This is a genomic window from Alteromonas sp. K632G, assembly GCF_017653625.1.
Classification (GTDB): domain Bacteria; phylum Pseudomonadota; class Gammaproteobacteria; order Enterobacterales; family Alteromonadaceae; genus Alteromonas; species Alteromonas naphthalenivorans.
The window spans coordinates 173,014-230,684 of sequence record NZ_JAGGDM010000004.1; the positions used below are offsets into that span (position 1 = coordinate 173,014).

At 43.7% G+C, this 57,671-nt stretch carries 54 protein-coding genes and 1 pseudogene (2 of these 55 only partly in view); 33 read left to right on the plus strand and 22 right to left on the minus strand.

Features of this window, described 5'->3' with window-relative positions:
* On the plus strand, positions 1-35 hold the final stretch of the coding sequence (locus tag J5X92_RS05950; protein WP_208805061.1) for an Ig-like domain-containing protein. It extends 2,503 nt beyond the left edge of the window; 35 of the gene's 2,538 nt are visible here — the last part of the coding sequence; its start codon lies off the left edge, out of view; the stop codon is at positions 33-35.
* Positions 36-97: 62 nt separating this feature from the next.
* Here J5X92_RS05950 and astB read toward each other — a convergent pair whose 3' ends face one another.
* Positions 98-1,438: an N-succinylarginine dihydrolase gene (gene astB / locus J5X92_RS05955; RefSeq protein ID WP_208805063.1), complete on the minus strand. Its 1,341-nt coding sequence runs from the start codon at positions 1,436-1,438 to the stop codon at positions 98-100.
* Positions 1,439-1,836: 398 nt separating this feature from the next.
* Here astB and topA point away from each other — a divergent pair, with 398 nt between their 5' ends.
* A complete protein-coding gene (topA, locus tag J5X92_RS05960) occupies positions 1,837-4,503 on the plus strand; it encodes a type I DNA topoisomerase (RefSeq protein WP_208805065.1) in 2,667 nt (888 codons plus the stop codon).
* A 13-nt stretch (positions 4,504-4,516) separates the two neighbouring features.
* Complete coding sequence (locus tag J5X92_RS05965; protein ID WP_208805067.1) at positions 4,517-5,068, plus strand: DUF2058 domain-containing protein; 552 nt, start codon at positions 4,517-4,519, stop codon at positions 5,066-5,068.
* A gap of 191 nt (positions 5,069-5,259) precedes the next feature.
* On the opposite strand, the gene add is transcribed toward J5X92_RS05965, so the two are convergent.
* From add to J5X92_RS05990, 5 genes are all read right to left on the minus strand, one after another.
* Positions 5,260-6,267, minus strand: coding sequence for an adenosine deaminase (gene add, locus J5X92_RS05970; protein ID WP_208805069.1), 1,008 nt, complete (start codon positions 6,265-6,267; stop codon positions 5,260-5,262).
* A gap of 393 nt (positions 6,268-6,660) precedes the next feature.
* Positions 6,661-8,748, minus strand: a complete 2,088-nt coding sequence (locus J5X92_RS05975) for a hypothetical protein (protein ID WP_208805070.1) — start codon at positions 8,746-8,748, stop codon at positions 6,661-6,663.
* 153 nt (positions 8,749-8,901) lie between these two features.
* Positions 8,902-9,912 carry a pyridoxamine 5'-phosphate oxidase family protein gene (locus tag J5X92_RS05980; RefSeq protein WP_208805071.1) on the minus strand — a complete coding sequence of 337 codons (1,011 nt, stop codon included), beginning with the start codon at positions 9,910-9,912 and terminating at the stop codon, positions 8,902-8,904.
* Positions 9,913-9,920: 8 nt separating this feature from the next.
* Positions 9,921-10,592, minus strand: coding sequence for a glutathione S-transferase (locus J5X92_RS05985; protein WP_208805072.1), 672 nt, complete (start codon positions 10,590-10,592; stop codon positions 9,921-9,923).
* A gap of 11 nt (positions 10,593-10,603) precedes the next feature.
* On the minus strand, positions 10,604-11,065 hold the full coding sequence (locus J5X92_RS05990; protein ID WP_013784474.1) for a nuclear transport factor 2 family protein: 462 nt from the start codon (positions 11,063-11,065) through the stop codon (positions 10,604-10,606).
* A 153-nt stretch (positions 11,066-11,218) separates the two neighbouring features.
* On the opposite strand from J5X92_RS05990, the gene J5X92_RS05995 reads away from it, so the two are divergent.
* On the plus strand, positions 11,219-12,121 hold the full coding sequence (locus tag J5X92_RS05995; protein WP_126872180.1) for a LysR family transcriptional regulator: 903 nt from the start codon (positions 11,219-11,221) through the stop codon (positions 12,119-12,121).
* Between the two features lie 129 nt (positions 12,122-12,250).
* On the opposite strand, the gene J5X92_RS06000 is transcribed toward J5X92_RS05995, so the two are convergent.
* On the minus strand, positions 12,251-12,490 hold the full coding sequence (locus J5X92_RS06000) for a hypothetical protein (RefSeq protein ID WP_208805073.1): 240 nt from the start codon (positions 12,488-12,490) through the stop codon (positions 12,251-12,253).
* Between the two features lie 165 nt (positions 12,491-12,655).
* Here J5X92_RS06000 and J5X92_RS06005 point away from each other — a divergent pair, with 165 nt between their 5' ends.
* Complete coding sequence (locus J5X92_RS06005) at positions 12,656-13,114, plus strand: GNAT family N-acetyltransferase (RefSeq protein WP_208805074.1); 459 nt, start codon at positions 12,656-12,658, stop codon at positions 13,112-13,114.
* A gap of 91 nt (positions 13,115-13,205) precedes the next feature.
* Here the strand turns inward: J5X92_RS06005 and J5X92_RS06010 are convergent, their stop codons facing one another.
* On the minus strand, positions 13,206-13,979 hold the full coding sequence (locus J5X92_RS06010) for a haloacid dehalogenase type II (RefSeq protein ID WP_208805075.1): 774 nt from the start codon (positions 13,977-13,979) through the stop codon (positions 13,206-13,208).
* A gap of 210 nt (positions 13,980-14,189) precedes the next feature.
* Here J5X92_RS06010 and J5X92_RS06015 point away from each other — a divergent pair, with 210 nt between their 5' ends.
* Entirely contained in the window at positions 14,190-14,753 is a 564-nt protein-coding gene (locus J5X92_RS06015; protein WP_208805076.1) for a TetR/AcrR family transcriptional regulator, read from the plus strand.
* On the opposite strand, the gene J5X92_RS06020 is transcribed toward J5X92_RS06015, so the two are convergent.
* A complete protein-coding gene (locus J5X92_RS06020; RefSeq protein WP_208805078.1) occupies positions 14,750-15,748 on the minus strand; it encodes an oxidoreductase family protein in 999 nt (332 codons plus the stop codon). The two genes, J5X92_RS06015 and J5X92_RS06020, sit on opposite strands and share 4 nt — an antisense overlap.
* A 150-nt stretch (positions 15,749-15,898) precedes the next feature.
* On the minus strand, positions 15,899-19,201 hold the full coding sequence (gene rne, locus J5X92_RS06025) for a ribonuclease E (protein WP_208805080.1): 3,303 nt from the start codon (positions 19,199-19,201) through the stop codon (positions 15,899-15,901).
* Positions 19,202-19,904: 703 nt separating this feature from the next.
* Here rne and rluC point away from each other — a divergent pair.
* On the plus strand, positions 19,905-20,849 hold the full coding sequence (gene rluC / locus J5X92_RS06030; protein WP_126872186.1) for a 23S rRNA pseudouridine(955/2504/2580) synthase RluC: 945 nt from the start codon (positions 19,905-19,907) through the stop codon (positions 20,847-20,849).
* 86 nt (positions 20,850-20,935) lie between these two features.
* Positions 20,936-21,583 (plus strand): HAD-IIIA family hydrolase, encoded by a 648-nt coding sequence (locus J5X92_RS06035; protein WP_208805082.1) that lies wholly within the window; start codon positions 20,936-20,938, stop codon positions 21,581-21,583.
* A gap of 34 nt (positions 21,584-21,617) precedes the next feature.
* Here the strand turns inward: J5X92_RS06035 and J5X92_RS06040 are convergent, their stop codons facing one another.
* Positions 21,618-22,265 (minus strand): Maf family protein, encoded by a 648-nt coding sequence (locus J5X92_RS06040; protein ID WP_013784464.1) that lies wholly within the window; start codon positions 22,263-22,265, stop codon positions 21,618-21,620.
* 428 nt (positions 22,266-22,693) lie between these two features.
* Here J5X92_RS06040 and yceD point away from each other — a divergent pair, with 428 nt between their 5' ends.
* From yceD to J5X92_RS06110, 14 genes are all read left to right on the plus strand, one after another.
* Entirely contained in the window at positions 22,694-23,227 is a 534-nt protein-coding gene (gene yceD / locus J5X92_RS06045) for a 23S rRNA accumulation protein YceD (protein ID WP_013784463.1), read from the plus strand.
* Positions 23,228-23,230: 3 nt separating this feature from the next.
* Positions 23,231-23,401, plus strand: a complete 171-nt coding sequence (gene rpmF / locus J5X92_RS06050; RefSeq protein WP_013784462.1) for a 50S ribosomal protein L32 — start codon at positions 23,231-23,233, stop codon at positions 23,399-23,401.
* A 15-nt stretch (positions 23,402-23,416) separates the two neighbouring features.
* Positions 23,417-24,442 carry a phosphate acyltransferase PlsX gene (gene plsX, locus J5X92_RS06055; RefSeq protein WP_057792382.1) on the plus strand — a complete coding sequence of 342 codons (1,026 nt, stop codon included), beginning with the start codon at positions 23,417-23,419 and terminating at the stop codon, positions 24,440-24,442.
* On the plus strand, positions 24,439-25,404 hold the full coding sequence (locus tag J5X92_RS06060) for a beta-ketoacyl-ACP synthase III (protein WP_013784460.1): 966 nt from the start codon (positions 24,439-24,441) through the stop codon (positions 25,402-25,404). The genes plsX and J5X92_RS06060 overlap by 4 nt, the downstream gene beginning before the upstream one ends.
* Before the next feature lie 73 nt (positions 25,405-25,477).
* Positions 25,478-26,407, plus strand: a complete 930-nt coding sequence (gene fabD, locus J5X92_RS06065) for an ACP S-malonyltransferase (RefSeq protein ID WP_126872188.1) — start codon at positions 25,478-25,480, stop codon at positions 26,405-26,407.
* Positions 26,408-26,416: 9 nt separating this feature from the next.
* Positions 26,417-27,157, plus strand: a complete 741-nt coding sequence (gene fabG / locus J5X92_RS06070) for a 3-oxoacyl-ACP reductase FabG (protein WP_057792377.1) — start codon at positions 26,417-26,419, stop codon at positions 27,155-27,157.
* Positions 27,158-27,356: 199 nt separating this feature from the next.
* Entirely contained in the window at positions 27,357-27,596 is a 240-nt protein-coding gene (gene acpP, locus J5X92_RS06075) for an acyl carrier protein (protein WP_013784457.1), read from the plus strand.
* A gap of 86 nt (positions 27,597-27,682) precedes the next feature.
* Positions 27,683-28,921: a beta-ketoacyl-ACP synthase II gene (fabF, locus tag J5X92_RS06080; protein ID WP_208805084.1), complete on the plus strand. Its 1,239-nt coding sequence runs from the start codon at positions 27,683-27,685 to the stop codon at positions 28,919-28,921.
* A gap of 119 nt (positions 28,922-29,040) precedes the next feature.
* Positions 29,041-29,976 carry an aminodeoxychorismate lyase gene (gene pabC / locus J5X92_RS06085; RefSeq protein ID WP_208805086.1) on the plus strand — a complete coding sequence of 312 codons (936 nt, stop codon included), beginning with the start codon at positions 29,041-29,043 and terminating at the stop codon, positions 29,974-29,976.
* The gene (gene mltG, locus J5X92_RS06090) at positions 29,960-31,000 is read left to right on the plus strand and encodes an endolytic transglycosylase MltG (RefSeq protein WP_208805088.1); all 1,041 of its coding nucleotides are present in this window, start codon (positions 29,960-29,962) and stop codon (positions 30,998-31,000) included. Before pabC ends, mltG begins: the two co-directional genes overlap by 17 nt.
* Before the next feature lie 21 nt (positions 31,001-31,021).
* Positions 31,022-31,639, plus strand: a complete 618-nt coding sequence (tmk, locus tag J5X92_RS06095; RefSeq protein ID WP_208805090.1) for a dTMP kinase — start codon at positions 31,022-31,024, stop codon at positions 31,637-31,639.
* Positions 31,639-32,535, plus strand: a complete 897-nt coding sequence (locus tag J5X92_RS06100) for a DNA polymerase III subunit (protein WP_208805092.1) — start codon at positions 31,639-31,641, stop codon at positions 32,533-32,535. Before tmk ends, J5X92_RS06100 begins: the two co-directional genes overlap by 1 nt.
* Positions 32,536-32,578: 43 nt before the next feature.
* Positions 32,579-33,358 (plus strand): TatD family hydrolase, encoded by a 780-nt coding sequence (locus tag J5X92_RS06105; protein ID WP_208805094.1) that lies wholly within the window; start codon positions 32,579-32,581, stop codon positions 33,356-33,358.
* 20 nt (positions 33,359-33,378) lie between these two features.
* Positions 33,379-33,936: a pyridoxamine 5'-phosphate oxidase family protein gene (locus tag J5X92_RS06110; protein ID WP_013784450.1), complete on the plus strand. Its 558-nt coding sequence runs from the start codon at positions 33,379-33,381 to the stop codon at positions 33,934-33,936.
* An 86-nt stretch (positions 33,937-34,022) separates the two neighbouring features.
* Here J5X92_RS06110 and J5X92_RS06115 read toward each other — a convergent pair whose 3' ends face one another.
* The 3 genes from J5X92_RS06115 to J5X92_RS06125 all read right to left on the minus strand — a co-directional run bounded on the left by J5X92_RS06115 (position 34,023) and on the right by J5X92_RS06125 (position 39,792).
* Complete coding sequence (locus J5X92_RS06115) at positions 34,023-34,658, minus strand: SDR family oxidoreductase (protein WP_126872190.1); 636 nt, start codon at positions 34,656-34,658, stop codon at positions 34,023-34,025.
* 184 nt (positions 34,659-34,842) lie between these two features.
* Positions 34,843-37,806, minus strand: a complete 2,964-nt coding sequence (locus tag J5X92_RS06120; RefSeq protein WP_208805096.1) for a ligand-binding sensor domain-containing diguanylate cyclase — start codon at positions 37,804-37,806, stop codon at positions 34,843-34,845.
* A 162-nt stretch (positions 37,807-37,968) separates the two neighbouring features.
* Complete coding sequence (locus J5X92_RS06125; protein WP_013784447.1) at positions 37,969-39,792, minus strand: M2 family metallopeptidase; 1,824 nt, start codon at positions 39,790-39,792, stop codon at positions 37,969-37,971.
* Between the two features lie 344 nt (positions 39,793-40,136).
* Here J5X92_RS06125 and J5X92_RS06135 point away from each other — a divergent pair, with 344 nt between their 5' ends.
* From J5X92_RS06135 to J5X92_RS06185, 10 genes are all read left to right on the plus strand, one after another.
* Positions 40,137-40,331, plus strand: coding sequence for a hypothetical protein (locus J5X92_RS06135; protein WP_013784446.1), 195 nt, complete (start codon positions 40,137-40,139; stop codon positions 40,329-40,331).
* Complete coding sequence (locus tag J5X92_RS06140; protein ID WP_013784445.1) at positions 40,332-40,658, plus strand: hypothetical protein; 327 nt, start codon at positions 40,332-40,334, stop codon at positions 40,656-40,658.
* 448 nt (positions 40,659-41,106) lie between these two features.
* Positions 41,107-41,616 (plus strand): M23 family metallopeptidase, encoded by a 510-nt coding sequence (locus tag J5X92_RS06150; RefSeq protein ID WP_013784444.1) that lies wholly within the window; start codon positions 41,107-41,109, stop codon positions 41,614-41,616.
* An 18-nt stretch (positions 41,617-41,634) separates the two neighbouring features.
* Positions 41,635-42,144: an RDD family protein gene (locus J5X92_RS06155; RefSeq protein WP_013784443.1), complete on the plus strand. Its 510-nt coding sequence runs from the start codon at positions 41,635-41,637 to the stop codon at positions 42,142-42,144.
* Positions 42,134-42,592 (plus strand): isoprenylcysteine carboxylmethyltransferase family protein, encoded by a 459-nt coding sequence (locus J5X92_RS06160; protein WP_013784442.1) that lies wholly within the window; start codon positions 42,134-42,136, stop codon positions 42,590-42,592. Before J5X92_RS06155 ends, J5X92_RS06160 begins: the two co-directional genes overlap by 11 nt.
* Positions 42,583-42,960: a DUF1294 domain-containing protein gene (locus J5X92_RS06165; protein WP_013784441.1), complete on the plus strand. Its 378-nt coding sequence runs from the start codon at positions 42,583-42,585 to the stop codon at positions 42,958-42,960. Before J5X92_RS06160 ends, J5X92_RS06165 begins: the two co-directional genes overlap by 10 nt.
* 86 nt (positions 42,961-43,046) lie before the next feature.
* Positions 43,047-44,216, plus strand: coding sequence for an alpha/beta hydrolase-fold protein (locus tag J5X92_RS06170; RefSeq protein WP_208805098.1), 1,170 nt, complete (start codon positions 43,047-43,049; stop codon positions 44,214-44,216).
* Positions 44,217-44,263: 47 nt separating this feature from the next.
* Positions 44,264-44,650, plus strand: a complete 387-nt coding sequence (locus J5X92_RS06175) for a tautomerase family protein (protein WP_208805100.1) — start codon at positions 44,264-44,266, stop codon at positions 44,648-44,650.
* Positions 44,651-44,816: 166 nt separating this feature from the next.
* Positions 44,817-45,659 (plus strand): rhombotarget lipoprotein, encoded by an 843-nt coding sequence (gene rhlP, locus J5X92_RS06180; RefSeq protein ID WP_208805102.1) that lies wholly within the window; start codon positions 44,817-44,819, stop codon positions 45,657-45,659.
* Positions 45,660-45,680: 21 nt separating this feature from the next.
* Positions 45,681-46,712, plus strand: coding sequence for a DUF2157 domain-containing protein (locus J5X92_RS06185; protein WP_208805104.1), 1,032 nt, complete (start codon positions 45,681-45,683; stop codon positions 46,710-46,712).
* A gap of 127 nt (positions 46,713-46,839) precedes the next feature.
* Here the strand turns inward: J5X92_RS06185 and J5X92_RS06190 are convergent, their stop codons facing one another.
* On the minus strand, positions 46,840-47,652 hold the full coding sequence (locus J5X92_RS06190; RefSeq protein ID WP_063458448.1) for a pyruvate, water dikinase regulatory protein: 813 nt from the start codon (positions 47,650-47,652) through the stop codon (positions 46,840-46,842).
* 271 nt (positions 47,653-47,923) lie between these two features.
* On the opposite strand from J5X92_RS06190, the gene ppsA reads away from it, so the two are divergent.
* Positions 47,924-50,296 (plus strand): phosphoenolpyruvate synthase, encoded by a 2,373-nt coding sequence (ppsA, locus tag J5X92_RS06195; RefSeq protein ID WP_208805129.1) that lies wholly within the window; start codon positions 47,924-47,926, stop codon positions 50,294-50,296.
* A gap of 157 nt (positions 50,297-50,453) precedes the next feature.
* Here ppsA and J5X92_RS06200 read toward each other — a convergent pair whose 3' ends face one another.
* The 7 genes and pseudogenes from J5X92_RS06200 to J5X92_RS21405 form a co-directional block, all read right to left on the minus strand.
* Positions 50,454-52,709, minus strand: coding sequence for a molybdopterin cofactor-binding domain-containing protein (locus J5X92_RS06200; protein WP_208805106.1), 2,256 nt, complete (start codon positions 52,707-52,709; stop codon positions 50,454-50,456).
* The gene (locus tag J5X92_RS06205) at positions 52,706-53,233 is read right to left on the minus strand and encodes a (2Fe-2S)-binding protein (RefSeq protein ID WP_013784432.1); all 528 of its coding nucleotides are present in this window, start codon (positions 53,231-53,233) and stop codon (positions 52,706-52,708) included. Before J5X92_RS06205 ends, J5X92_RS06200 begins: the two co-directional genes overlap by 4 nt.
* 240 nt (positions 53,234-53,473) lie before the next feature.
* Entirely contained in the window at positions 53,474-53,689 is a 216-nt protein-coding gene (locus J5X92_RS06210) for a tellurium resistance protein TerC (RefSeq protein WP_208805108.1), read from the minus strand.
* Between the two features lie 227 nt (positions 53,690-53,916).
* A complete protein-coding gene (locus J5X92_RS06215) occupies positions 53,917-54,849 on the minus strand; it encodes an AEC family transporter (RefSeq protein WP_208805110.1) in 933 nt (310 codons plus the stop codon).
* Positions 54,850-55,079: 230 nt separating this feature from the next.
* Positions 55,080-56,099 carry a substrate-binding domain-containing protein gene (locus J5X92_RS06220; protein ID WP_013784429.1) on the minus strand — a complete coding sequence of 340 codons (1,020 nt, stop codon included), beginning with the start codon at positions 56,097-56,099 and terminating at the stop codon, positions 55,080-55,082.
* A 57-nt stretch (positions 56,100-56,156) separates the two neighbouring features.
* On the minus strand, positions 56,157-57,275 hold the full coding sequence (locus tag J5X92_RS06225) for a polysaccharide lyase family 7 protein (protein WP_013784428.1): 1,119 nt from the start codon (positions 57,273-57,275) through the stop codon (positions 56,157-56,159).
* Positions 57,276-57,454: 179 nt separating this feature from the next.
* Positions 57,455-57,671 (minus strand): annotated as a pseudogene (locus tag J5X92_RS21405) (TonB-dependent receptor) (it continues 2,710 nt past the right edge of the window).

Consider the following 57,671-nt stretch of genomic DNA (forward strand, 5'->3'; position numbering starts at 1 on the left):
TTGGATCTGAAGCAGACTGCAGTACTATTAATTAGTACTAATTCAACTATCACAAAAAAGCCGGCATAAGCCGGCTTTTTCATATGCAAAACAATAACTAATCTTGCTGGAATGGATACACAGAACCAAGCTTTAATAGCTGAGTAAGTTCATCCAGTGCAGTGCGTGATTCAATCAGTAACTGCGGGTCACGTAAATCGTCTTCAGTAAGTTCATCACGGTAGTGTTTATCTACCCATTTGTTAAGACGCGCAAACTGCATGTCGTTAATTAAGGTCGCTGGGTTTACCGCATCAAGTTCTTGGTCGTTCATGGCTACACGTAAACGCAAGCACGCAGGGCCGCCACCATTGCGCATACTTTGCTTTACATCAAAATAGTTCACCGATTTTATCGGCGTGCCCAAAGTAACTAGTTTGTCTAAATAACGCTTAACCGCATCGTTTTCTTCGCAGTCTGTGGGGGCAATAATCGTCATGTCACCGCTTGGCAGCGTGATGATTTGGGTATTGAAAAGATACGTTTTAATTGCATCTTGTACCGACACTTCATCAGTAGGCACTTCAATAAGATGAAGGGGGGAATCACCAAACTTAGTTTGTAGTTCTTTTAGCCCGGCGTCCTTTTTATAAAAGGCTTGGTCGTGGTAGAACAGTACGTTTTGGTTGCCCACTGCAATCACATCGTTATGGAAAACCCCTTGGTCGATAACATCAGGGTTTTGCTGCATGTATACCACGCCTTCTTCGCTTAACCCATGCAAGCGAGCAACAGCTTGGCATGCTTCTAGTGTTTGGCGGGCAGGGAATTTAGTGGGGGCGGGTTTACCAGGGTCGAAAGCGTGACGGCCATATACAAAAAGCTCTACTCCAGCGTGGCTGTAATCGGAACACAAGCGAGTATGGTTTGCTGCGCCTTCGTCACCAAAATGTTCATTATCTGGCAAATGTAAGTGGTGGGCAAAGTGCTTTTCGTTTGCGAAGGTCGCTTTTAAAATATTACCTGTCACTTGCGGCTCTAATGAACGATGAAACTTGTTTGTTAAGTTTGCAGGTGTAAAATGCACGCGACCATCCGCCGTATCAGCGCTTGGAGAGACTGTGGCAGCGTTTGCTGTCCACATGCTTGATGCAGAGCAACATGCTAAGAAAATCTCTCTAGATTGCTTTGCAGCGCTTTCTAGCACTCTGGCATCTGAACCAGAAAAGCCGAGTCGACGTAATGCTGCTATGTCTGGGCGTTCTTGAGGGGCAAGTACACCTTGCATCATGCCCATGTCAGACAAGGCTTTCATTTTTAGTAAACCTTGTTTAGTGGCTTGCTTGGGGCTGCTAACTGCATTGGCATTGTTCAGAGAAGCAACATTACCAAACGAGAGTCCGGCATAGTTGTGGGTTGGGCCAACAAGCCCATCAAAGTTAACTTCAAATTGCTTCATACTTTCCCTCTATTTGGTGTTTGAGCGTTTGACCGCTACCCTATAAATGCATAACCCATGATTTGGGGAGTATTTACAGTGAAGCTAACGTCTCTTTTTTTGTTAGCCGCGAATTAATAAGCATAATAAATGCCTGTTAATTACTAGGCGCAAAGGCATAATGGCTGGCATTATACGGTTTTTATGCGCCTTGCCAATCAAGGTGGTTGAAAAGTGAACAGGAATTGCACGCGATTGAAGCAATGGGAAGAATAACTATTAAGAAGATCTTGTTTTCCATTCACTTTGTCGATATATGTTAAAAAAGCACGGACACCCTAATGGCACAGTCTAGGGGTCCTTTATCTTTGAGAATGACTAAAATAGTCCTTTAGAATCAATAGGTTTAATTCAATTATATGGCAAAATCTCTAGTCATAGTCGAGTCGCCAGCCAAAGCGAAAACGATAAATAAATATCTTGGTAAAGATTTTATCGTAAAAAGTTCTGTCGGCCATGTTCGCGATCTGCCTACGAAGGCATTGGGCAAAGTTGAGCCCAAAAAGCCAGCGAAAGAACTAAAAACTTATAGCGAAGAAGACAAGCAAGAATACCTTCGCAGACACGAATATTTAAAACTTGTTGATCGAATGGGAGTGGATCCAGAACAGAACTGGAAAGCTCACTATCAGGTTTTGCAGGGTAAAGAAAAAGTGGTTAACGAGCTTAAACGCTTGGCCAAAGACGCTGACACTATCTATCTCGCAACGGATTTGGATAGAGAAGGGGAAGCTATTGCGTGGCACTTACAAGAGTTGCTGGGCAGTAAAGGCAAAACCTATCAGCGTGTGGTGTTTAACGAAATTACTAAAAATGCCATTCAAGAAGCCTTCTCAGATCCAGGTGAAGTAAACGTTGCTCGTGTGAATGCACAGCAAGCTAGACGTTTCCTCGACCGCGTTGTGGGCTTCATGGTGTCACCGCTACTTTGGAAAAAAATAGCACGTGGTTTATCAGCTGGCCGTGTTCAATCGGTAGCTGTTCGTCTAGTAGTTGACCGTGAACGTGAGATTAAAGCGTTTGTTCCAGAAGAGTTTTGGGATATTCATGTCGACTTAACCAGTGAGCAAAAAGCAGCGCTGCGTATGTTGGTAGCCAAGCATGAAGGTAAAGCGTTTAAACCGGTTAATAAAGCACAAGCAGACAAAGCATTAGAAGACTTAAATGGCGCTAAGTACTTAGTTGAAAGCCGTGAGTCTAAGCCTACGTCTAGCCGACCTTCAGCACCGTTTATTACGTCAACGTTGCAACAGGCCGCGAGTACCCGTTTAGGTTTTGGTGTTAAGAAAACCATGATGATGGCGCAGCGCTTGTATGAAGCGGGTTACATCACTTATATGCGTACCGACTCAACAAACTTGAGCCAAGAAGCACTCGATAATTGCCGCGCCTATATCGATGATAATTTTGGTAGCCAATACCTACCAGAATCGCCTAATCGTTATGGTAGCAAAGAGGGCGCACAAGAAGCGCATGAAGCGATTCGTCCTTCAAGTGTTAAGGTAAATGCTGCACATTTAGGTGATATGGAGCGTGACGCTCAGCGCCTTTACGAGCTTATTTGGCGCCAGTTTGTTGCGTGTCAAATGACGCCGGCTAAATACGATGCCACCACCATTAGAGTGGGTGCAGGTAATTACGAGTTAACGGCGAAAGGTCGTGTGTTGAAGTTTGACGGCTGGACACGTGTTCAACCACAGCTTCGCAAAAAAGGTGAAGAAGAGTTAATGCTGCCTGATGTTCAAAAAGGTGATGTATTAAACTTAAATGCGCTTGATCCCAAGCAGCACTTTACCAAACCAGTGGCGCGTTTTAACGAAGCGTCTTTGGTAAAAGAGTTAGAAAAACGCGGCATTGGCCGACCTTCCACATACGCAAGTATCATTTCTACCATTCAAGATCGCGGTTACGTTCGCCTTGAAAATAAGCGTTTTTATGCTGAAAAAATGGGTGAAATCGTTAACGACCGTTTGATGGAAAACTTTGATGACCTTATGAGTTTCGACTTCACCGCCAACATGGAGCAACAGCTTGATGATATAGCGGAAGGTAACAAAGATTGGAAAGACGTACTTAACCTTTTCTACAGCGATTTTTATGGCAAGTTGCTTAATGCCGAGAAAGCCCCTGAAGAAGGCGGAATGCGCCTTAATCAAGCTATTCCTGCTGGCATTACGTGTGACAAGTGCGGGCGTGAAATGAACGTGCGTACGGCATCTACCGGTGTATTCCTTGGATGCTCTGGTTATAACTTACCGCCAAAAGAACGCTGCACCAACACCATGAACCTGACACCAGGTGATGAAGTGGTGAAAGTAGATGACGAAGAAGAGTTAGAAACCGAAGCGTTACGTGCTAAGAAGCGCTGTCCAATATGCAGTACTGCTATGGACAGTTACTTAGTAGACGAAACCCGTAAGCTGCATGTGTGTGGTAATACACCAACCTGCGAAGGTACCTTAGTGGAAACCGGTACGTTCAAGATTAAAGGTTACGACGGCCCCATTATCGAATGTGATAAGTGTGGCAGTGACATGGAACTGAAAAACGGTCGCTTTGGTAAATACTTCGGTTGTACCAATGAAGAATGTAAGAATACGCGTAAGTTGTTACGTAACGGTGAGGCAGCTCCACCTAAAGAAGATCCGGTAGATTTACCAGAACTTCCTTGTGAAAAATCGGATGCGCACTTTGTATTACGTGATGGTGCTTCTGGTATTTTCATGGCGGCGCATAACTTCCCTAAATCTCGGGAAACGCGTGCACCAAAAGTGGAAGAACTGGCGCGCTTTAGAGATAGAATTTCTGAAAAATTCTATTATCTGGCCGATGCACCGCAAAAAGATCCGGAAGGTAACCTTGCTATCGTTCGCTACAGTCGTAAGACCAAGCAGCAATATGTGATGTCGGAAAATGAAGCGGGTAAAGCTACGGGTTGGTCTGCATGGTATAACGACGGTAAGTGGGAAACACAAGCCGCCAGTAAACCTGCTGCTAAAACCAAAGCGAAAGCCAAAAAGAAATAAAGAGATTTAGTATATGGCCTCGTTACAGGAACAGTTATTAAAAGCCGGCATAGCAGACAAAGGTTCTGCTAAGCAGGCGCGTGCTGAAAAGCGCAAAAAGAATAAGCAAAAGACAAAGAAAAATCAGGGTGTGGTGGACGAAGCAACTATTGCTGCTCAGAAAGCCGCTGAAGAAAAGAAAGCCCGTTCACGTGAGTTGAATCAGTTGCAACAGCAAGAGCGTGAGAAGCGCTCTGTCATTGCACAGGTGAAGCAACTCATTGATGTGAATAAACAGCCGCGAAAAGGCGATACCGTACTGAATTTCACGCATGACAATGTAGTGAAGCGTATGTACGTGAGCGCTGAAATGCACAAGCAAGTGACTAAAGGCCGCTTAACCGTGGTGATTTTAGGTGATGCTTATGAGCTAGTGCCTACGCCTGTAGCGGATAAAATTGCGCAGCGTGACGATAGCTTTATTATTTACCGTGCCGACTTAGACACCAGCGACAATGACGGTAAAGAAGAAGCACAAGATGATTGGTATGCCGACTACGACATTCCAGATGATCTGACCTGGTAACGAAATCCTTGCCTTGTATCCAAATAAAATGACGTGAAATTCTTTTTCACGTCATTTTTCTTTTTCCTTCTCACATTCCCCTTCAATTTTTATTTCACTGTTTTCGCCGTTAGTTTGTCATGGCGGTATTCTCGGGGCTGATTGTTACATCGGTGCTTGCGCTTTACCTGCACGGTTAACAATCTATTGAATTAAGCGCACTTAGCTAAATAATCATTAAGCCCAGCTAAATATTGATCTTTTTCGGTAGATGTTAGCCAGCTTGCTTTAAAGCTGTTTGCCACTAACGTACTTAGTTCCTCTTGACTAAATCCACCCTCTTGCTGCAGCGCAATAAGGTTTTCATTTAAATATGCACGAAAATAGGAAGGATCGTCTGAATTAATCGTTGGCATTAATCCACGTTCAAGCATGGTTTTTATTTCGGTTGAGGTTAGTGATTGCACCACGAATTGATTCGACACTGGGCAAATGGTTAAGCCAATATTTTTTTGTTTCACTAAGTCGCATAATGCGTCTGATGCTAAAATATTTACGCCGTGATCTATTCTGTCTACATCGATATCTTCTAATACTTGGCGAATGTGCTCTAGGGTATTGTGTTGGTTAACATCGCAATGCATAGTGAGTTTTAATCCCCACTCACGGGCTTTAGCAAACACCTCTGCAAATTTAGATGGTGGGTTATTGTGTTCATCTGAATCTAATCCCACACCAATAAGTTTACTCAAATGAGGTTCAGCCATGAGTAAGTGTTTCATAGCCGAGTCGGCCGACATATCACGAAGGAAACACAGTATAAGATTGCTTTGTACACCTAGCTTGGTATTAGCATCCTGTTGTGCGCGATAGATACCTTCAATTACAGTATCGAATGCTACGCCTCGGGACGTATGAGCTTGTGGGTCGAAAAAGAGTTCCACATACACAATGTGCTGCGCCGCCGCTTTTTCAAAATAAGCCATGGTAAGCGCGTAAAAGTCTTCTTCTTCAATTAATACACTCATCCCTGCGTAATAAATATCTAAAAAAGAGGGTAGATCATGAAAGTTATAAGCGGCTATCATTTGCTCTGGGGTTTCTGCACTCAGGCTTACGCCATTCTTCTGTGCTAATGCAAAGCTTAGCTCAGGCTCTAATGTGCCTTCGATATGAACATGTAGTTCGGCTTTTGGCATCTTTTGTATGAATTCTTGCATATGGCCTCGGTGTTATTTTTTAGATAAACGCGCGAAAAACGCATTCAGTCTGAAATACAGCTAGTTTAAGACGCTGTTTGAAGTAGGTTTATGTGTAACGCTACATAGAGACAAAGCAATGCAAAAAACACGCCTTAGTTCAAAGTTATTGTAATCAATTAAATAGCGTAAGTTGTTAATACTAATGGGTTAATGTCGGTTTTATTCCGTGTTCATGTACAGGTGTTTAATGGAAAATGATAAGTAAATAAGCTGTCTAAAGCACAGGAGGCGTTTTAGCGCTAATGGCATCACGCGACAATAAGTGGCAGATGCATCGAGTTAGTGCAGCGCTGTGATGAGTAATCTAATGAGAAGGCATGCGACATAGCAGACCTTCTCATATGAAATTAGCTATTGTATTTCCATGTCGAGGTAGCCCGTTTTAAAATATTCTGGGCCGTGCAACTCGGTACAGGAAAGTTCATCTGCTGCTTTTTGCGCTAATTGATAAGCATCAAAATGATTGCTATTTTTTATAAGACCATTATGCGTGCGTGATGGTGGGCCAAATATGGGCCTACCAGAGCATGTAATCGTATACTTCCAATCAGCTAATTGTGACGAAAAAGAAGTGGTTTTGGTTTCGGTTGAATAAGTATAACTGCTCGTTGTTTCCGTCGCTTTCCAGGTTTTTGATAATGTCGAACTACTAAAATCTGCGTAGTAGGGTAGGTCACGTAATAGTCCTTTGACCGATGCGAGTTCGCTCTGACCAAGTTTACAACTGAAAACGTCATAGGTGTAAGACACTTTATCGTCACCATTTAGGGTAACTAACGATTCTAGGAAGCCTCTGTTTCTTACGTCGTTCTTGGTTTCTTCAAAATCGCAATTAGCATCTTCTTTTATCCTGATATTAATATCAGGATAGGTTAAGTCCAAGTTGATGTACTTGTGATGGTAGTTAACATTTAATTGAGGTGTGAAGTATCGCAAAATATATTGATATTCTATTGAATCTAAATAGTTATCGGTTCTGAAGCTTTTGTTAATTCCAGATAATTTCAGAAATTTTTTAGAGTAGTCGCTTATGCTTACACCGTTTATTTTATCAAGTAAGCTAGCAAACTCTGATATCGCATTTTTATGTTTTATTTTCGCGTCGAAATACGTATCTAACAAACTTATAGTTACACTCACATTTTCGTTAGATTCCACTATCGCGTTTTTCGCTAACGTTAGAAAATCTCGTTTTTTTGTTAGTACAAATGCACTCATGTAGCCGTCAAATGACTCTAGGCTAACAAAAATGGCTTTTTTAGCGAGTACAGCCTCTTCTCGGTACGCACCATTTTTATGTTGCTCGAGGTAACTATCGAATTCTGCTACGGTATTTTTCTGTTTTGCCCTTGTGAAGTCAGCCTTATCAATGAGCGCATATCGTTTTGCCTTAAGCTTGTTTATTTTGTCTTGGGGAATACCAGCAAGATGTTCTTTGTTATTCAAAACTTTATTAATTGAGGTCACGGATGAACCTAACACTAGGCCAGCGTAGCGCTGATTTAGCCTTACGTTATTTTCTCGATGTGAAATAGCTTTTTGTGCATCAGCAAGCCGCGACAACAGTATCTTTTTGTAAATCCAACCTTCGCCGTTATAAACCCATCCGTCTTCTATTTTTTCGGAAATTATAAGCGTCCCCTTATTGTGCTTATTAATGATTTTTCCTCGAGTAGACGGTCTATTTCGTTGGTTGACGACAGGTGATTTCACTACAAACCCATAGTAATTATCTTCGCTTAACAATCGCTTTATGCTTTCAAGCTTTTCTATACTTTGAGCGTTGTTTATTGCTTTTATCAAAATGTCATGATCGATCAAGCTTATGTACGGCTTTACGTTTTTACTAAAGGTAGTGACGGCGTTGTTGGTTAATACGTCATGAATTTCATTCTTTGTGGTGAATATGTCACTTTTTATTGTTGCGCCAACGCGGTTTAACAAATCACTATCAATTTTGTTATTCACATAAAAGTCGCCGTCAGAAGCAGCCCCTACAACTATATAGGGAACAAGCACTGTCATCAGCACCATGCCGCCAGAGACTTCTGAATCGTGAAATACCGAGTTTTCAGGTATGTTCTTTTTGGCATCGGTAAAGCAAGGTTTTGAACGGTTAGTATGTGTTAGCACTACGCAATCAATAAACGTATCCCCATTCGTTATATTTTTTCCTTCATTTTGCTTTAGTAGCTTTATTAGTGCTTGCCGACTTATTTTCTTAGCTGATATATCGACAACGTCGATTTTATCCTTCGTAAGTTGAAAGATAACTTGCAGCTCTTTATGAGGAAGTTCTTCGTTAGCATATTGAGATTGAGTTTTTGCGCTAAGTGATGAAAGATTTTTCATTTGTGATGCATTGTTCGACGAACAAGACGCTATCAAAATGGTTGTGATAGTTACTATTGCTTTGCGAAAAATACTGCTGTTTTTCATAAAGTGGTTCTTGATGATGTTTTAGTTATCCACTTATTTAAACAAAATAGAAAAACACTGTCCTTCCTCAAATCGCGCATAATTGGGTTGTTTCAGCGTCCAAAATTAATCTAGCTGACTAGGTGTCGTGTAGGTGTGGTGACACTGGAAGTATCACCACACGCCGGTATGCTCAGTGTGAATTGACCTTTCAATGATAGGGTGCTTGAAGGGGTAAATACTAAAAACCCGGGTAACGTCTTGAATGGATACTTGTACAAACCGCTCCGCGCCAGCAAACCCTTCCAGTTTTGGGTGAGACCACAAGATGGATGCTTTGCCATTAACGAACAAGATATCCCCATTGCTATCATCAACAAAGCATAAACCAACACGTCCATCTGATTCGATGTTACCAAGGGTATTAAAAAACTTATTCCCACTAAAGTCAGGAAACAACAAGCTACTTTCATCTACGTTAATAAAGCCAGGCTTGCCGCCTCGATGTGATACATCTAGTCCGTGGCGAGGGTCGTCGGTAAAGTCATGGTGCCTTGAGGCAATGTAAAATGTATCCGCCCGAGCGATTAGCAAAGCATCTTTACTTGTTAGCGCACTGGAACGTGCATATTGAGTATTTGAATTTGTGTTTGAGCTGGCTTCCAGTGTAGGTGCAACATCACGGTGCAAGGTATCTCGAGGGTGAATATACTGAGGGCAGTTTCCATAACTTTGCTCTACTTGCACGCGTATAACACCACCCCGATTGTGCATTATTAGTCCGTTGAGCCTATTACGGCGGCGAGTGCTGAGTTGTAACCCAAGTAGCGCAATTTTACTGCCAGTATTACCATCTAACAATGCGACATCATTAATTAACCAAGTTACATTATCGTTTAAGGCAAGTGAAAGCTGAGTGGGTGATGGCGACTGAATATAGTGGTGGTCGTCAACAGTGGTATGGTCACCCCAAAGTGGTATAGCCCAGGGGTGCCCCTGACTATCCACAAGGCCAGCCATCATGAATGGGCTATTGCAAAAAAATGCGCGGTGCTGCGCTGGCATAAAAGGGCGTATGAAGCCTTTCATCTGCTCATCCATACGCTCAGCAACGCCTAAACGTTGCTGAATACGATATTCCTCAGTATGAAAGACACTCGCATTACTTGAATTAGCGCTGTTCATAACAGATCCTACAGCCTATATTCCTGTATGGGGGAACTGGCCATAGGAATGAAATTAGCGAGCGATTCAATGCGGTTAACCCAAGCGCGAATAGCGGGGTAGGGTTGCAACGAAACGCCCCCTTCAGGTGCGTGGGCTATGTAGCTGTACATGGCGATATCCCCAAGCGTCAGCGAGTCGGTAGCCAAGTATGATTTGGTGTTGGTTAAAGTATCTTCCATCACTTTTAGCAAGTTTTCAGTTATTGCTAATGCGCTGGCTACATCAATATTGGCACCAAATACATACTCAAGACGAAGTGCTGCTGGGCCTTTGGCAAGTTCACCTGAAGCCACTGAAAGCCAGCGTTGTACACGAGCCTTTTCAATAGGTGTCGCCCCCATCCAAGGATAAATACTGCCGTAAGTATCTGCTAAATAGACAATAATGGCGTTGGAGTCTGACACTGTGTGTTCACCATCAACAATCACTGGTACCTGCCCGAAAGGGTTCTTGGTAATAAAGTCTGTCGATTTGTGTGCGCCGTTAACCATATCAAGTTCGTGATTAATGTAGCTAATACCGAGCAGCGACATAAACAATTCCACTTTATGACAATGCCCAGATTTTGGGTTTCGATAATGAATAATAGGTGCGTCTTTCATTGTGCTATTTGGGGCATTTTTCGGTAATGAAGTCATCAACATTCTCCTTATAAATCAAGTTCTGTAAGGCTTGGAAAGTCATCGGGACGGCTATCGCCTTCCCAAGTCAGTTTTCGTTCATTGTCACTAATAGGGTGGTCATTAATACTGGCAATGCGGCGCTGCATTAAGCCTTCTGGGTTGAACTCCCAGTTTTCGTTGCCATAAGCCCTAAACCATTGTGCTGAGGCATCTTGATATTCATAAGCAAAGCGAACAGCAATACGATTATCAGTATGCGCCCACAGCGCTTTTACCAATTTATAGTTAAGTTCTCTGGCCCATTTTCGTGTTAAAAAAGCCTCGATTTGAGCCGTTCCGGTAATAAACTCAGCACGATTTCGCCACTGACAATCAGCCGTGTACGCTGCAGCTACTCGCACAGGAGAACGACTATTCCAAGCATCTTCAGCCAGGCGAATTTTTTCAATAGCAGTTTCTTTGGTAAAAGGGGGAAGTGGAGGTCTCATAAGCTCATCCTGTTTATTTATATTGCAGTGAGTATGATTGCTTGCTAAAAATAAATAATTACTCAATTTTGAAATTTATAATTTCATTATTTGAAATAATAAAAGTGTAGAATAGTTGGTAAACCCCATTAGGAATGAGTAAAGCGACTCGGTATGGATAGAATACAAGCAATGTCAGTGTTTGCGGAAGCAGCTAAGCTTGGCAGTTTTGTGAGCGCTGCCGAGCAATTGTCGATGTCGGCTCCGGCGGTAACGCGGGCTATCGCTACTTTAGAAGCACAGTTGAACACGCGATTGTTCCATCGTACAACTCGTCGTATTCGATTAACCGAAGCGGGCATACAATACCTTAATGACGTACAGAGAATATTGGCAGACATAGCACAAAGTGAAGCTGCAATTGCGGGTGTTCAGTTATTGCCAAAGGGTACGCTGAGTGTAACGGCGCCCGTGTTATTTGGTGAGCTTTACATTACACCTATCATTGCTCAGTTTTTACGAGACTTTCCTGAAGTAAATGTGCATGGCTATATGTACGACAACATTGTTGATCTACTCGACACAAAAATTGATGTGGCAATAAGAATTAGTCAGCCGAAAGACTCTGGTTTATATGCCACTACTGTGGGGTACGTAAGAAAGGTAACGGTAGCATCGCCAGACTATTTAGCTAATGCACCAAACCTAAAAACACCGGAAGATTTAAAACATCATACTTTGCTGTACCCGAGTGACTTCAAGGAGCCGCCGGTGTGGAATTTCAAACGTAATGGTAAAACGGTAGCCATCCGTTTACAGCCTAGATTTGAATGCAATCAAAATCGTTCGACAATTAGCGCCGCAAAATCTGGGCTAGGCATCACGCGCCTGATGTCTTATCAAGTAGCGGATGCAATAGAGAAGGGCGAATTAGTCAGTGTATTAGATGAATTTAACGATGAAAAGTTACCTATACAAGTAGTCAGTCTTGAAGGGCGTCATAACCTAGAAAAAGTGAAGAAATTCGTAGAATATGTCAAAAGTGCCTTAGCAAAAGATGTGTACTTGAATTCTTAATCTCACGCTAATATTAAATAAGTTGATCAACAATCCGTTTAACAAGTTGTTCATTCGAGCTGTTCATACGAGCTCGGCACAACCCTTTTTAAAAGCGCTGTACCTAAACGTTGAATAGCGATTGATACGTTACTTCTTCTTACCCTGGTTAATACCCTCATTAATGACTTCGTTTCTTTCTCGTTCGTAGGTGTCATAGCTTTTTTGGTACTGAGCTTCGCACTCTTCTCGTTGTGCGCCATAAAGTTTACGGCACTCTTGAAGACGGTTCTCTTGCGTAGCTTCGTACAAATCTTGCGACGTGCAAGCGAATAAAAACGGCGATACTGTTGCCACTACCGCGAGGGGGGCGAGTTTGCGATTAAACATAAATTACCTTTGCGAAGAGAAGTGCCACACTCGTGGCTAACAGGTATTTGTTATGACGGTTCAAATTCCATTTGGTTCATTGATTCAACCGTGCATTTTTTAGTGTTATCTTCATGCAGGTTTGATAAAAATAACCCCATAAATAAAGAGTAAATAACCAGTCTTATGATTTCTTGGAAAGTATTAACATTTAGTCAGCTCAATACCCATCAGTTGTTCGAGCTTATGAAACTGCGAGTTGATGTATTTGTTGTAGAACAAACGTGCCCATACCCTGAGCTTGATGAAAAAGACAGACATCGCGATACGCGGCATTTATTGGGCTTTACTAACGACAAATTAGTCGCTTATGCCCGTTTGATCCCTGTGGGGGTGAGTTATCCTGGGGTAAGTATTGGCAGAGTGGCTACCCATGCTGACTTCAGAGGCAATGGTGCGGGTATAAGCTTGTTAACTGAGGCGATAAAACAGTGTGAAAACCTGTGGCCGAATAAAGATATTGAAATTGGTGCACAAGAATATTTGTTAGCGTTTTATCGTAAGTTTGGTTTTGTGCAAACATCACAAATGTATCTGGAAGATGATATACCTCATGTGGACATGAAGCGTAAAGCCGTAGTTTGATTCAAGTATCGCCTGGGTATTTAGGGGGGGAGATAATTAGGGCGGGTAGTTAATTAGGGCAGGTAAACACCCGCCCTAAAATAACCGGTAATTATTGTTGCTTAGGTAGCATGTCTACCAATTCGTTAAGGTCATTTACGTTGTAATCTGGTGCAATAGCCAGTGGATACAATACCTTTCCAGGGCGGGCAATAAAGGCGGCCTGCCAACCAGCTTGTTTAGCCCCTGCAATATCCCAACCGTGCGCTGCAACAAGCATGGCATCTTCGGGTTTAACCCCCATTTTTTCAGCGGCCCATGCATAAGTGCGAAGATCAGGTTTGTATAGGTTGATATCTTCAACACTTAAGCGGTGTTCAAAAAAATCCAGTAAGTCAGCGTTTTTAAACTGGGTATACACGCCCTTGTTTGAAGAGTTGGTCAAGCTTACCAGTGTATACCCTTTGTCTTTTAACGCTTGTAAACCACTACGTACATCTGGGTGTGGTGGCAAACTGCGAAGTGGGGTAACAATGGCCGTTTTCGCTTGTTTTTGAGTAAGCGAGATACCTTCTATCTCAGACACCATTAGCAATGACGCCACACCAATTTCACCGAAAGTGTGAAAACGTTGGGTGGTAGAGTCTACTAACGAGTGGTGCAACATGGTTGAAAACCACAAAGGGAGTAGTTCATTACGCCCGCCTAATGCTTCTCCCACTGAACTTCGCATTGCAGTTAGGTCTAGCAGGGTTTCATTCACATCGAAGAATATAACTTTTGGGGCTGACGGCTTACCCGTTTCCATGTTGCTGTCTGCAGGTTGTTGAGCATAGCTTGAAAATAACGGTAGTGTGAGTAGTACCGCAGTAATAAATCGTTTCATAAGGTGTCCTCTTTTAATGAGCAAGATAAGTGAGCGAATAATAAGAGTGGGTTTTACCGATGATATAAAAATAGACGTTCATATTTTGAGTGATTGTTCAAAACGATAAAGGAGATTGCAGTAGGGTTCAATAACTTTTTGAGTGTTTGTTCAAAATTGCTATGATGTAAATAGAAAAAATAGGAAATAAGCGAACGAAAGGTACCTGTGATGGCTAAAGCACAATTTGATAAAGACAGTATATTGGATAAAACGATTATGCTGTTTTGGCAGCAAGGCTACCATGGAACATCGATGCAAGACGTTACCGCTACCACAGGGTTAAAGCCGGGCAGCTTGTACAACAGTTTTGGCAATAAAGAGCAGCTGTTTATTGCCAGTTTGGAACGTTACGCACAGCGTAGCGCTGACAAAATGAAGCTTGCGATGTCATATGGCACAGGTGAGGGCATTGTTATGCTGCTGACCGACATGGTGGCAGCAAGAGGGAAGAAAGACTACGCAAGCTGCTTTATCATTAAAACCCAACTAGAACTTACCAGTACGGAGCCTAAGCTCGCTAAGCTTGCTGGAGACTATTTAAGCCGTACTAAAGCGCAGTACAAACTGGCGATTGCCAGCGAATACGGTGAAGCGCTGAGTGAGGTGTATGCCACGTCGGTCATGATGGCTATTTTCGGTATTCGGGTTTACGGATATCAGCAACCAAACGAGGACGATGTGCTTGAAAGCCTCAGGCTGTCTTTACACTGGTTGCCTTGGACAAAGCACTAAATTAACGTCGCTAAGGCGATATCGGTTTGCCTAGTCAGTTCACCGTTAATCTTCCAGTGGTCAGGGCTCCAACCGGCTAAAAATCGATTAAAATCAGCGCAGGCAACAGGATATAGCGCTCGCCACTCCCGTTCTATTACTCGATGTTGTGATTGGTATTTTGTGCCTATTAGTTGGCTGCTTAGGCACTCGAAATAGTAATCCAAACATTGAGTAGTGTGGGTTCGTTGATTGCTTTCACTTAACGCGCTGCCAATAAAATAAGCAACGTCTTTTATTCCTACTCCTAATCCAGTGTATTGAAAATCCACACCACCGCATCGGGTAAAGTCGGGGGTAAAGCAAAAGTTAGCAACCTTGGCATCACCGTGTAATAAGGTTTGAAAGCGTGCTGATGAAAGTTGGGTCGACAATCTGCTAGCTTCCCGTTTTAAAGGCCCATCTACCATCGCTTGCCATTCATCTTGTCGTGTACTCAAATGCCAGTAAGTGCCTTCGGGCCAGACATTTGTGTCAACAATACCCATGAAGCGAGCATGAAATGCTGCCAGCCAACGCAATACCGATTGCGCTTGTTTTACACTTAGCGAAGTGGCACGTGTTGTCAATCCCGCGTTATCTAGATCGTCCATTACTAAGATATGTGCATTGCTATCGTTTTCACCGCTAGCGGCTGCTAAGCACATAGGGGTTAAGCAGTCTGCGTTAGTGCTAGGTTGCAAACGGGTGTAAAAGTAGTGCTCTACCTGAAATGATCGGCATTTTCTAAGGTGACTGGTATTGGATTGCCATCCTTTTGGGTGGCTAATTTGTGAAGAGGGTTGAACGCACTTGGCCACCACAGGCATTGAAGTGTTCTTAGCGTTATCAAACAGGGTTGCACGAAAGCATGCGCCATAACCACTCCATAGTGACTGAATAAGCACTGGGGAGCGCACTTCTTTTTGGGTGGTTCTTTCTAACCAATCAATCAAGCTGGGTTTAACTTTATCCAACCTTTTACTCCCACTGTTCAGCAATATGAATGACCATTAAAAAAGCCGCAATTAAGCGGCTTCTTATCGTGTGTAAACAACCTTAGTTCCTAGTAACAACGCTAGTCAAGGATGGCTAGCGCTATCACTAACTAGGGTTGCTAGTCACGCTTAGGCGTTTTCATCAACACTGGATGGCAGTGTTGTTGGTGCTGATGCGGCGGCACTTGCCTTCGCAATAGCTGCGCTTCTACCCGATACTACAATGGCTGGGCGGCTATCGTCAGACTTAGCGGTAAGCGCTACGTCATTGAACGTGTCATCAACCGATGCTGGCGCTGCCATTGGCGCAGATGCATTAATACGACCACGGCTGCTAGCTGCTACACCTGTAGTAATAGGCTTAGATACCGCTGCTTTGGCTTTCTTAAGGTTCGCTTTTGGCGCAGGTTTAGCCTTAGGTTCACTTGCTGCTTTAGCAGAATCTTCACCTAGGTTAATTTCAACCTGTTTAGGTGCAGCTTCAGCGACAGGAGCAGGAGTAACATCAGCTTTAGCTGGCTTAGGTGCGTCTGCTTCACTTTTAGGCGAAGCTAGCTCGAACTGCATTTCGTCTTGAACTACTTCAGCTGCTGGCGCTTCTGGCTTAGCTGATGCGGTTTCTGTTGTTGCAGGTTCTGCTTTTTCTTCCGACGGCGCTAGTACACCAGGCTTAGTGGCTTGAGTGTCTTCTGCTTTAGTCGCAGTAGGCGCTTCAGCATTATCGGCACTTGCATCAATAGCAGCAGGCTGGGCATTCTCATTTTGAGTATGCGCAGTGTCTGCCTCAAGTTTACCAGGCATTGCTGCTTGTGTATCTTCTGCACGAGGTGCTGATTCACTAACGTCGGCGGCAGGAGCCGTTGAAGCTGGTACTTCTTGTGACGGTGTAGTTTCAACGTTTGTTGTTGACTGTTCACCTACCGGGGCGCTGTTGTCATCATTAGACTGCTGCGCTTCCTTCTTGCGGCGCTGACCAGCAGCACGAACATGACGAGGAGAGCGACGTGAACGGCCACGGCTTTCACGTTGTTGACCATTTTCATCAGTGTCGTTGTTCGATTGCTCTGAAGAAGATTGAGCATCTTGTTCAGTGGTCGACTTAACGTCAGCTGGCTGAGAGGCTTGTGTTACAGGCGCTGCTGATTCAGAAGCTGCTGGTGCATCAGTTGACTGAACTGGTGAAGTATTAACTTCTTCAGTTTCAGCAGGGGCTGCTTTAGCAGGTTTAGGCTTATCAACTGCAAGAGACTTAACTGGTTTGCTAGCCGGTGCTTCGTTTGACTGTGTATTGTCATCTTTTTTCACACGTACGCTGCGACGAGTATCTCTGCGTTTGCGGCGCTCAGCCACTTCTTGTTTCTTTTGCGCTTCTTGAGGCTTAGCATCTTGAGACTTCCTGTCTTGGGTCTTAGGTGCTTCGTCTTGCGCGTTATCTCTGCTTTGCTCTTGCTTAGGCTTCTGAGTCTCGTCACGAGGTTTACGAGGCTTACGAGGCTTATTGTTACTTGCGCGTGGCTTGTCGTCTTGCTCAGAACGTGGCGTACGTTGTTCTTGTTCGCCATCTTTGTTTTGAGGCTGGTTACGACGTGTGTTCTTTCTTGGCTTACGGCGACGATCATCACCATTGCGATTGCGAGACTGATTGCCACCACGATTATTGCGGCTTTCAGATTGCTTCTGCTTTTCTTTTTCTTTCGCTTCAGCTTCTGCTTTCGCTTTCTCGTCTTCACCACCAAGCACATCACCTAACCATTTACCTATGCGGGCAAATAGTGATGGTGAGCTTTCAGCTTTAGCTTCAGGTGTTTCTGCCTTAGGCGCAACAACAGGTGCCGCGGTAGGCGCAACTAGCCCTTTCAATGCTGGCTCTTCACGCTTAACCGGCACTGACGTTGTGGTTTCAGTTTCCGTTTCAACCGTTGGCATTAACTCTACTTCGTAGCTTGCGTCATCTAGAATATCATCTGGACGGCGGCGAGTGACTTGGTAGTGAGGTGTTTCAAGGTTGGCGTTAGGGATAAGTAATAAGTTAACCCCATGACGCTTTTCTAAGCTTTGAATTGCTTTACGCTTTTCATTAAGCAAGTAGGTTGCTACTGATACAGGAAGCTGTGCTTCAATTTGGCCTGTGTTTTCTTTAATGCTTTCTTCTTCAAGAATACGCAAAATAGACAGCGCTAATGACTCGGTACCACGAATGGTGCCGTGTCCTGAACAGCGAGGGCACACATGGTGCGCTGAATCACCCAATGATGGACGTAAACGCTGACGTGACATTTCAAGCAAGCCAAAGCGAGAAATACGGCCTAGTTGAACGCGAGCACGATCGCTGCGAACCGCGTCTTTCATGCGGTTTTCAACTTCACGTTGGTGACGTACTGGGGTCATATCGATAAAATCGATAACAACCAAGCCACCTAAGTCGCGTAAACGAAGTTGACGGGCAATTTCGTCAGCGGCTTCAAGGTTTGTATTTAATGCCGTTTCTTCAATATCTCCACCTTTTGTTGCGCGGGCAGAGTTAATATCAATAGAAGTAAGCGCTTCAGTAGGGTCGATAACAATTGAACCACCAGATGGTAAGCGAACTTCACGTTGGAAGGCAGACTCAATTTGGCTTTCAATTTGATAATGACTGAACAAAGGTACTTCGCCACGATAAAGCTTAACGCGGCTAGCGAAGTCAGGGCGCACTAGTTGGATGTGCTGCAGCGCTTGTTCGTAGATGCTGGTTTTATCAATTAAAATTTCACCAATATCGCGACGTAGATAGTCACGAATTGCACGTACAATTACGTTACTTTCTTGGTGAATTAAGAAGGGCGCTTCACGCTCTTCAGCCACTTTAGAAATTGCTTCCCAATGGGTAAGTAGTACTTTTAAATCCCACTCTAATTCTTCGTAAGATTTGCCTACGCCAGCGGTACGAACGATTAAGCCCATGCCATCAGGCAGGTCTAGTTTGTTCAAAGATTCTTTAAGTTCTGTACGCTCATCACCTTCGATACGACGAGAAATACCGCCAGCACGAGGGTTGTTTGGCATTAATACTAAGTAGCTACCAGCCAGCGATAAGAAAGTAGTAAGCGCTGCGCCTTTTTGGCCACGTTCTTCTTTATCAATTTGAATGATAACTTCTTGGCCTTCCTTAATAACATCTTTGATGTTTGGACGGCCTTCGAAACGGTAGCCTTTAGGGAAGTAAGTGCGAGCGATTTCTTTAAGAGGTAGGAAACCGTGGCGATCTGCGCCGTAGTCTACGAATGCCGCTTCGAGGCTTGGCTCAACGCGGGTTATTTTACCTTTGTAAATGTTTGCTTTTTTCTGTTCGTGCCCAGGACTTTCGATGTCCAAATCGTATAACCGCTGCCCATCAACAAGGGCAACACGCAACTCTTCTAATTGAGTTGCATTAATTAACATTCTTTTCATTGTATCTAACTCTGTTTTTAATACAGCCGTCCAGATACAAAATTAAAGTGACATGTACAAACCCTCACCGCGCAACCTCACGATTGTACGGGGACCTTGTTGTAACGCCGCATTATCCTTGAACTTACGCGGCATGTAACGTTTTTCGTTACTCGTTCCGCGTTTTATATTGTTCTTAAGGATGTCGGGAGCGACATACCCTTATCTCTATCTATCTTTTTAACAAACACCGCTCTTAGGCTGGCGCTTGTTTGTCAATTCAATTCTGTTAGCTAAACGGCGAACTTATTTTATGTTCGCAAACAGCATCTGAATTATCTAACGGCAGTGTAGTCGTTGCCTCTATAATTCTCGTTCCAGATATAAAATTGCGTGTTCATTGAATAATGCAATTGGAACGTGACGCTGTTCTTATGGATAACAAAAGTGGCGAAATAAACGGGTAACGAATTAACCTGCTCTAAATGCTCACTATGTTAAATGTTGTGTTTCACCGGCATGATTTGGCCGCGTAAAATACAGTTTTTATTATGGCATCAAAGGTTCAATTTAAGCAAGGTGTGAGGGGTAAATAAGCCCAGATAATGCGGTTTTTCTGTGCTAAATGCTCGTTTAGTATCAAAAGTAGTCAAAGGGTTTTATTTTTAAGGCACATCAAAGTTTCTGTATCGGTCTGCTTTTGCAATGCGTTATAATGGAGTTTATGAAAGAACAAACCCAACAATCAGTCCGTTTCGTTACCGTTGAACCCGATTTAGCAGGGCAACGTGTAGACAATTTTTTGCGCACCCAATTAAAGGGTGTGCCCAAAAGCATGATTTATCGCATTTTGCGTAAAGGTGAAGTGCGCGTAAATAAAGGCAGGGTAAAACCCGAATATAAACTCGTTGCCGATGATGTGGTACGTATCCCACCTGTGCGAGTTTCTGAAGGAACACCTGGACCGTCGCCAAAACTCGATAAAATTGCAGCGCTTGAATCTCAAATATTATTTGAAGACGAGCGCATTATAGTGATTAACAAGCCTTCAGGTATTGCCGTTCATGGTGGTAGTGGTTTGAGTTTTGGTCTTATTGAAGGTTTACGGGCACTGCGTCCCGATGCCAACTTTATGGAATTGGTACACCGTTTAGACAGAGACACCTCTGGCTGTATTCTTATTGCTAAGAAACGCTCTGCACTTCGTCATATGCATGAGCAGTTGCGTACCGGTAAAATGGATAAACGCTACCAAGCCCTCGTGGCAGGGCAGTGGCCTGACAATCGCTTTAAAGTAAAAGCGCCCCTTCGTAAGAATGTGTTGCAATCGGGTGAACGCATGGTGAGCGTAAGTGAAGATGGCAAGCCATCTGAAACCCGCTATCGCATATTGCAAAAGTTCGACACCGCTACTTTGGTAGAGGCTTCACCTATTACAGGTAGAACCCATCAAATCCGAGTGCACTGTTTACACGCTGAGCATCCTATTGCATGCGACCCTAAATACGGTGATACCGAGTTTGATGAGTCTATGCGTCAAAAAGGCTTAAATCGCCTATTTTTGCACGCACATAGCATTTCGCTAATTCACCCTGGCACAGAAGAGCGGGTTAAATTTACCGCACCGTTAGATGCCACGTTAACCAATACCCTTAAAGCCTTGTCATAAAGCTTTTAGGGTATTCGGTAAGTTTACTTATTAATTAAGTACTATTTATTTATATAGATTCTTTATATAGAAGGAACGCTGTAACTATGCGCTATAAGTTGGTTATTTTTGATTGGGACGGCACCTTAATGGACTCTGCCGATAAAATTATCAACTGTATGCAGATAGCAGCAAAACACTGTGACATGCCGGTTCCAAGTGCTGATGCGGTAAGTCACATTATAGGTATTAGCTTAAAACCTGCTATTAAGCAGTTATTTGGTATTGACGATGATGCCCTTGCTGAGCGCTTAGTACTGGCTTATAAAGAAGCCTTTGTAATCCATGATGCTACGCCGTGCCCGTTGTTTAATGGTGTAGAAGATTTGTTATCAGCACTAAAGGCAAAGGGAGCTACCCTTGCTGTAGCAACAGGGAAAGCGCGAAGAGGTCTTGATAGGGCCTGGTCGCAAACCGAGACTGGCCACTTTTTTAGTGCGTCACGATGCGCTGATGACGCGCAGTCTAAACCGTCACCTGACATGCTACTGCAAATTTTAGACGAGCTAAATATTAGTGCGAATGATGCCGTCATGATTGGCGACACCACTTACGATATGCAAATGGCAAAATCTATTGGTATGCGCAGAATAGGGGTTTCTTACGGGGTGCATGCACAAGTTCACCTTGAAGCGTTGGCGCCTGAAACCATTGTGCATTCCATTGGCGAACTTCAGCAGTTTTTGCTCCGCTAGTTTGGCGTTCAATAGCAAAGCAAATCTTCATCCGCTAGGCCTTGGCAGTAGCTAGGTCTAGCAAATCGATATTAAAATGTTTGTCTAGCATATTATGTAGCAGCATAACGGGAAGCCCTATTAACGTATTCGGGTCGCGGCTGGTAATACGTTCAAACAATAAGGCCCCCATGCCTTCACATTTGAAACTCCCCGCACAATCAAGTGGCATTTCGGCTTCAACGTAAGCACGTAGTTGTGCTTCTTTATGGCTACGAAAATACACACAGGTTTCTTCAGCCCGAGTAATAGTGTCTAAATTGCTAGTAAGGATGTCGGGTAGGTCTTCGTCGTTTTCAGCTTTACATAAACTTATCGCGGTATAAAAATACACCGATTTTCCTTGGCACATTTTCAGTTGCGCTACGGCGTTTTCAACTGTTCCCGGCTTGCCTAGTATAATTTTGCCATCAGGACCTTCGACAGAAGCAACTTGATCGCTTCCAATTACAATTCTCCCTGGCTGCTGTTGGGCAATCTTTTTAGCTTTTTCGAACGCTAAACGTTTGCACAACGCAAGGGGTGTTTCGTCGGGTAGGGGAGTCTCATCTATATCTGGTTTGCTTATTTCAGCTTGAATGCCAATATTCGACAATAATTGCTGGCGGTACTTAGATGATGAAGCTAGAACGAGTGTGGTCATACTACAAAACCTCAATCTTACATTAAGTGTTAATTAACCGGTCTACGCGTTGTGTGTCCTCTTACGCAAGCCTGTGCTTATCCTTAAACACTGAACTCCTTTTTATCTGGCTTATTTTTCGAGTAACCCCAAAAAAAACCACCAAAAACCTTTAAATTACTCATAAAGAGTAATTACAACTTACCTTAAATATAGCGTGTTTTTATAAATGAGCGTAATGCCGTTTGCCAACTTGGTTTGTTTTGACAATACGCCATTTTACCAACCTTCCGCTATTTTAAACACATCATGTTCTTTTTACTTGTTATTTGGGGCTATTCCCTTAAAATTCGGTTTATGAAAAGAAGTACAAAATCGCTAAATTATTATACAAAAACGCCCATTAAATCTTTGACAGTGGGACGTGGAATCTATAGAATGCGCGCCCTATGCAGAAAGTGAAACTCCCTCATACGGTCGAACCGACCAGCAGCGCTATGAAACGTTCCGATTATCGGGGTGTTCTTGTGTCTGAAGATATGGAACGATTGAGTGGGGCAGTTGTCCGATGTAGTGAATATGTGAACGTCGATGTGCAGTTCAAAAAAGACGAGCAGGGTCTTACTGTATTTCACGGTCATTTAGACACTCAGGTAACACTTCTCTGCCAGCGGTGTAATGGTGAATTTGATACCACACTTGATGTGGATTTTTGTTTTACTCCAGTGCAGGGAGAAGAACGAAATGAAGAAGATCCAATACCCGAGGCTTACGAACCGGTAGAGGTCAACGACCACGGAGAAGTTAATCTGCTTCAGATATTTGAAGACGAGTTACTTTTATCTTTGCCCATCGTACCCCTTCATGCAGAGGAGGAGTGCTCAGTGTCTAAAGATGATATGTCATTTGGAAAGATTGAACCGGAACAAGAGCGAGAAAACCCTTTCGCGGTTTTGAAAGAACTTAAGCGAGACCAGGAGTAAGTTATGGCTGTACAAAAAAATCGTAAAACGCGCTCTAAGCGTGGCATGCGTCGTTCACACGATGCATTGACAGCGTCGACTTTGTCTGTCGACCCTACGTCGGGTGAAACACACCGTCGTCACCACGTGACAGCTGACGGTTATTACAAAGGCAATAAAGTAGTCGGCGCGTAATTCGGCGTCTACATTTTGTCTAAGCTAACCATCGCGTTAGATATCATGGGGGGCGATCATGGTCCCCCTGTTATCCTTTCTGCGGCTGTAAAGGCCATTGAACTTCATTCTGACGTTCATTTTTTGCTATGCGGCGACCAAGCCGTTATATCCCCAGCAATCCAAAATCTCACCGCTTCCCAACGAAGTCGGGTAACCGTATCTCATTGCGACCAAGTGGTTGAAATGGGTGAGGCGCCTACCTCTGCGTTACGCAATAAAAAACGCTCTTCAATGCGCCGTGTGATTGAATATGTTCAAAGCAACGAAGCCGATGCATGTGTAAGTGCAGGCAATACTGGCGCGCTCTTAACCTTATCGTTCTACTTATTAAAAACCTTGTCGGGTATTGATAGGCCAGCACTTATCAGCATGATGCCCACCGCGAGTCACCATAATGTATTCTTGCTCGATTTAGGCGCGAATGTGAATTGCACGCCTGAAATTTTATTTCAGTACGGTGTGATGGGTTCGGTGTTAGCGCAAGAAGCCGCGGGTATTCCTTCGCCGCGAGTTGCCTTATTAAACGTGGGTGAAGAAGATATAAAAGGAAATGCGTACGTAAAGTTAGCCGACCAACTATTTAAAGATGCACCAGGCATTAACTACATTGGCTATGTAGAAGGTGATGACATCTTTACCGATAAAGCCGATGTGGTGGTAACTGACGGTTTTACCGGCAATGTTGCGCTTAAATCCAGTGAAGGCCTAGCCAAGTTAGTCATTAATGAAGTGAAGCGCCAGTCACAAAAGAACTTTTATACGCGGCTAATGGCCAAAATTGCTTTTCCATTGCTCAAATCTATCTATAACAGCGTGAACCCCGACCAGTATAATGGTGCGAGTCTGATAGGATTGCGCGGCATTGTTATCAAGAGTCATGGAAATGCATCTAAAGACGCCTTTTATTACGCCATTGTGCAAGCAATGAAAGAAGCAAAGATGCGAGTTCCAGACAAGATAAAAACGAAGATAGAAACGGTTTTATTGGAGCAGCTTTGAGCAAATATTCTCGATTTATCGGTACTGGAAGTTATTACCCTAGTGATATACGAACCAATGCCGATTTGGAAGTTATGGTTGATACCAGTGATGAATGGATCACTGATAGAACCGGTATTAAAGAACGCCGAATTATAGGTGCTGAAGAAACCGCTGCGACCATGGGGGCAGAGGCAAGTAAGAAAGCCATAGAGATGGCAGGCATCGACCCTCAATCAATTGACATGATAGTGTGTGCTACTACGAGCGGACGCTATGCACTTCCTAGCACGGCCTGTGAAATCCAGCGCATTTTAGGTATTAACGGTATTCCTGCTTTTGATGTGGCTGCTGCGTGTGCGGGTTATTGCTACGCATTAAGTGTGGCCGACCAATACATCAAATCTGGCATGGCTAAGCGTATCTTAGTTATTGGTACAGATTGTCTTAGCCGTTTGATAGCACCTGAAGATCGCACTATGGTCATTCTTTTTGGTGACGCCGCGGGTGCCACTATTATAGAAGCCAGTGATGAGCCGGGTATCTTATCTACTCATATAAATGCCGATGGTTCTTACGGCGATTTACTTTACGTTGGAAACCCTACGCGTGGTGATGAAGCATCAGTACACGAAAATTGGGGCGTTATGCGCGGAAACGAAGTTTTCAAAGTTGCCGTGAACAAATTGTCTGAAGTGGTTGAGCAAACCCTTGCGGCCAACAATATGCAAAAATCTGATCTGGATTGGCTAGTGCCTCACCAAGCGAATTTCAGAATTATTAAAGCGACAGCCAAAAAATTAGATATGTCGTTAGACCAAGTGGTAGTGACGTTAGAAAAATACGGTAATACATCCGCAGCCACAGTACCCACAGCACTAGACACCGCTATTCGCGATGGTCGGATTCAGCGTGGGCAACATTTATTATTAGAAGCGTTCGGCGGCGGTTTTGCTTGGGCATCTGCGCTGGTACGATACTAGTTTCTTCTATCAGTCTTATTGAATTCGTTGTATTCAAAAATTCGTTGTATACAAAAAATAATAAGGAACAACAATGACAAAAACAGCCTGCGTCTTTCCTGGGCAGGGCTCACAATCGGTGGGCATGCTTAAAGAGTTGGCCGACAGCCATCCTTCGGTTTTAGATACCTTCAAAGAAGCTTCAGACGTATTAGGTTACGATCTTTGGGATCTGGTACAAAACGATACCGATGGAAAATTGAACGAAACTCATATTACTCAGCCAGCTTTGCTTGCTGCTAGTGTTGCGACTTGGCGCGTATTAGAAGCACAAGGCATTGAAGTGAGCTATTTAGCGGGACACAGTTTGGGTGAGTATTCAGCCCTAGTATGTGGCGGTGCTATGTCTTTTGCTGATGCGATAAAGCTGGTTGAAGCTCGTGGTCAATATATGCAAGAGGCGGTGCCAGCGGGTGCCGGTGCTATGTATGCCATTATTGGCTTAGACGACAATACCATTGCCAACGTGTGCCACCAAACGGCGATTGCGACAGGCGATGTAGTGTCTCCGGTTAATTTTAACTCGCCAGGGCAAGTGGTTATTGCTGGCGAAAAAGTGGCCGCTGAGCAAGCTGCTGCGGCGTGTAAAGAAGCGGGTGCCAAGCGAGCTCTTCCATTATCGGTAAGTGTGCCTTCGCACTGCGAACTCATGCGCCCCGCTGCTGACAAGTTAGAAGATGCGCTGGCGTCAACAAGCGTTCATACCCCTGCAATCAATATCATTAATAATGTTGATGTGACCATTGAAACTGACGGTGCATCAATAAAAAGTGCGTTGGTACGCCAATTATATTGCCCTGTTCAGTGGACGCGTACCGTAGAGTATTTGGCTGCAGCAGGTGTTGAACGTATCATTGAAGTAGGCCCAGGTAAGGTACTTACAGGATTAAATAAACGCATTAATAAAAGTTTAGAATCCATTGCTGTAAACACCCCAGAAAGTGTGGAAGCATTAAAACAATAAGGAAACGCTATGAGTCAGTTAGAAGGCAAAGTAGCACTGGTAACAGGCGCTAGCCGAGGCATTGGTAAAGCCATTGCTAGTCAGCTTGCAGCGCAGGGTGCTACGGTTGTAGGCACTGCTACAAGCGACAGTGGTGCAAGTGCAATTACTGAATATTTATCTGAATTTGGTGGCAAAGGTATTGCACTAAATGTTACCGATAAAGACAGTATAGATGCTATAATCAAGGAAATTAATGACACCTTCGGTGGCATTGATATTTTGGTTAATAATGCAGGTATTACTCGTGATAACTTGTTAATGCGTATGAAAGATGACGAATGGCAAGACATCATTAATACTAACCTTACAGCCATTTTTACGCTGTCAAAAGCAGTACTTCGCGGTATGATGAAGAAACGCTTTGGCCGTATTGTAAATATCGGTTCTGTAGTGGGTAGTTCGGGTAATGCTGGGCAAGCAAACTACGCAGCAGCGAAAGCAGGTGTTATTGGTTTTTCGAAATCTATGGCACGTGAAGTGGCTTCTCGTGGTATAACTATTAACGTTGTTGCGCCTGGTTTTATCGATACCGACATGACAAAATCATTGACGGACGATCAAAAAAGCGCAATTTTTAAAGATATTCCTGCTAACCGTTTAGGTGAACCTGATGAAATAGCAGCCACTGTTGCCTTTTTAGTGAGCAGCGGTGCAGCCTATATTACAGGCGAAACTATCCATGTAAACGGTGGTATGTATATGGGTTAAATTCACGAAAATTGTGAATTTAACTGTGTTTGGGGTGGATTTTCCCCGAACTTGGATGTAAAAATAGAACATTAAGAATTTGGGATGCCGCTGGTTTGACCAGAAAATTTGTTTAAACTGGTGCTTGCAAGCTTGTACCTTGCAAAATAAACTAGCGGCACTTTGACTATCTAGTGACGTTTAAGGGAAACCTAGAATTATGAGTAACATTGAAGAACGCGTTAAGAAAATTATCATTGAACAACTTGGCGTAAAAGAAGAAGAAGTAAAAGCTGAAGCTTCATTCGTTGATGATTTGGGCGCAGACTCACTTGACACTGTTGAGCTAGTAATGGCGTTAGAAGAAGAATTTGATACTGAAATTCCTGACGAAGAAGCAGAAAAAATTACTACTGTTCAGTCAGCTATTGACTATATCAATGCTAACAAAGACGCTTAAGTCTTCGTTACAGTAAATTAAAAAACGGCTCTCTTTAGAGCCGTTTTTGTATTCCCACCTTATTAGTTCCAATGCGAGGGCTTTTTGTGACAAAACGTCGCGTAGTGGTTACTGGTCTTGGCATGCTTTCACCTTTGGGTCTTTCTGTAGATGAGACTTGGCGTCGTCTGTTAGCAGGCGAAAGCGGTATTGGTGAAATCACCCACTTTGATTGCAGTGACTATTCCACCCGTTTCGCAGGTCAAGTTGATAACTTTGACCCGCAGGAATATATAGAAAAGAAAGAAACGAAAAAAATGGACAGGTTTATTCAGCTGGGTATTGCAGCGGGTAAACAGGCCATGGCTGATTCGGGCTTAACGATAACTGAAGAAAATGCACACCGTGTTGGTGTAGCTATTGGTTCAGGCATTGGCGGGCTAGAACAAATTGAACAAAACCACACTAAATTAATGAATAGCGGTCCTAAGCGCGTTTCTCCATTTTTTGTGCCTTCCACTATTACCAATATGATTTCAGGCTTTTTGTCTATCATGGAAGGGCTTAAAGGGCCAAACCTAAACGTCGTGACGGCGTGTACCACTGGTGTGCATAACATTGGTATTGCTGCGCGTACTATCGCGTATGACGATGCAGATGCCATGCTAGCAGGCGGTTCAGAAGCGTCTATTACGCCATTAGGTATTGCGGGTTTTGCTGCGGCACGTGCATTGTCTGCACGAAACGACGATCCTCAAGGCGCTAGTCGCCCTTGGGATAAAGATCGTGATGGTTTCGTGATGGGCGAAGGTGCTGGCGTAGTAATGCTAGAAGAATACGAAGCGGCGAAAGCGCGTGGTGCAACCATCTACGCTGAACTTGTTGGTTTTGGTATGAGTGGCGATGCCTATCATATGACATCACCACCTGCTGACGGTGAAGGTGCAGCGGCTTCAATGAGTAACGCTATTCGCGATGCAAAAATTGATAGCAGCGAAATTGGCTACGTTAACGCGCATGGTACATCTACACCAGCGGGTGATATTGCAGAAGTAGCAGCGGTTAAGCGCGTATTCAACGAACATGCGCACAACATGCTGGTAAGCTCTACTAAGTCGATGACAGGTCATTTACTTGGCGCAGCAGGCTCTGTAGAAGCTATTTTCACCATATTGGCACTACGTGACAAAATGGCACCGCCCACCATTAATTTGGATGAGCCAAGCGAAGGATGCGATTTAGACTTCGTGGCGAATAAAGCAAAAATGTTTACTTCAGACTATGCGCTGTGTAATTCATTTGGCTTTGGTGGTACTAACGGTTCGCTTATTTTCAAACGAATTTAAGCCCGAACACACGTTCGGACACCCGTAGTTATTGATTAAAGGCAGCGCAAGCTGCCTTTCTTGTTTGCGCACAACAACTTGGTATACTGCACGACAGACGTTAATTATTAGAGCTAGTTGTGAAAATAGTCGCAAATACCGACACCGCATCTTCAACCCCTTCATCCGCCGATGCAATTGCCCTTAACGACAGGGCACTGAACTATGGTGATGGCGTTTTTACTACTATGTGCGTTAGCCAGGGGAAAGTAGAACTACTGTCTTTTCATCTTGCTAGGCTCAATCATGATGCTAAAGCGTTAGCCATTTCCCTCGACATGACTGCACTTAGACAGGCAATTGATGTTTATGTTAGCGCACTTACCGAATCTCTTGAACACTTCAGCATTAAAAGAGTAATGAAGGTTCATGTGTCTTCAGGAGAGGGCGGTCGAGGGTACGCACGAGATAGCCAAGCTCCGGCTATTGTTCGGTTTTCCACCCATACGTATCCTGCGCATTATTCTGAACTTGCTGCTAGTGGTTTAACCCTAATAAACGCGAAAACACCCTTGGCCATACAGCCTTTACTGGGTGGTATTAAACATATGAACCGGTTAGAGCAGGTATTGGTTAAGCGTGAAGTTGTTGAGGCGAATGCCGATGATGCCTTAGTGTTCGACACACAAGGGCACCTTATTGAAGCCAGTGCGGGAAACGTATTTTTTCAAACCGATACTGGATGGCACACACCAAAGGTAAATAACTGTGGTGTAAATGGTGTTGTGCGCCAGTGCTTATTAAGTATGTTAAAACCAAGCTCGACAAAAGACAGCGACATAAGTAGCAACGCTTTAGTCGTTCATGAAGGCGAATACACTTTGGCTGATATCGCTAATGCTAAGGCAATGGTGATCACCAATGCCTTAATGGGCGTAATGCCAGTCAATAAAGTTTTGCTAAACGACGGAAAAACGAGTGATGAGTTAGCATTTAGTGCGTCTCATGAAGGGGCAAAGCGCCTTGCTAAGTTAGTATTAGAGAAAATTCAGGACGATCATGCGAATAGTTATTAGCATTGGGATAATGCTAGCGCTTATTGTGGGTGCAATTACCTTTGGTATTTTATATGTAAATGGGCAAGCTTCATCACCCTTGTCGATTCCCCAACCACAGCTTTATACGGTAGAAAAGGGCAGTAACGGATATAAAGTGGTAAGGGATCTTCGGGCACGGGAGTTAATCGATAGCCCTGAATTAGCAACAAAACTTTGGCTCAAATTTTTCGCTGCCAATACCCACGTGAAATCGGGTACATACCGTTTAACACCTGGGTTATCACTACGAGAAGTATTCGGCATATTAAGCCGTGGTGAAGAGCACTATTTTGCCGTGAGCTTGGTAGAAGGACTGACACTAAAAGAGTGGTTGGTTACGTTAAAGGCGCAAACTGAACTGATAAACGATGTATCGCTGGATCAGGTTGAAGAGACGATTAATATCTCAAGCTCGGTAAATGAGGAAAAAGCGCCAATGCTATGGCTGAGTGAAGCTAGCAGCGCCGAAGGCTTATTTTTAGCCGATACGTATTTCTTCACCGCTAACACTGCGACCAGTAGCATTTTAACACGCGCCCACAAGGCCATGTTAGATTATGTCGAAACCCAGTGGCAGCAACGGCAAGCAGATTTGCCATTGAACTCACCGTACGACGCCCTAATATTGGCAAGTATTATTGAAAAAGAAACCGCAGTGAGTGCAGAACGAACCAAAATAGCGGGGGTATTTGTAAACCGACTGCGGAAAAATATGCGATTACAAACCGATCCCACCGTTATTTACGGCATTGGCGATGCGTATGATGGTAATATTACCCGTAAGCACCTTCGTACGCCCACACCTTACAACACGTATACAATTAAAGGTTTGCCGCCCACGCCTATTGCGATGGCCGGTAAGGAAGCCATTTGGGCCGCGTTAAACCCAATGGAAACCGATGCCTTGTATTTTGTGGCTAGGGGTGATGGTAGCCACGAATTTTCATCTTCGCTGGCAGCCCATAATGCTGCTGTGCGAAAATATCAGTTAAATAGAAAATAATAAGTCCAGCAACGAATAATTATGAACGGAAAGTTTATTGTAGTAGAGGGCCTAGAAGGGGCCGGAAAAAGTTCAGTGATTGGGCTTATCGTAAAGCATTTGCAAGAAGCAGGTATTGAGGTTGAGCAAACGCGCGAGCCTGGCGGTACGCCTATGGCCGAGGCGATACGCGAGTGTGTTAAACACGACTGGGACGAAACCGTAGCCGAAGAAACAGAATTACTGTTGATGTACGCCGCACGGGTACAGTTATTAACAAACCGTATACTTCCGGCGTTAAATGCAGGGCAGTGGGTAGTAGGTGACAGGCATGACTTGTCTTCACAAGCCTATCAAGGCGGTGGCCGCGGCGTGAGTGCCGATACCATGACTGCCATTAGCACAATAGCGCTTAACGGTTTTAAACCTAATTTGACCTTGTACTTGGACGTTGAGCCAGCCATAGGGCTAGAACGCGCGAGAGGCAGGGGAGAGCTAGATCGTATTGAACAAGCAGGTTTAGCCTTTTTTGTGCGCACCCGTGAACGGTACTTGAGCTTAGCAGCACAAGACGACAGTATTGTGGTGATTAATGCCATGCAAGCTATGGAAGATGTACATAAAGACGTGATAACCGCTGTGCAGGAGTACCTTTCTTAATGCAATCTGGGCAAATGCTTCCTTGGTTCACTGATACCTATAACGAATTGCTTGTACGCTATTTTAATAACAAGCTGCACCATGCGCTGTTATTCATTGGCGCTAAAGGTATTGGTAAAGCAAAATTGGTTGCAGGGCTGTCGGATACGCTGTTGTGCAAAAAGCCAACCCCTCAAGGGGCGTGCAATACATGCCAAAGCTGCCATTTGCGTCTTGCTGGTAATCACCCCGACTTTTACGTGTTAGAAAGCGAAAAACAATTGGGCGTGGATAAAATTCGTGATGGTATTGCCAAGTTAAGCGGCACGGCGCAAATGGGGGGCAATAAGGTATTGGTGATCCCCGTGGCCGATAGCATGACAGAAGCGGCGGCCAATGCACTCTTGAAAACGTTAGAAGAGCCCACCAATAATACTTACTTGCTGCTTATCACTGACAGCCTGAATCGAATAATGCCCACTATTTTGAGTAGATGTGAAAAACATTCACTCGGTCTGCCTGATGTGCAAAGTAGTTTGGCCTATTTGCAGCAACAAGGCGTACAAGATGCCAGTGAAGCGTTACTAGAAGCCTATGGTTATGCGCCACTTCGTTTAGAAGCAGCACTTAATAGCGAAAGCGATTTTAATTATCGTACCTTTACCGACGGTATGGGCGCACTACTTGCTAGTTCAGGAAGTCAGCAACTTTTAGCACTGGCTAATAAATGGCAAGGTGACGCTGTTCAGGTAGCAACATGGTGTCAACATATGGCGCATAAATCGTTTGTAGAACGCCAGCAAGCGCAAGATTACGCACGTTATCGCGCTTGCGTAGACGCAGTAAAAACCTTACAGCACCCAGGGGTGAATAAGTCCATGGTGTTGGTCAGTATTTTGAAACAATTTCAGCGCTAGGCCAGGTTATTATTGGATTAGCCGTAAAAAAGATAGGTATATTTTGTTCGTAGATTCACATTGTCATTTAGACAGATTAAAGCAATCGCCAGAAGCATTGGCAGAAACTCTTAACTTTGCTCGTACCCGCGGTGTAGAGCACTTTTTATGTGTGTGCGTATCGGTGACCGATTACGACAGCATGTTAGAAACCGTAAAGGACTTCGATGACGTTTCTGTCTCTTGTGGCGTACACCCCCTTCACCAAGAAGATGCATGTACTTATCAAGAGTTACTTGAAAAAGCGCAAGACGATGCGGTAGTGGCCATTGGTGAAACAGGCTTAGATTATTTTTATAGCCCTGAAAGCAAAGCGGTTCAGCTAACGTCGTTTGTTGATCATATTAAAGTCGCTAACGAAACGAAAAAACCGCTTATCATCCATACCCGTGATGCCCGTGACGACACCATTAATTTGCTGCGCGAACACAAAGCTAGCCATACAAAAGGTGTGCTGCATTGCTTTACCGAATCTCTTGAAATGGCCCAAGCTGCCATTGAAATGGATTTCTATATCTCTATCTCAGGCATAGTCACCTTTAAATCCGCCAGTGAATTACAAGAAGTTGTAAAGGCGGTTCCCCTTGAACGCTTATTAATAGAAACCGACTCCCCTTGGCTTGCACCTGTGCCTCACAGAGGTAAACAAAATCAGCCTGGCTATGTGGTAGAAGTGGCAGAATTCATTGCCGAATTAAAAGGTATTTCGGTGAAGGAATTAGCACGCATTACCACCGAAAACTTCTATACCTTGTTTTCGCTTGCCCAACGTAAAGCCGCTTAAGCGACCGGAGAATTTCAAAAATGCCGCAGTGGCGTACAGGGTTAACAAAAAGCTTACACGCTAGCAGAAGTATGCCTGAGAGCCGTTATTTTCAGTTGGCAACCGCTGATAAAGACGGCGTGCCATACTGCAGAACCGTGGTGTACCGAGGCTTAAGTGATGACAACAAGCTGATTGTTATTTCAGATACCCGTACCGAAAAATACAACCAGTTGTCGCAGCAAGCGAAAGCACAAGGTTGTTGGTATTTTTCGAAAACTCGTGAGCAGTATCGATTCAGTGTAAATGCGACTATTGTGACTGAAAACGAAGATAGGGCGTTAATAGAGGCGCATTGGGCAAAATTGTCTGATGCTGGTAAGAAGCAGTTTCTATGGGGCGACCCCGGTACGCCAAGAAACAACGGGTTGCCGCTTCAAATTGCAGGCGACTATTCTGTCGCTCCTGAACATTTTTGCGTTATTTTGTTAGATATTTTCAACGTGGACTATTTAAATTTACGCGGTAATCCACAGTATCGAGAGTTACATCGTCGTGACGAAATGGGTAACTGGGTAAGCCAGTCTATTGTCCCTTAATGCAACGCATTGAACGCTAGCAATTAAATAAAGAAACGCCAGCAAATTTGCTGGCGTTTGTGATTTTATCACTTAGCAGTATTCGCTTATTCGAAAATTTTCGAAATCGGCGTATCACCCTTAAACAGGTAAGTGGTTATGTTATCAGTGTTACTACGATTCACTGCTTCGACGATAGCCGTTGCCACATCTTCTCTAGGAATGACAGCATCATCTTGGTTGTCAGGCATATCGGTAGACACCAGATGTGTACCTGGCTCGTTTAACAGTGTGCCTGGGCGTAAAATGACATAAGGCACACCGCTATTCATTAGGTGCTCGTCAGCCATGTGTTTAGCGACTAAATAAGGCTTAATGCTAGAGCTTACTGCGTCTGGATCGCCAGCCCCTATTGAACTTACCATCACAAATTTAGGCGTATTAGCTGCCTTAGCGTAATTTGCTGCATTTCGCGCAGCCCAAAGGTCGATAAGAAGCGTTTTATCATCGCCCGAATTACCGCCGCTGCCGGCAACGAATACAACGCAGTCTGCACCTTCGAAATGTTCAGAGAAGTCTTTTTCAAGATCTTGCTCTTTAACCACAAGGTTTTCGTTTTCAACGTCGTTTAGCTTTTCGGGGCTTCGTACAGGCGCCACCACGTGGTGTCCTGCTTCAAGTAATTTTCCAGTAGCCTGTTTACCAATTTGGCCTGATGCGCCAATGACAAGTACCTTAGCCATAAATGTTACCTCCATGATTGAATATGGTTATTCATAAGCGTGGGAGGGGATTTCGATCACACCGTACGATGAGTTTCATCATGGTGCGCTAATTGACAAAAAGGCATTAATTGATTAACTAGGGAGCACGGTGGTTAGCATAGTTTGTAAAAAATAGGGGCTTAAGCAGCAGGTTCACATAAGGCTATTTCACAACGGCATTGCGCCCATCAGCTTTACCTTTGTAGAGTTTTTTATCAGCAGCGTGTATGCATTGCTCTACACTATCGCTTTCACGAATGTCTGCAATTCCCGCGGTGATAGTCACATTCACATCATACCCTTCACAGTGAAAAGACGCTTTCTCTACCGATTTTCTTAATTTTTCGCCTACCCAATAGCATTCACGGACGTTAAGCTGGGGCAGTAGAATGAGAAACTCTTCGCCACCCCAACGACAAATAACGTCGGAATTTCTCAAATTCGTACGCAACAGTTCTGCCACCTTAACTAGTACAAGATCGCCTACATGGTGACCGTAAGTGTCGTTAATTTGTTTAAACCAATCGATATCCACGATAAGTAACGAAAAGGCTTGTGCATAACGCTCGTAACTGTCCCAAGCCTCGTGAGCTCGGCTGGTAAAGTAGCGCCTATTTTTCAGCCCGGTTAACGGGTCTTGGCTTGATATCAGCGTTAATTTTTCTACCACGTCTTCAAGATCTTTGGTTTTTTCTTCTACCATTTTTGCAAGCGCAACCGAGCGATTTTTAAGCGTTTGAATACGCCACCACACAAGTAGCGTTAAAAGCAGAAAAGCGGATGCAAAAATGGCACTTCGCCATACGGGTTTTTCCCACCATGGTGGAACAATACTGATTTGGAGCTTGGCCTCATTTGGGCTCCATACTTTTTCTTTGTTCATCGCTCGAATAGTAAGTGTGTAATTCCCGGGATCTAAATTGGTGTAGGTCACCCCGCGGCGGCGATGGTCCGTAAACCGCCACCTATTATCAAACCCTGATAATAGGTAGGCATAACTCACCTCGTTTGCGCGAGTAAAATCGAGCGCGGCGAATTCGACAGAAAATGAGACATTGTCGGAATTGAGTACTAATTCATCCACATTGGTACTTGGGAAAAGGTTTTCAGCTCCTTTACTATGCTCATCAATAATTTCTATATGCGAGATATTGACCTTGGGCGACCAAGGCTGCTGTTTAATATCAGTGGGCTTGAAGCGAGTGAGTCCCTGTGGGCTCCCCATAAATATAGTGTCGTCATGGGTTTTTACGGCGGAGCCTATGTAGTAGCCAGATTCGATGACACCATTTTGGGCCCCAAAATATGAAACCGACGATAGGGTAGAATCAATATGGGCGATGCCGACGGTTGTAGAAATCCAGAGCGCATTTTCTTGATCTTCAATAATTGCGCCAATTGAGAGGTTACTTAAGTAACTGTCTGCTTCTATCTGGGTAAACGACACGGTGGGCTCATCGTTATCCTCAACCACCATAAAATAGATACCGTTCGCCTGCGTGCCAACCCAATAGCCGCCACGAATAGACCGAGAAACCCACGTCACCACCGCGCCGTCAGGGAAATTCGTGCTATTTTCACCAATATTGCGAATTTCACCCGTAAATTTATTGGCAAAATATAAGCCCGATATGCTTGCCAGCCATGCACTTTCATTATCTTCAAATATGATACGAGTGGTGAGTGAGATTGGCCATTGTCGAATCACCCGGTTCTCGGAAGGGCGATACACAAAAACGCCATCGCTATAACCGCCATACCAAACGTCACCATCGGCATCCACGTTAAGGGTATAACCTGCCTTACCCTCCAATGCCACTAAATCCAATTTTTCAGTGGCGGTATTAAGTTTCGCTAGCCCCGCGCGAGTAGATAGCCAAACCGAGTCTGACGGTTTATCGTAATGCACGGTTAGTAGCTTGTTTGAAGATACCTGACCTTCAGACTTAATCTTCGAAGTATAGGGCCCGTTAACCTTGCCAGATTGATAATTGTAATGCCAAAGGTTGTCATGTGTAGCAAGCCATAAGGAACTATCTGTGTGGGTAGCAATGCCAGAAATATTATTACTAATAACAGCACTGGTTGAAAAGTTGGCCAGTACAGGGTGGTAAATAGAAAAACCATTATCGCGCGACCCCGCCACAACTGTGCCCGCGTCTGTTTGATATAGCGATGTAATGTAATTATTCGCGAGATTCGATCGAGAAACCGATAATGACACAATCTCTGATGCTTCTTTAGCGGGAATAATATCCACGCCGCTACTCGTAGCAACCCAAATATTACCATTACGCTGAAATAAAACATTCAGCACATCATTAGATGAAAGGCCGTTAATTTCATCAAAACAGGTAGACGCGGAAAAATCGTTGTTCGTGAATAAGGGGTACCGGCAAAGACCGTTAGCGCCGGTGCCAATCCACAAGCTTTCGTCAGCAGCGAGTGCCATCAACGTTAATTTTTTGCCCGCCAGTTGTTGAAGCTCTAAGGTATTAAACGCTGAATTAAGCTTGTATAACCCTGATGTAGAACTAAGCCAAACATGACTATTTCTATCAATAACGATGTCGGTGAGTGTACTGGTCACGTTCTCTAGAACAGCAATTTGAACCAGTTTATTTAAAAGCGTTGAAAAGCGATAAAGCGCACGGCCACTAATAACCCAAACGTTACCACTCTTATCGATTTTTATGCGTTTGATTGAGCCGGCTTTTATTTCGCTGGAAACCGAAATAGGGAAGTGTTCGAACGTTGCCGTTTCGATATGAAACTTGCTTACACCAGCAATAGAACCAATCCATAAGTATTCTTTGTCTAACGAAGATTCTATTTGAAAGGTAGTAACAGTGTTGAGCCCATCAGACTTATCTTTCTGCCATTTACCGAAATGCTTAAATTCGTTTCCATCAAACCTGTCGAGCCCCGACTGTGTCGCCAGCCAAATATAACCGTTTTTATCTTCCGCAATATCTAAAACCGATACCTGCGATAGGCCTTCTTCGATTGAAAAACTTTTAAACACGGGCATAGGAAAGTCTGCGGCACGAGATGTGGCCGCAAAGGAAAAAATAATAGGGAATAGCATAGTGGCGGTAACCAGAAATCTTACCACTACAAACTTCATAAATACGCTCGGGAAGAAGGAATCAAGCGTTACGATATACTAGGGTTAAGCTAGTAAAAATGGGACATAAGTATTAATTTTGCAAGTACAAGATATAAGTGCAGATAAAAAAGAACCCCGATTATCGAGGTTCTACTATTAAATCATTTAGTTGGCTAAAAATTACCAGCCACACTGACGGGTAGCATTTTGCTCATCTAACCAGGTTTTTAAGGGTGCAAAGTAGTCAGCAATGGTACTTGCATCCATTTCAGGTGAACCAGTAAGGGTTTCTAACGCATTTTGCCATGGCTGGCTCATGCCCATTTCAAGCATGGCGTTTAGTGCTGTACCCGCTTCTTCACTGTTGTAAATAGAGCAGCGATTAAGTGGACCTTCATCACCTGCAATATCACATAACGCTTTATGGAATTGAAATTGCAAAATATGTGCTAAGAAATAGCGCGTGTAGGGCACGTTAGCAGGAACATGATATTTAGCGCCTGGGTCAAACGCATCAGCAGGTCTGTCTATCGGTGCTTTTACGCCTTGGTATTTTTCTCTTAATTCCCACCAAAGTGTATTGTATTGCTCAGGTGAAACTTCACCAGCCATTACTTTCCAGCGCCATTGATCGACCATCAAACCAAATGGAATAAAGGCAATTTTATCTAGCGCTACCTGCATTAGCATGCCTATGTCGTTAGATGCATCTGGAATCTCGTCAATCAAACCAATTTCTTTAAGGTACTTAGGGGTAATCGACAAGGCAATGGTGTCGCCAATCGCTTCATGGAAGCCATCGTTAGCTGAACCGCGATACAGCAAAGGCTGGTCTTTGTAAGCGCGCTGATAATAGTTGTGACCCAGTTCATGATGAATAACGTTGAACTCTTCCCCCGTTTTTTGGATACACATCTTAATACGCAAATCGTCTTTATCGTCTAGGTCCCATGCTGAAGCGTGACACTGTACGTCCCGACCTTCAGGTTTTTGGAACATAGAACGTTCCCAAAACGTATCAGGCAGCGGCGCAAAGCCCAGTGAAGAAAAGAAAGATTCAGCCTGTTTCACCATCTTTATTTCATCATAGCCCTGCGCAACAAGTGATGAGGTAACGTCGGGTACTGACATTTCTTGTTCAGGTTTCACGATATCGTAAACATTGCCCCAGGTTTGCGCCCACATATTGCCCAACAAGTGCGCTGGAATAGGTTGGTCTTGCGGAACCAATTCTTCACCATAATGCTCACCTAACTTAGCACGAACGTGACAGTGTAACGATTCATAGAAAGGCGCAACTTGCCCCCACAATCTATCAAGCTCTTTCGGAAAATCGTCGGCTGGCATATCGTATTTACCGCGCCATAGTTCGCTAACGTTTTGAAAGCCTAATTCAGCAGCGCCTTCGTTGGCCAAATTGACCTGTTGTTCATAAAGCGGCTTCATAGGTACTGACACTTCACGCCAACCTTTCCAGTACTCTAGTAAGGTGTCGGCATCGCGAATAGTCGCCATTTCACTACTCATTTCTACCAAGCTTTTACAGGTGCCATCTTCCATGCAGTACTGGCCAGAACCATACATTGCACTAAGCTCAGAACCAATTTTAGCAAGTTGCTCTGCTTTCGCCGGATCTGACGGAGGTGGCATGGTAAGCCCGTTTTTGAGCAAATTGAGTTGACGACGGGTATCTTCATCTACTTCAACATCGTTAAATTTAGCCGCTTCTTTAGCTAATACCGCTACTTTGGTAGACAGCACTTCATTAAAATAGGCACTTACCGCGGCGGTATCAAAATTGATGTTAGTGGCGTAACTCCACTCGGCATGTGCGGCTGGCACCTGCATTTTACTAATGTCGTTTTGCGCATTAATAAGGAATTCTTGCGCATCTTGCGCGGTAGGGGCCGCAGGTGTGGTTTCAGTTTTGGTAGTAGCTTCACCGCAACCTATTAGCGTAATGCTAACGAGTGCTGCGACGATAGTGCGTTTAGTTGAAAACATAAGTTTGCTCTTGTCGTTGTTGTTTTTATGTATTGGGAAGTACATATATTTTAGCGTTATATTTTGGAGTGGCTTGTGGGTTTTGTAAAATAAAATTAATACTGGAAGCAATATATAGCTTAACGTGAGGCCGGTTAAGGCAATGTCTATCTTTCGAGAGGCAGCCTTATGAACAAACCGCTAATGAAAAAATTTCATCGGTACTAATTTCATCGGTACTAATTTCATCGGTACTAATTTCATCGGTACTAATTTCATCGGTACTATATGGTAAGTATCAAGCCTATATTGTATTCAATGAATACCTTACTTCATGTACGCAAAGTCGTATAAAAGAGAATGTTATGGATAAATACAAAAATAAATCAAGGCTTAAAGAGTCTACGGATGGCTTAGATTTCGTTAGAATGCAAACAGAAGTTGGTTTAATTGATTCAATGTTAAGGTCTAAGACGCTTACCGCAATTGTTGTTGTGAGTATTTTACTTTTCACTGGCTTCTTTTATTTTCTGTTTAAAATTGCTATCTCAGGGATTTAAATGAATTTTGATGTCAGCTTTAGATTGCTAAAGCTTAATAAATTGCAAGCTCACACATTAGAAAGAGAAGTTCCACGCTCATCTTTCAAGTATGTTGATAGTAAAAGTTGTTACGTTGGAGTGATCCCACTAACCGAAGATATCTTCGACCCTTTAATGATTTTTTTCGAGCGCCAACAAATTAATATTGCAGATTGTGATATTTTTCTATCGGTATTTAGTGGCAAAGATACTGACATTATTGATGTGCCTTCCTCGGTCAACAAGATGCTAAAGCATATCAACTGTAAATTAGTGTTTTCTTACACGGCAGCAGGTAATGATTGATTAACCCGTTCGGCGCCCAAGATTGGCCGCAACGATCCGTGTCACTGCGGTAGTGACCTTAAATTTAAGAAGTGCTGCGGTAAAAACTAACTCAGCATTTTTCGATTGTTAACAGAGCCGAGTGTGCGACTATGAGTAAATGGAAGTTTAAGTATAGCCCTCAACGCCCCACAACACCTATCAGCTACTGGGTTCATAAATGTGTGGGAGAGGACGGCACTTACCGAGCAACGAGGTCGGAGTTTGGGGCCAAATAACCATTGGCTTAGTCGTTTTCCTGCCCGTTTGAAATCGTGGAAAAAACGAGAGACTATTATTTTGGCAGTAAAAAAAGCGCAAAAAGAAATAGAATCTTCGGGAATAAGCTTCTAACGATGCCGTTATGTTCAGCATCATTAGTGCTATTGTAAGTGAATTAATGGCATGTCGTGGTTCATAAGGTTTAATGATGAGATGGATTTTGTTGGGGCTATGCGTCGTTGTACTACTTGGCTTTGTTATACCAGAACCGCGAACTATTCCCGTAGATAACGCCAGTCCCGCTGATTGGAACAAAGACACTTTTTGGTATGAACCCTGGGGCACTTCAGGGGTCCACAAAGGTATCGATATCTTTGCTCAAAAGGGCACGTCGGTGCTGTCATCCACGCATCAACTTATTATCTATCAAGGTCAAAAGCCAAAAGGTGGCAATATCATACTTGCCTTAGGGCCTAAGTGGCGGCTGCATTATTATGCACATCTTGATTCAATAGAAATTGACGGTATTACCCTTGTTTCCAAGGGGACCAAAATCGGTACGGTTGGTTCAACAGGCAATGCCCAAGGTAAAGCGCCTCATCTGCATTATAGTATTGTTTCGTTATTTCCTTATTTTTGGTTGGCTGATGAATCGACTCAAGGTGCTAAGAAGGCGTATTATTTAAATCCAATATCGTACCTAAGCGCAGCTGATTGATTGAAAATGGAGATATAAATGAGTAGTACAGGCCTCTCAGATACTGGCGCTGAATATAAAACAGCATACGAAGAAGAGCATGTGTATGCAGGTTTTGGGATTAGATTTGGCGCATCAATTATTGATACATTACTTTTATTAGCGATTACTTTCCCACTACTGCATCTAATTTATGGCAAGGGATATTGGACCGCTGGGGACTCTGTTGTAGGTATAGTTGATGTCTTAATTAGCTACGTTCTACCGTTAATTGCCACAATATTATTTTGGGTATATAAATCGGCCACCCCAGGCAAAATGGTGCTTAAAGTAAAAGTCGTTGATGCTAAAACGGGAAGTGCGCCCACAATACGCCAGTCTGTAATTCGCTATATAGGGTATTACGTTTCTCTATTACCCCTAGGCTTAGGCTTTCTATGGGTTTTATGGGATACCAAAAAGCAAGGATGGCATGACAAAATGGCTGGCACTGTTGTTATTCGACCTAAAAATAAAGGTGTTGAACCGGTCAGTTTCGATGAAACTTGAGCAAAAAATCCCGCCCGTAGCCGTCTTTTTACTGTCAGCCTTTTTTATGGTGGTGACGACTAAAGTCGCCCGGAATGTGAGTGTTGAATATCAATACAAGTTTGAGACGCTAATTCTATTTCTATTGTTGGGTGTTGGAATAGCGGTTATAGGTGTCGTTTCGTTCAAAAAACACAAAACCTCGGTACATCCTATCAAAACCGAACGTGTTGTTAGCTTGGTGACTTCAGGTGTGTATCAGTACAGTAGGAACCCCATGTATCTAGGTATGTTGTTGTGTTTGGTGGGTATTGGGCTTTACACGGCCAACCCAGTTAATGTTGTCTTTATTCTGCTTTTTGTGTGGTACATGAATAAGTACCAGATAATACCCGAAGAGGCATTTCTAACGGATAAATTTGGCGCCAGCTATACAGAATATAGGAAAACGGTTCGAAGATGGCTGTAAGCAAATTCGGCGTACTTATCACTCTTATCTTTTGCACCGCCTTAATAGCAGCGGCTTTTCTCAATTTATTACCTGTAGAAGTGGTATACCTTTACATTACTATCAGCACGATAACGTTTGCCATGTATGCGTTTGATAAGTCGGCCGCTCGCAAAGGAAAATGGCGTGTACCAGAAACTCGTCTTCATCTTTTAAGTTTACTTGGTGGTTGGCCTGGGGCGTATCTTGCCCAACGAAGATTAAGGCACAAGTCGGCTAAAGTTTCATTTAAGCGAGTTTATTGGGCTACGGTGACGCTAAATTCCTTTGCGTTTATTTGGCTTTTTAGCGAACAAGGTCAACATTTCATCAATGCTATTTTGAGGTAAATAACGTGCCCTTTTCTTGTGGGCATTGAGCGGGTAAGATTAAAAGTTAACCACGGACTAAAACTAAAAAAATAAAGGAATATGTTGTGTTCAGATCGGTCATTACGATTGCAGTATTTTTACTTATTTTGGTGCCTTCACACTCGTACTCAAAAGTACGTGGGGAAACTACGCACCTAAATATTCATTCTGAAATACTCGATGAAGAGCGTGAGTTGTTCATACACTTACCCAATAATTATCACCGGCCGAATAAGCTACATTATCCCGTACTTTATTTACTTGATGGTCAACGAAATTTCAGCCATGCAGTAGGTACTCTAGACTTGCTCAATCAATCGAATATGGCGCAAGAAATGATAGTAGTTGGTATCGCAAATACCCATCGCACAAGAGACTTCACCCCAACCTATGATGAGAATTATAACGAGTGGGGTATATCAGGTGGTGCCGATAACTTCCTAGATTTTATCGAGAAAGAGCTCGTGCCATACATTAACGAAAACTATCGCGCCAACAACTACAAAGTAATATCAGGGCATTCGTTAGGTGGGCTATTGTCGGTGTATGCCTTACAGTCTAGACCCCATTTGTTCCAAGCTCACTTTGCCTTCAGCCCAAGTTTATGGTGGCAAGAACAGGTTATCTTTGACGACGCCGAAACCTTCTTTTCCGATACTTCTGAATTGAACAATTATTTGTATATCAATATGGGCAGCGAAGGCGGTAATATGCTGAGCGCTTACCAGCGCTACAACGAATTGCTAAACGCACATAAGCGAAAAGGTTTTAGTTACAACACAGATTTAGATACCTCAGAAAGCCACAATACCACCGCGCTTGCTGGGCATTCGTTGGCTTACCAAAATCTTTACACGTCGCTGCAGCCATCAAAAGAAGTGTTAAGTGGCGGAATGCCAGCAATTAAGCAGTTTTATAAAGCACAGTCTGAAATGTACGGTTATGATATTAAGCCCAGTTATCGCGCCATTAACAGTGTGGGATACAAAGCATTATCTGAAAAAGACTATTCATCGGCTATTGCGATATTTCAAAGCAATGTCGACAGTTACCCTTATAAGGCGGATGCCTACGACAGCTTAGCCGATGGGTTTGAAGCTAGTGGAGATTTACAAAAAGCACTAGAAATGAGAGCGCTCGCGATAAAGAAAAGTACGGCTGAAAATGTTGAAAACGGCGCTTATAAAACCCGTCATGCGAATTTACTCAAAAAAATTCAGAACAAAAAGCTTTAGTACTTTCTCTTTACGCGCGTTGAACATAATTTATAAAGGAAAACGTTATGGTAGTGATTTATGGAATTGATAAGCACTTAAACCCAATTAAAAAACAGTTGTCTGATGTAATCCACCGTTGTATGCAATCTGTTTTGGGTATGCCGGAAGACAAACGCGCTCATCGTTTTATTCCGCTTACCAAAGAAAACTTTTTCTATCCTGGTGGCAGAACAGATAGCTATACCGTTATTGAAATTAACTTGATGAAAGGGCGCAAGCCCGACACCCAAAAAGCACTGATTAAAGGGCTTTTTAAAGCAATCGAGTCTCAATTGGGTATTATCACGGTAGACATTGAGATAACGATTAAAGAACAAGAAAAATACCAATGGGGTTTTCGTGGTATTACCGGCGATGAAGCGTCAGATTTAAAATACAACGTTGATGTGTAAACTAGGCCTGCGCTCATACCTACACAAAGCCACATTATGGCTATCTAGTGCCTTATATAGTAATAAATATAAATTTTGGGTAATTTGAAGTATTACGGTTAACGCCTTAAACGATAAATACCATTCAATTTCGTAACCTTTCAATAGCAGTAAAAAAGGATTGTCGATGACAACAAGAATATTAAAAACCATGTCTGGGGCAATGTTACTCACGGCACTCTTTTCACTCGCAGCATGCAGTGCAATAGTTAGTAACAACACAGGTAAACAAGCTCAATCTAGCAGTTTAATGGATTTCCTTTACCCCGATGAAGAAAGCCGGGTTAAGCACCAGCCTGAAATTCCCACGCTACAATTACCGGTAAAGGTGGGACTTGCGTTTGTTCCTTCAAGCAATTGGCGCCGAGATGGCCTGCATGGTAAAGACCAAGTCGAGCTTCTAGAAAATGTTAAGCAGTCTTTCCTTCAGTACGAGTATATCGATCGCATTGAAATCATTCCTAGTGAGTACTTAAGCGGGGGAGAAGGTTTTTCAACGTTAGAGCAAGTAGGAAGGTTATATGATGTTGATGTAATGGCGTTAGTGTCTTACGACCAAGTTACTCAGTCACTCGAAAATAACGCGGCGTTATTGTATTGGACCATTGTAGGAATGTACGTTATTCCAGGGAATGAAAACACGGTACAGACCTTTGTGGATACTGCAGTTTTCGATATCAAAAGTAAAAAGATGCTGTTCAGAGCGCCAGGTGTAAGTAAGCTTGAGAAGCGTACCACCGCTGTAGGTATTGACGATACGTTGGCCGAAAAATCTTTAGAAGGGTTTGGTATAGCCGTTGACGATATGTCTACAAACTTAGATGCTGAACTTGCTCGATTTAAAACCAGAGTAAAAGAAGAAAAGATTGCGAAAGTAGAACATAGAGAAGGCTACAGTGGCGGCTCACTTCAGATTTTTTGCTTACTGTTTATGGGCGTCATGTTATTTAGAAAAATGACTTTGCGGTAACACACTGCCAAGGAGTGCAGATTGAACGTCACCAAGCAACATCTTAAAGACGCAGTAAGCGCCAATATTCTTTCATCTGAGCAGTCTGAACAGTTGATCGCGTTTTTGAATCAGCAAACGAGTGCCACTGCCAAGTTCGATTTCACCCATGTGTTGTATTACCTTGGTGGCTTAATTGCCATTGGCGCAATGACACTGTTTATGAACCTAGGCTGGGTATCTTTTGGCGGAATCGGTATTGTTTTCATCAGCTTATTCTATGCAGCTGTGGGAATTAAGTTAGCTAACGTTTTTAAGGTGAAAGGATTGTTTGTGCCGGCGGGCCTATGCGCTACCTTTGTTGTTGTGCTAACCCCGTTGGCAGTTTTTGGTGTTCAGCAGGCTTTAGGCGTTTGGCCTGACGATACCGTTTACCGCGACTATCACAGGTACATTCATTGGCACTGGTTGTATATGGAGCTAAGTACGTTGGCGGTGGGTGTTGTCATTGCTTGGAAGTATAAATATCCATTTTTAGTCATGCCTATTGCGGTTACGCTATGGTATTTAACCATGGATGTCTCGGTGATGTTGTCAGACGGGGAATACAGCTGGGAACTTAGAACAATAGTTTCTATGTACACAGGTCTTCTTATGATAGCGCTCGGGTTTTGGGTAGATGTACGCACAGCAAACAAAGCCGATTACGCATTTTGGATATACTTATTTGGCGTTATTGCGTTTTGGGGAGGGTTATCTTCTCAACATTCTGACAGCGAGCTTTCGAAATTCTTCTACTTTCTCATTAATTTCGTGATGATATTTATCGGCGTACTCTTAATTAGAAGAGTGTTTGTTGTATTTGGGGCTATTGGGTGTACAGGATACGTAGGCTATTTGGCAGCAGAAGTGTTCGCCGATAGCTGGTTTTTCCCTATTGCGTTAACGTTTTTGGGGTTGTTTGTGATTTACCTAGGTATAAAATGGCAAAAGAACGACGCGGCTATTACCGCGAAAACACGTAAACTTTTGCCCAAGGCAGTGCAAACACTGATGGACGCTAAACACCTCTAATTTAGCCCGTGTTAAATGCACAAGCTGATACTCGATTAGGAACTTGTTTATAAATTAGCGTGTTTTTAAATTAGCGGTAAATAGGCCAGCCAAAGATTTGGCTGGCATCTATGTACTTTGTGGTTGGTTAATACTTTCTTCGTTTTAACCCTGTCTCCGCCAATATTTTCGCTGAAATCTCTTCTATTGAATATTTGGTACTGTTTAAGAACGGAATTTTTTCTTTTCGGTACAAGTTCTCAACTTCTCGTAGCTCCATTCTGCATTGCTGTAATGACGCATAGCGGCTATTTGCTTTTCGCTCAGAGCGAATTTGATGTAGTCGTTCTGGCTGAATAGTGAGCCCAAAAAGTTTGTCTTTGTAGCGGCGAAGCGCCGTAGGCAATTTAAGCATGTCGCCCATGTCATCTTCGGTAAAGGGGTAGTTTGCCGCCTTAATACCAAACTGCAGGGCTAAGTATAAGCTGGTGGGCGTTTTACCCGAGCGCGAGACGCCTACTAAAATAATGTCGGCTTCGTCGTAATCTTTCAGGTTAGAACCGTCATCGTTGGCTAAGGCATAGTTAACCGCCTCAATACGAATGTCATACGTGGTTTCATGAATGCTGTGAGTGCGATGTTTTTCGGGTTTTGAGGGCACACCAAGCACTTTTTCCAGCGGCGCCACGAATTGATCGAGGAAATTGTAGTTAATACCTACCGATTTTGAAATTATCTTGCGAACATCTACATTCACAATTGTATAAAAAACGAGCGGCCTTTCTCCTGTGTCTTGAAAACTTTCAGATATTTTGTCCAAAACCTTGTTGGCTTCTTCCTCAGTTTCAACAAAAGGAATGGTATTGTGATTGAATTCAACAGGGAACAAAGACAGCAGGGCGTGGCCAAACACCTCTGCTGTAATGGCGGTACCATCTGAAATATAAAAAGCTGTGCGCACAACAAATCCTTAACATTGTCGTAATTTTATTACAAAAGTAATAAAGAGTTTACTTTCCGATTTCCCCCATTCTAAGATGATTTCGTCGAAAAGCTATATGGTTATTAATGATGACTTGATGTAACGCAAGCCTGCTTTACTTGGTACTCGTTAATATTAATAAGCATTAAGCGCGTTTGGATATACGCAGTCGACACGTATTTTACCAATGTTGGGCATGTGGCCCGCCATTGCTTATACCCTACTCAAAAATAAGCTGGAGGCTTCGGCAGTGAAAGAATTCGTACTTTGGTATCAAGAACTGGGCATGCATGATGTAGGTCGCGTTGGCGGCAAAAATGCATCTTTAGGCGAGATGATTTCTAACCTAGCTAACGCCGGTGTACAAGTACCGGGAGGTTTCGCCACAACTGCAGAGGCTTTTAATGAATTTCTAGAGCAAAGTGGTCTAGAGGCAAAGATTCATAACGTATTAGATACACTCGACGTTGAAGATATTGGTGCGCTTAACGAAGCGGGCAAAGATATTCGTCAATGGATCATCGACACGCCGTTTCAACCTGAGCTAGAAGAAGCAATTAAAGAAGCGTTTGTTAAATTGCAGGGTGATGCAGGCGACGAAGCATCGTTTGCAGTTCGTTCATCAGCTACCGCAGAAGACATGCCAGATGCGTCGTTTGCCGGTCAGCAAGAAACTTTCCTAAACGTGAAAGGTTACGAGTCTGTATTAGTAGCCATTAAACACGTATTCGCCTCGCTATTTAACGACCGTGCTATTTCGTATCGTGTTCACCAAGGTTACGACCATAAAGGTGTCGCATTGTCTGCTGGTATTCAGCGCATGGTTCGAAGCGATATTTCATCGTCGGGCGTGATGTTCACTATCGACACAGAGTCGGGCTTTGAAGACGTAGTATTTATTACGAGTTCATACGGCCTGGGTGAAATGGTTGTGCAGGGTGCGGTAAACCCAGATGAATTTTACGTACACAAACCAACCCTTGATAAAGGGCTTCCAGCCATTGTTCGCCGTAACCTAGGCAGCAAGCTAGTTAAAATGATTTACTCAGACGATGAGGCGCATGGCAAGCAAGTGTCTATCGTTGATATCGACAGCGCTGAAAGTAAAGCTTTCTCACTGAACGACGAAGAAGTGATGGAGCTGGCGAAGCAGGCGCAAATTATTGAAAAGCACTACGATCGCCCGATGGATATCGAATGGGCCAAAGATGGCGTAGATGGTAAGTTGTATATTGTTCAAGCGCGCCCTGAAACGGTTCGAAGTCGTGAAGATTCTCAAAGTATTGAGCGTTTCCAACTTAAAGGTCAAAGTAATATCGTGTGTGAAGGCCGCGCTATTGGGCATAAAATTGGTGCAGGCGTAGCGAAAGTACTTGGCTCTATTGAAGAGATGGACAAGATTCAAGCTGGCGATGTACTGGTTACCGACATGACAGACCCAGATTGGGAACCTATCATGAAAAAGGCGTCTGCCATTGTCACTAACCGAGGCGGTCGTACATGTCACGCAGCCATTATTGCTCGTGAGCTTGGTATTCCAGCGGTAGTAGGGTGTGGTAACGCCACTGACAGCATCGAGAACGGCGATAAAATTACCGTATCTTGCGCAGAAGGTGATACAGGTTATATCTATGGTGCAGAGCTAGAGTTTGACGTAGTGACCTCACGTATCGACTCTATGCCTGACTTACCACTAAAAGTAATGATGAACGTTGGTAACCCAGACCGCGCCTTTGATTTTGCGCGTTTGCCTAATGCTGGTGTTGGCCTAGCTCGCTTAGAGTTTATTATTAACCGCATGATTGGTGTGCATCCTAAAGCGCTCCTTAATTTCGACAGCCAGCCTGCTGAGCTTAAAGAAGAAATTAGCGATATGATTGCCGGTTACGAGTCGCCTACCGAGTTCTACATTGAAAAATTGGTTGAAGGTATTTCTACCATTGGTGCGGCGTTCTCACCTGAGAAAGTCATTGTTCGTATGTCTGACTTTAAGTCTAACGAATACTACAACCTAGTTGGCGGCTACCAGTACGAGCCGGATGAAGAAAACCCAATGCTTGGTTTCCGTGGTGCGAGCCGTTATATCTCGGAAGATTTCCGCGACTGTTTCGCCTTAGAATGCGAAGCCATTAAACGGGTTCGTAACAACATGGGCTTAACCAACGTTGAGATCATGATCCCCTTCGTACGTACGCTTGAAGAAGGCCGTAAGGTTATCGAACTGCTAGAAGAGCAGGGGCTTAAGAAAGGCGAAGACGGTTTACGCGTTATAATGATGTGTGAGCTACCTTCAAACGCATTACTTGCCGATCAGTTCTTAGATATTTTCGATGGCTTCTCGATTGGTTCGAACGATCTAACTCAGTTAACCCTTGGGCTAGACCGCGACAGTGGCGTTATTGCACACTTGTTTGATGAGCGAGATCCAGCAGTGAAAGCCTTGCTATCAATGGCTATTCAAGCGGCAAAGAAACGTGGCAAATACGTTGGTATTTGTGGCCAAGGCCCATCAGATCACGAAGACTTTGCTGCTTGGTTGGTAGAAGAAGGTATTGATTCAGTATCGCTTAACCCAGATACCGTGGTGGAAACTTGGTTATATCTTGCTGAAAAGCATGGCTAATCTGTTTGACGCTAGCCTAGCAATACGCTATTTATAGAAGCCTAAACATCAAAAAGCCGCTTAGATTTTTCAATCTAAGCGGCTTTTTTAATGCGTATTTATTGTGCTTTATTGCGCCTTTATCAAACTATTAACTTTGGAGCAAACTAAGTCAGTATTAGGCTTTTAATTGGTTACCAATGGGTAACTGTCTGATACGTTTGCCACATGCCGCGAAAATAGCGTTACACAAGGCAGGCGCATAAACCGGCGTTGCTGGTTCACCCACGCCTGCTGGTGGTGCATCACTGGGTATAATCTCAACGTCAATTTCTAACGGCGCATCACTCATACGCGGTACGCGGTAGTCATGAAAATTACTTTGTTGAGCACGGCCTTTATCAAAGGTAATACCCTCACTAATGGCGGCAGTAATACCAAAGACAGAGCCACCTTGTACCTGATTTTTCACGGTGTCGGTGTTTACCACAGTACCCGCATCAATGCTGGCCCACGATTTGATAATTTTGAGATCGCCTGCATCTGACACTTCTACTTCCACCACAGTAGCTACATAGGTTAAGAAGCTTCTATGGGCTGCAATACCAAGCCCTCGGCCTTTTGGTAGTGCTCGACCCCAGCCACTCATATCTGCCACTTTCTCGATGGCTTTGCGTAGGCGACCAATATCGAGTGGATAGGCATCTTTGTCGGCACCGTAGTTACCGTACTCTGCATTTTGTTCAGTTACATCGATAATACGATCGGGGCCAATGGTTTCAAGTAGGTAGTCTTTTTGATCGCGACCCGCTTTGTGTGCCGCTTCACCAATGAAGGACTGAATAGCGAATGCATGAAAGATATTAGACACCGAACGCATCCACCCTATACGCGCTTTTGCAGGTGCTTCACCACTTTCAAGTTTAATATTAGGGGTATTGATTGGGTTATCAGTAAAGCCTAGGCCAAGTTCAAAGCTAAACGGCGCGGTAGCATCTTGTTGGAAGGTAGACGCAATAGGTGAAAAAGCCGTACGGTGCAAGTAAGCATTAATACCGCCATTTTCATCTAAAGAAGCTTCAATGTGCTGAGCTGACACTGCATGGTAGAAACCATGCTGAATGTCGTCTTCACGTGTCCACTGCACGCGAATAGGCTTACCTGTTTTCATTGAAAGGTAGGCCGCTTCAGCAGAAAAGTCGGGCTTAGACTTACGCCCAAAACCACCGCCTAGCATGGTGACATGCACGTTAATCTTCTCTTTCGGCATGCCGACCATGGCGCCCACGGTTTCCATATCGGCCTGCGGATTCTGCGTAGCAGCCCATACATCAACACGGTCTTTGTAATACATTGCCGTAGCGCAAGGTGGCTCCATAGGCGCTTGCGCTAAATGCGGCACGTAATAGTCGGCAACCAATTTGTCACTTGCATTGGCAAGCACATTGGCTGCATCACCTTTTTCGCGAACTGATTTTTGTGGCTTCGATACTGTTTCCAGCAAGCTTGCTTTGAAGGCTTCGGAGTTATAATCACCGTTTTTACCATCGTCCCAACTTACTGTAAGGGCGCGACGGCCTTTTATGGCAGCCCAGGTATTGTTGGCAATAATGGCGATACCACCTTTAGGTTGAAACTGTGGTGCGCCTTTCGCGGCGGGAATTTCAACCACATCTACCACACCATCAATAGCTTTAACGGCTTTTGCATCAAAGCTTTTAACTTTTCCGCCAACAACAGGTGGGCGAACGACTACTGCAATTAAGGCTTTTGGCTCAAGTACGTCAGCCGCAAAAGTCGCTTTGCCGGTAACAATGTCTTTTAGGTCGATATGCGCCATGGCGGTATTAATGTAACGCCACTCGCTGCGCGCTTTTAATGTAATGCGATCTAATTCTGGCGGAGTAATTTTTAATGCATCATTTACCAGTTCTGCATAGGTAAGAGTTTTACCCGAGGTATGGGTGACCACATGTTGCACTGCACTGCATGAGTCGAAAGGCACATCCCAACGTGTGGCCGCGGCTTGCTGCATAAGGTGGCGCACGCTTGCGCCCATTTCACGAAGACGCTGCATGTTATAACGAATACTGCGTGAACCATCGGTATTTTGATCGCCGTATTTCGGATCACCTTTACCTTGGATAACCACGACTTTGTCCCACGAGGCTTCCATCTCATCGGCCACAATTTGCGCCAATGCGGTACGAATTTGTTGGCCCATTTCAGAGCGGTGACACGTAATCTCAACAACGCCATCGGGGCGTAGTGCTACAAATAAGTTAGCCATTTTGGCTGATTCAGAAGGCTTTGCTAGTACGCCCGCCATGGCGCGAGGTGCAGCGCCCATGAAATACGTACCTAAAACGAGTGCACCAGCGGTGGCCGATGACTTTAGAAAGCTGCGACGAGTTAAGTCGAAATACTTGCTCATGCTTCTTCTCCCGCAGACTCAGATGTGGCTGTTTCTGGCGAGCTTGCTACAGGAACATAATACTCCACACCAGCCATAGTTTTCGCCGCTGACTTAATCGCTTTGTGAATACGTGGGTAAGTACCGCAGCGACAGATATTGCCTGACATACCTTGCACAATTTCCTCATCGCTTGGGGTAGGGTTACTTGCTAACAAGCTGGCCGCTTGCATCATTTGGCCGCACTGACAATATCCACATTGAGGCACCTTATGTTCAACCCATGCTTGTTGAACGGGATGTTCACCGTCTTTACTCAAGCCCTCAATGGTCGTTATTTTACTGCCTGAAACCGCTGAAACAGGCAATACGCAAGAGCGCTGCGCTACGCCATTAATATGCACTGTACAGGCACCACATTGTGCCATGCCACAGCCAAATTTAGGGCCAGTTAGATGTAGTTCGTCACGTAAGTACCAAAGTACGGGAGTGGTAGGATCGCCCGCAAATTCACGTGTTTCACCGTTAACGGTAAACGTAATCATGGTCTTGTCTCCATTGTCGTAAGTGTCGATGGTCAGTCGAATGCCTCACGTTGCCTGTTTGAATAAATGAAAGGTTTTTTGATTTTTATAAGGTGTTATTAATCGTGTCGTTAAATTTTATACATTCAACGAGTGTAACGTATAAAAATAACATGACTGTGAAGGTTATACTGAAACTTCAGATTAATGGTTTACGATTTGCGATGACAGGGGGAAAAGCGTAAATTACGCAGTAACTACTTAGCGAAATTTACGCATTAATAATACGCGGTCTATTCTTCTGGCGCTTGACGTCATCATGTTCTGGCTTATTTTTAGCCATCCTCGTGCACGAGGCCAATCGTAGCTTAGTAATACTAAACCACCTATTACCAACAGAATCGACCCTGGCAAAAGGGTTAACACAATCCCGCCGATAAATAGAATGCCACCAAGGGTTAACCGAACAATTTTCATGATAATTTTTCCACGCAATTAAATGCTAGTTACTGAATTTTAGCTATTAACGGCAAGCCATCGAATGCAGCCATCGAACCTAATCGCTTAGCCCTAACGTTCGAATTAAAGCAATCGAACTCAGGTAATGAAAGAAAACTAAATTCATTGTGGTTCAAAATCGAATAGTTGCCAACCACAAAAGTGTAAACAAGTGTATAGCGTGGGCTTTGAGCACCTATTAGCTCTTAAACCAGGCCTAGCATGGCTAAACTGCCAAACCCGATGGCGGTAATAGGTAACGACACCAATGTGCTTAGGGCAATAATACTCGCCGCCAGACGGTGATCGCCACCTAAGTTTCTTACCATCACATAGCTGGCTGCGGCTGTCGGCGCAATAGACAGCAATAATACTATGCCTAGTTCCATACCTCTGAAACCGGAAAAATAGGCAATACCTACTAGTAAGGCGGGGTAAACAATGCACTTACTTACTGTGGCTAATGCGATGTTATACCAGTCGCTAGAAAAAGAGCGGAACTGCAGTGATGCGCCGGTACAGATAAGTGCTAAGGGAAGGGTAAGCTGGGCAAAGTATTCCCCGGTTTTTAAGGCAACCTCGGGCAACGACCATTGAAAATAAGAAAACGGTAAAGCTGCAACAATCGAAATAATAAGCGGATTTCGAGCAATACCTTTAATTTGATTCATTGGCGCCGTAAAACCCACCTGATAGAAGTTAAGTACAAATACTGACATAACATTGTACAAAATAGTAATGCAGCCCATATAAACGGATGCGGCTGCTAAACCTTCTTGTCCGTAAGTATTCGCGCAATATGCTAAGCCAATAATGCCCATATTGGCCCTAAAACCGCCTTGCACTACCACTCCGCGTGCATTTTGTGGGTTCACGGTGCAATGCACCAATAGCATTAATACCGCGCACATTAATACCGAACCACTTATTCCAATAGTGATAAGGGTAAAATTAGCAGCATTAGAAAAATTCGACTGACTAATAGATAAAAAAAGCAGCGAGGGTAAGGCAACATTAAATACGAGTTTTGAACCCGACTCGATAAAGGCTTCGTTTAACCAACGGATGCGAAAAAATACCCAACCCATTAAAAGAAGGATTAAAACGGGCACTAAGGTACTGGTGATAAATGAAAGCATGGGAGTTAATCGATAAAAGCACTAAATTCAGGAGATGGGTAATACAGTATCAAACTTAAACAAGGTTGCGGCATTAGTTTGAAAATATAATTTCAATACTTTCATAGTGATGAGCTAATTTTTAACCTTCAGGGCATTACACTGATGTACTATTCCTTAAAAGGCGGCGCTTTATTATAGCTAACGCTGTTTTCATCCCATCAGTGCCGCACTAGTGAAAACAAAATAGGTTAAGCCTTAGGCGCCGCGCATGATGAGCGTTCCACCAAAGAACAGGGCACCAGCATACGCGTATTTACCGATTTAGGATTATTGATTTTATTCATCAACATGCGCGCTGCTTCGCCGCCTAATTCGTAAGGTTGCTGTTTGATAACGGTAATAGGCACCTTAAAAAATTCAGCCATAGGGATTTCCTCGAACCCAAGTAAAGACACGTCTTGGGGAATAGGAATGTTAGCGGCTTCTAATTCTTTTAGTACATCAATGGTTATTGCAATTTGCTGAGTAAAAAAAGCGGTGGGTGGGTTGTCTGACTTCAGCATATCAATGGGAGAGCGATGCAATCCGTCCTGCCGACTCCAATGTATAGTTAGGGTTTCGTCAACGGGTAGATTATGTTTTGTATGTGCATCTACAAAACCTTGATACTTCTCTTGGCGAGACTTAACCGATTCGAACTTTTGGGTTACAAAACAAATATGTTTGTGCCCCAAGTTAATAAGGTACTCAGTGGCATCAAAAGACGCCCGTTTGTAATCAGCAACCACAATGCCGGTGTCACAATCGTCATGTTCTAATTGAAATTGCACCACTGGCATAGTGTTATTCGAAATGTCTTCTATTAGCTTTGCGTTGTTTCCGCAAGAGGCAATAATGGCGCCGTCTACATTTAATTGGCAAAGTGTAGTCAGCGCATTTTTTTCGGTTTTGGGTTCAAAATCCGAATTATAAATGAATAAATCGTAGCCATGACTTTTACAATAATCGTCCATACCACGAATGGTCTGACTGGTGTAATAGCTAGATATATCTCTTACAATAACACCCAGGGTTTTGGTCTTATTGGTTTTCAAGCTACGGGCGATATTATTGGGAACATAATTCAGTTCCTCTACCGCTTTTTGCAATCGCAAACGGGTGTCGAACGACATAAAATCGAAGCGACCGTTTAAAAATTGCGAGGCGGTACTTTTTGATACGCCCGCTTTCTCAGCCACATCGATAAGTCTAACTTTACTTTTATTCATTATTATTCTCTTACTAAAGGCGTTTATAGGAGTATTTGTGTTACCAAATACTCTTCACTATTTAACTGCAATAGCATCGCCTACCTGCAAATGAGAGAAGGACACGCGGGTGTAGTTACCTGCTTTTTTATCGGTTTCCCAGTCGCCCGTTCCCGGACAAGCGGGGTAGCGGAATGTTGGGGCATCCTTCGTACTGCATTGGTTATACGCGCCAGCTTTGAAAAAAAGCCAATCATTCTTGTACGCCACAGGGTCATCATAGTCATCTATAAAGCCATTAGCATCAACATTGTTTGCCAAGTTTATCTGGTGCTTAACCGTGGGGTGGTTCTCTGCGCTAAAGGTTAGATACATTGTATCGCCGTAAACGTTAATCTCATAACTGAAAGACTCACCAAGCGCGATGCCTGTTTCACCGGGATCATTGTCGTCATGCCACCCATCTCCCCATACAGGGTAAGCAATGTCAGTACGTTTAGGGTTATCTTCTGGTAAATTTAGCTCATAGTTCCAAAATACCGTACCTGTCTCATGGTTTGGGTACTTCTTATAATAAATCTTTAGTGGTTCGTTACCCCAACCAAAACCCGACACATCATTTCTAAGGTCATCTAGCTTACCAGCATGAATTTGCCCTACAACAACCGAATATGCGGGGGGTTTGTCATGATATTTAGCATTGGTAGAAACGTGGTCTACTTTAAGGGTGGCTTCCATACGGGCACCGATGGCAGCGAACTTATCTGAGTCTGGGTTTGAGGCAAGTGCAAAGTAATTAGCTGGGCTTTCTAAGCTGGGAACATTGCCGTTTTCATCGGCGTACACTTGACGAAGCTCACTTCGGGTATTCGTTGAGGTGGGAGAGGTGAATGCTTTATTCGCCGCCGCAAATACCATGTTGTTATTGTCGTCTAAATAAAAGAACTCATCCACATGAAAGCTTGCTAAGTCTTTATTTTTAATTTTGTCGGCCTTACCGTCACCGTCTCTATCTAGCGGTAAAAGTATGTTCCAAGGGGAAAGATCGAATACTTCGCCAGGAGCCTTAGCACCCGATACGGCGTGTGAATCTTGCTGTGCTGTGTTGGTCGATGAAGAAGTGTCAGCGTCGTTACACGCTGCCACCAAGGAAAGCGCGGCTAAGCCGGCCAGATATACATGTTTAGTGTTTGACATGAATGCGCTCCTTACGGAAATCGTCAAAAGAAAAAAAAGTGATTGAATGAATTAGAAAGTTAGCCGTAGCGTTTACTACGGCAAATGGTCTGGTTAAATAACTATAATTGGTGCTAGCGTAGAGTGAACGTTGCACATACTTCGCCAATGTTGCCAATAGCGAAGTATGCTACAAAGCCTTACCAACGAGCTCGTACGCCGAAGGTAAAGCGTCTATCCGACTCGCTATACTGCCAAATGCTATCAAGCTCTGTTACTTGCACGATAGGCTCACCGGTTAAGTTAACCGCGTTCGCTACAAGCGTAATATGCTCGTTTACATCGTAACTGGCCGAAAAGTCGAACTGGCCGCGAGCATCACGATAGTTATTACCCAGCGTTGGGTCAAAAAATGCT

What these genes read in the sequence shown, in the direction of transcription:
- astB (WP_208805063.1), bottom strand. Translation starts at nt 1,438, where the DNA reads ATGAAGCAATTTGAAGTTAACTTTGATGGGCTTGTTGGCCCAACCCAC.
- topA (WP_208805065.1), top strand. Translation starts at nt 1,837, where the DNA reads ATGGCAAAATCTCTAGTCATAGTCGAGTCGCCAGCCAAAGCGAAAACG.
- J5X92_RS05965 (WP_208805067.1), top strand. Translation starts at nt 4,517, where the DNA reads ATGGCCTCGTTACAGGAACAGTTATTAAAAGCCGGCATAGCAGACAAA.
- add (WP_208805069.1), bottom strand. Translation starts at nt 6,267, where the DNA reads ATGCAAGAATTCATACAAAAGATGCCAAAAGCCGAACTACATGTTCAT.
- J5X92_RS05975 (WP_208805070.1), bottom strand. Translation starts at nt 8,748, where the DNA reads ATGAAAAACAGCAGTATTTTTCGCAAAGCAATAGTAACTATCACAACC.
- J5X92_RS05980 (WP_208805071.1), bottom strand. Translation starts at nt 9,912, where the DNA reads ATGAACAGCGCTAATTCAAGTAATGCGAGTGTCTTTCATACTGAGGAA.
- J5X92_RS05985 (WP_208805072.1), bottom strand. Translation starts at nt 10,592, where the DNA reads ATGACTTCATTACCGAAAAATGCCCCAAATAGCACAATGAAAGACGCA.
- J5X92_RS05990 (WP_013784474.1), bottom strand. Translation starts at nt 11,065, where the DNA reads ATGAGACCTCCACTTCCCCCTTTTACCAAAGAAACTGCTATTGAAAAA.
- J5X92_RS05995 (WP_126872180.1), top strand. Translation starts at nt 11,219, where the DNA reads ATGGATAGAATACAAGCAATGTCAGTGTTTGCGGAAGCAGCTAAGCTT.
- J5X92_RS06000 (WP_208805073.1), bottom strand. Translation starts at nt 12,490, where the DNA reads ATGTTTAATCGCAAACTCGCCCCCCTCGCGGTAGTGGCAACAGTATCG.
- J5X92_RS06005 (WP_208805074.1), top strand. Translation starts at nt 12,656, where the DNA reads ATGATTTCTTGGAAAGTATTAACATTTAGTCAGCTCAATACCCATCAG.
- J5X92_RS06010 (WP_208805075.1), bottom strand. Translation starts at nt 13,979, where the DNA reads ATGAAACGATTTATTACTGCGGTACTACTCACACTACCGTTATTTTCA.
- J5X92_RS06015 (WP_208805076.1), top strand. Translation starts at nt 14,190, where the DNA reads ATGGCTAAAGCACAATTTGATAAAGACAGTATATTGGATAAAACGATT.
- rne (WP_208805080.1), bottom strand. Translation starts at nt 19,201, where the DNA reads ATGAAAAGAATGTTAATTAATGCAACTCAATTAGAAGAGTTGCGTGTT.
- rluC (WP_126872186.1), top strand. Translation starts at nt 19,905, where the DNA reads ATGAAAGAACAAACCCAACAATCAGTCCGTTTCGTTACCGTTGAACCC.
- J5X92_RS06035 (WP_208805082.1), top strand. Translation starts at nt 20,936, where the DNA reads ATGCGCTATAAGTTGGTTATTTTTGATTGGGACGGCACCTTAATGGAC.
- J5X92_RS06040 (WP_013784464.1), bottom strand. Translation starts at nt 22,265, where the DNA reads ATGACCACACTCGTTCTAGCTTCATCATCTAAGTACCGCCAGCAATTA.
- yceD (WP_013784463.1), top strand. Translation starts at nt 22,694, where the DNA reads ATGCAGAAAGTGAAACTCCCTCATACGGTCGAACCGACCAGCAGCGCT.
- rpmF (WP_013784462.1), top strand. Translation starts at nt 23,231, where the DNA reads ATGGCTGTACAAAAAAATCGTAAAACGCGCTCTAAGCGTGGCATGCGT.
- fabD (WP_126872188.1), top strand. Translation starts at nt 25,478, where the DNA reads ATGACAAAAACAGCCTGCGTCTTTCCTGGGCAGGGCTCACAATCGGTG.
- fabG (WP_057792377.1), top strand. Translation starts at nt 26,417, where the DNA reads ATGAGTCAGTTAGAAGGCAAAGTAGCACTGGTAACAGGCGCTAGCCGA.
- acpP (WP_013784457.1), top strand. Translation starts at nt 27,357, where the DNA reads ATGAGTAACATTGAAGAACGCGTTAAGAAAATTATCATTGAACAACTT.
- mltG (WP_208805088.1), top strand. Translation starts at nt 29,960, where the DNA reads ATGCGAATAGTTATTAGCATTGGGATAATGCTAGCGCTTATTGTGGGT.
- tmk (WP_208805090.1), top strand. Translation starts at nt 31,022, where the DNA reads ATGAACGGAAAGTTTATTGTAGTAGAGGGCCTAGAAGGGGCCGGAAAA.
- J5X92_RS06100 (WP_208805092.1), top strand. Translation starts at nt 31,639, where the DNA reads ATGCAATCTGGGCAAATGCTTCCTTGGTTCACTGATACCTATAACGAA.
- J5X92_RS06110 (WP_013784450.1), top strand. Translation starts at nt 33,379, where the DNA reads ATGCCGCAGTGGCGTACAGGGTTAACAAAAAGCTTACACGCTAGCAGA.
- J5X92_RS06115 (WP_126872190.1), bottom strand. Translation starts at nt 34,658, where the DNA reads ATGGCTAAGGTACTTGTCATTGGCGCATCAGGCCAAATTGGTAAACAG.
- J5X92_RS06120 (WP_208805096.1), bottom strand. Translation starts at nt 37,806, where the DNA reads ATGAAGTTTGTAGTGGTAAGATTTCTGGTTACCGCCACTATGCTATTC.
- J5X92_RS06125 (WP_013784447.1), bottom strand. Translation starts at nt 39,792, where the DNA reads ATGTTTTCAACTAAACGCACTATCGTCGCAGCACTCGTTAGCATTACG.
- J5X92_RS06135 (WP_013784446.1), top strand. Translation starts at nt 40,137, where the DNA reads ATGGATAAATACAAAAATAAATCAAGGCTTAAAGAGTCTACGGATGGC.
- J5X92_RS06140 (WP_013784445.1), top strand. Translation starts at nt 40,332, where the DNA reads ATGAATTTTGATGTCAGCTTTAGATTGCTAAAGCTTAATAAATTGCAA.
- J5X92_RS06150 (WP_013784444.1), top strand. Translation starts at nt 41,107, where the DNA reads ATGAGATGGATTTTGTTGGGGCTATGCGTCGTTGTACTACTTGGCTTT.
- J5X92_RS06155 (WP_013784443.1), top strand. Translation starts at nt 41,635, where the DNA reads ATGAGTAGTACAGGCCTCTCAGATACTGGCGCTGAATATAAAACAGCA.
- J5X92_RS06160 (WP_013784442.1), top strand. Translation starts at nt 42,134, where the DNA reads ATGAAACTTGAGCAAAAAATCCCGCCCGTAGCCGTCTTTTTACTGTCA.
- J5X92_RS06165 (WP_013784441.1), top strand. Translation starts at nt 42,583, where the DNA reads ATGGCTGTAAGCAAATTCGGCGTACTTATCACTCTTATCTTTTGCACC.
- J5X92_RS06175 (WP_208805100.1), top strand. Translation starts at nt 44,264, where the DNA reads ATGGTAGTGATTTATGGAATTGATAAGCACTTAAACCCAATTAAAAAA.
- rhlP (WP_208805102.1), top strand. Translation starts at nt 44,817, where the DNA reads ATGACAACAAGAATATTAAAAACCATGTCTGGGGCAATGTTACTCACG.
- J5X92_RS06200 (WP_208805106.1), bottom strand. Translation starts at nt 52,709, where the DNA reads ATGAGCAAGTATTTCGACTTAACTCGTCGCAGCTTTCTAAAGTCATCG.
- J5X92_RS06205 (WP_013784432.1), bottom strand. Translation starts at nt 53,233, where the DNA reads ATGATTACGTTTACCGTTAACGGTGAAACACGTGAATTTGCGGGCGAT.
- J5X92_RS06210 (WP_208805108.1), bottom strand. Translation starts at nt 53,689, where the DNA reads ATGAAAATTGTTCGGTTAACCCTTGGTGGCATTCTATTTATCGGCGGG.
- J5X92_RS06215 (WP_208805110.1), bottom strand. Translation starts at nt 54,849, where the DNA reads ATGCTTTCATTTATCACCAGTACCTTAGTGCCCGTTTTAATCCTTCTT.
- J5X92_RS06220 (WP_013784429.1), bottom strand. Translation starts at nt 56,099, where the DNA reads ATGAATAAAAGTAAAGTTAGACTTATCGATGTGGCTGAGAAAGCGGGC.
- J5X92_RS06225 (WP_013784428.1), bottom strand. Translation starts at nt 57,275, where the DNA reads ATGTCAAACACTAAACATGTATATCTGGCCGGCTTAGCCGCGCTTTCC.